This is a genomic window from Microbulbifer maximicatervae (SeqCode), assembly GCF_052467305.1.
Genome location: NZ_CP174306.1, coordinates 60,172 through 117,842, shown reverse-complemented (window position 1 = coordinate 117,842; position 57,671 = coordinate 60,172). Strand labels below are relative to the sequence as shown.

53 protein-coding genes (1 of these 53 running past the window's edge) are annotated in these 57,671 nt (G+C 49.6%); 35 read left to right on the top strand and 18 right to left on the bottom strand.

Annotated elements, in window-relative coordinates; genetic code table 11:
* Positions 1-111 precede the first annotated feature (111 nt).
* Entirely contained in the window at positions 112-585 is a 474-nt protein-coding gene (locus ACJJI4_RS00515) for a hypothetical protein (protein ID WP_444926687.1), read from the bottom strand.
* A 139-nt stretch (positions 586-724) separates the two neighbouring features.
* On the opposite strand from ACJJI4_RS00515, the gene ACJJI4_RS00510 reads away from it, so the two are divergent.
* A complete protein-coding gene (locus tag ACJJI4_RS00510; RefSeq protein ID WP_444926686.1) occupies positions 725-925 on the top strand; it encodes a CPXCG motif-containing cysteine-rich protein in 201 nt (66 codons plus the stop codon).
* Between the two features lie 21 nt (positions 926-946).
* Here the strand turns inward: ACJJI4_RS00510 and ACJJI4_RS00505 are convergent, their stop codons facing one another.
* From ACJJI4_RS00505 to ACJJI4_RS00495, 3 genes are read right to left on the bottom strand one after another with little or no spacing between them, the layout of a single operon-like run.
* Positions 947-2,422, bottom strand: coding sequence for a cryptochrome/photolyase family protein (locus ACJJI4_RS00505; RefSeq protein WP_444926685.1), 1,476 nt, complete (start codon positions 2,420-2,422; stop codon positions 947-949).
* A complete protein-coding gene (locus ACJJI4_RS00500) occupies positions 2,419-3,360 on the bottom strand; it encodes a MerR family transcriptional regulator (protein WP_444928201.1) in 942 nt (313 codons plus the stop codon). Before ACJJI4_RS00500 ends, ACJJI4_RS00505 begins: the two co-directional genes overlap by 4 nt.
* 8 nt (positions 3,361-3,368) lie before the next feature.
* Positions 3,369-4,331 (bottom strand): YbgA family protein, encoded by a 963-nt coding sequence (locus tag ACJJI4_RS00495; RefSeq protein WP_444926684.1) that lies wholly within the window; start codon positions 4,329-4,331, stop codon positions 3,369-3,371.
* A gap of 242 nt (positions 4,332-4,573) precedes the next feature.
* Here ACJJI4_RS00495 and ydiJ point away from each other — a divergent pair, with 242 nt between their 5' ends.
* The 3 genes from ydiJ (at position 4,574) to ACJJI4_RS00480 (ending at position 9,332) form a co-directional block, all read left to right on the top strand.
* The gene (gene ydiJ / locus ACJJI4_RS00490; RefSeq protein WP_444926683.1) at positions 4,574-7,609 is read left to right on the top strand and encodes a D-2-hydroxyglutarate dehydrogenase YdiJ; all 3,036 of its coding nucleotides are present in this window, start codon (positions 4,574-4,576) and stop codon (positions 7,607-7,609) included.
* A 74-nt stretch (positions 7,610-7,683) separates the two neighbouring features.
* A complete protein-coding gene (locus ACJJI4_RS00485) occupies positions 7,684-8,421 on the top strand; it encodes a tetratricopeptide repeat protein (RefSeq protein ID WP_444926682.1) in 738 nt (245 codons plus the stop codon).
* A gap of 506 nt (positions 8,422-8,927) precedes the next feature.
* Positions 8,928-9,332 carry a 3D domain-containing protein gene (locus ACJJI4_RS00480; protein WP_238152122.1) on the top strand — a complete coding sequence of 135 codons (405 nt, stop codon included), beginning with the start codon at positions 8,928-8,930 and terminating at the stop codon, positions 9,330-9,332.
* 92 nt (positions 9,333-9,424) lie between these two features.
* Here ACJJI4_RS00480 and ACJJI4_RS00475 read toward each other — a convergent pair whose 3' ends face one another.
* Entirely contained in the window at positions 9,425-9,958 is a 534-nt protein-coding gene (locus ACJJI4_RS00475) for a hypothetical protein (protein ID WP_282934257.1), read from the bottom strand.
* Positions 9,959-10,161: 203 nt separating this feature from the next.
* Positions 10,162-10,422, bottom strand: a complete 261-nt coding sequence (locus ACJJI4_RS00470) for a hypothetical protein (RefSeq protein ID WP_108731798.1) — start codon at positions 10,420-10,422, stop codon at positions 10,162-10,164.
* 197 nt (positions 10,423-10,619) lie between these two features.
* Between ACJJI4_RS00470 and trhO the strand changes: the two genes are divergently transcribed.
* Entirely contained in the window at positions 10,620-11,621 is a 1,002-nt protein-coding gene (gene trhO / locus ACJJI4_RS00465; RefSeq protein WP_444892795.1) for an oxygen-dependent tRNA uridine(34) hydroxylase TrhO, read from the top strand.
* Between the two features lie 8 nt (positions 11,622-11,629).
* On the opposite strand, the gene ACJJI4_RS00460 is transcribed toward trhO, so the two are convergent.
* Positions 11,630-12,022: a hypothetical protein gene (locus ACJJI4_RS00460; protein ID WP_282934259.1), complete on the bottom strand. Its 393-nt coding sequence runs from the start codon at positions 12,020-12,022 to the stop codon at positions 11,630-11,632.
* A 592-nt stretch (positions 12,023-12,614) separates the two neighbouring features.
* A complete protein-coding gene (gene apbC, locus ACJJI4_RS00455) occupies positions 12,615-13,766 on the bottom strand; it encodes an iron-sulfur cluster carrier protein ApbC (RefSeq protein WP_413664391.1) in 1,152 nt (383 codons plus the stop codon).
* A gap of 211 nt (positions 13,767-13,977) precedes the next feature.
* Between apbC and metG the strand changes: the two genes are divergently transcribed.
* Positions 13,978-16,005, top strand: a complete 2,028-nt coding sequence (metG, locus tag ACJJI4_RS00450) for a methionine--tRNA ligase (protein WP_282934262.1) — start codon at positions 13,978-13,980, stop codon at positions 16,003-16,005.
* A gap of 10 nt (positions 16,006-16,015) precedes the next feature.
* On the opposite strand, the gene ACJJI4_RS00445 is transcribed toward metG, so the two are convergent.
* A complete protein-coding gene (locus ACJJI4_RS00445; protein ID WP_444926681.1) occupies positions 16,016-16,918 on the bottom strand; it encodes an EamA family transporter in 903 nt (300 codons plus the stop codon).
* Positions 16,919-17,069: 151 nt separating this feature from the next.
* Between ACJJI4_RS00445 and ACJJI4_RS00440 the strand changes: the two genes are divergently transcribed.
* The 4 genes from ACJJI4_RS00440 to ACJJI4_RS00425 all read left to right on the top strand — a co-directional run bounded on the left by ACJJI4_RS00440 (position 17,070) and on the right by ACJJI4_RS00425 (position 19,286).
* Positions 17,070-18,017: a D-2-hydroxyacid dehydrogenase gene (locus tag ACJJI4_RS00440; RefSeq protein WP_282934264.1), complete on the top strand. Its 948-nt coding sequence runs from the start codon at positions 17,070-17,072 to the stop codon at positions 18,015-18,017.
* Between the two features lie 260 nt (positions 18,018-18,277).
* Positions 18,278-18,529, top strand: coding sequence for a hypothetical protein (locus ACJJI4_RS00435; RefSeq protein ID WP_282934265.1), 252 nt, complete (start codon positions 18,278-18,280; stop codon positions 18,527-18,529).
* Positions 18,530-18,568: 39 nt separating this feature from the next.
* Complete coding sequence (locus tag ACJJI4_RS00430) at positions 18,569-19,066, top strand: hypothetical protein (protein WP_444926680.1); 498 nt, start codon at positions 18,569-18,571, stop codon at positions 19,064-19,066.
* Complete coding sequence (locus ACJJI4_RS00425; RefSeq protein WP_413664387.1) at positions 19,044-19,286, top strand: hypothetical protein; 243 nt, start codon at positions 19,044-19,046, stop codon at positions 19,284-19,286. Before ACJJI4_RS00430 ends, ACJJI4_RS00425 begins: the two co-directional genes overlap by 23 nt.
* Before the next feature lie 126 nt (positions 19,287-19,412).
* Here ACJJI4_RS00425 and yghU read toward each other — a convergent pair whose 3' ends face one another.
* Positions 19,413-20,291, bottom strand: coding sequence for a glutathione-dependent disulfide-bond oxidoreductase (gene yghU, locus ACJJI4_RS00420; RefSeq protein WP_444926679.1), 879 nt, complete (start codon positions 20,289-20,291; stop codon positions 19,413-19,415).
* Positions 20,292-20,693: 402 nt separating this feature from the next.
* On the opposite strand from yghU, the gene rsxA reads away from it, so the two are divergent.
* The 7 genes from rsxA (at position 20,694) to ACJJI4_RS00385 (ending at position 27,526) form a co-directional block, all read left to right on the top strand.
* A complete protein-coding gene (gene rsxA / locus ACJJI4_RS00415) occupies positions 20,694-21,269 on the top strand; it encodes an electron transport complex subunit RsxA (RefSeq protein ID WP_444926678.1) in 576 nt (191 codons plus the stop codon).
* Between the two features lie 9 nt (positions 21,270-21,278).
* On the top strand, positions 21,279-21,893 hold the full coding sequence (rsxB, locus tag ACJJI4_RS00410) for an electron transport complex subunit RsxB (protein ID WP_444926677.1): 615 nt from the start codon (positions 21,279-21,281) through the stop codon (positions 21,891-21,893).
* 71 nt (positions 21,894-21,964) lie between these two features.
* Positions 21,965-24,016, top strand: a complete 2,052-nt coding sequence (gene rsxC, locus ACJJI4_RS00405; protein WP_444928200.1) for an electron transport complex subunit RsxC — start codon at positions 21,965-21,967, stop codon at positions 24,014-24,016.
* The gene (locus ACJJI4_RS00400) at positions 24,016-25,068 is read left to right on the top strand and encodes an RnfABCDGE type electron transport complex subunit D (protein ID WP_282934269.1); all 1,053 of its coding nucleotides are present in this window, start codon (positions 24,016-24,018) and stop codon (positions 25,066-25,068) included. Before rsxC ends, ACJJI4_RS00400 begins: the two co-directional genes overlap by 1 nt.
* A complete protein-coding gene (gene rsxG, locus ACJJI4_RS00395) occupies positions 25,068-25,772 on the top strand; it encodes an electron transport complex subunit RsxG (RefSeq protein ID WP_444926676.1) in 705 nt (234 codons plus the stop codon). The genes ACJJI4_RS00400 and rsxG overlap by 1 nt, the downstream gene beginning before the upstream one ends.
* The gene (locus tag ACJJI4_RS00390) at positions 25,772-26,485 is read left to right on the top strand and encodes an electron transport complex subunit E (RefSeq protein WP_444926675.1); all 714 of its coding nucleotides are present in this window, start codon (positions 25,772-25,774) and stop codon (positions 26,483-26,485) included. Before rsxG ends, ACJJI4_RS00390 begins: the two co-directional genes overlap by 1 nt.
* 333 nt (positions 26,486-26,818) lie before the next feature.
* A complete protein-coding gene (locus ACJJI4_RS00385; RefSeq protein ID WP_282934272.1) occupies positions 26,819-27,526 on the top strand; it encodes a TetR/AcrR family transcriptional regulator in 708 nt (235 codons plus the stop codon).
* 101 nt (positions 27,527-27,627) lie between these two features.
* Here the strand turns inward: ACJJI4_RS00385 and ACJJI4_RS00380 are convergent, their stop codons facing one another.
* Entirely contained in the window at positions 27,628-28,788 is a 1,161-nt protein-coding gene (locus ACJJI4_RS00380) for an SO2930 family diheme c-type cytochrome (protein WP_444926674.1), read from the bottom strand.
* Positions 28,778-30,073, bottom strand: a complete 1,296-nt coding sequence (locus ACJJI4_RS00375; protein WP_444926673.1) for a parallel beta-helix domain-containing protein — start codon at positions 30,071-30,073, stop codon at positions 28,778-28,780. Before ACJJI4_RS00375 ends, ACJJI4_RS00380 begins: the two co-directional genes overlap by 11 nt.
* A 219-nt stretch (positions 30,074-30,292) precedes the next feature.
* On the opposite strand from ACJJI4_RS00375, the gene ACJJI4_RS00370 reads away from it, so the two are divergent.
* Positions 30,293-30,805 (top strand): hypothetical protein, encoded by a 513-nt coding sequence (locus tag ACJJI4_RS00370; protein WP_444926672.1) that lies wholly within the window; start codon positions 30,293-30,295, stop codon positions 30,803-30,805.
* 2 nt (positions 30,806-30,807) lie between these two features.
* On the opposite strand, the gene ACJJI4_RS00365 is transcribed toward ACJJI4_RS00370, so the two are convergent.
* The 3 genes from ACJJI4_RS00365 to ACJJI4_RS00355 form a co-directional block, all read right to left on the bottom strand.
* A complete protein-coding gene (locus tag ACJJI4_RS00365; RefSeq protein ID WP_444928199.1) occupies positions 30,808-31,836 on the bottom strand; it encodes an alpha/beta hydrolase in 1,029 nt (342 codons plus the stop codon).
* A gap of 74 nt (positions 31,837-31,910) precedes the next feature.
* The gene (locus tag ACJJI4_RS00360; protein WP_444926671.1) at positions 31,911-32,513 is read right to left on the bottom strand and encodes a Yip1 family protein; all 603 of its coding nucleotides are present in this window, start codon (positions 32,511-32,513) and stop codon (positions 31,911-31,913) included.
* 341 nt (positions 32,514-32,854) lie between these two features.
* The gene (locus tag ACJJI4_RS00355; RefSeq protein WP_444895206.1) at positions 32,855-33,919 is read right to left on the bottom strand and encodes a branched-chain amino acid aminotransferase; all 1,065 of its coding nucleotides are present in this window, start codon (positions 33,917-33,919) and stop codon (positions 32,855-32,857) included.
* A gap of 618 nt (positions 33,920-34,537) precedes the next feature.
* On the opposite strand from ACJJI4_RS00355, the gene ACJJI4_RS00350 reads away from it, so the two are divergent.
* The 16 genes from ACJJI4_RS00350 to glpQ all read left to right on the top strand — a co-directional run bounded on the left by ACJJI4_RS00350 (position 34,538) and on the right by glpQ (position 53,682).
* Positions 34,538-35,836: a hypothetical protein gene (locus ACJJI4_RS00350; RefSeq protein WP_444926670.1), complete on the top strand. Its 1,299-nt coding sequence runs from the start codon at positions 34,538-34,540 to the stop codon at positions 35,834-35,836.
* A gap of 158 nt (positions 35,837-35,994) precedes the next feature.
* Entirely contained in the window at positions 35,995-37,188 is a 1,194-nt protein-coding gene (locus ACJJI4_RS00345; RefSeq protein WP_444926669.1) for a hypothetical protein, read from the top strand.
* Between the two features lie 17 nt (positions 37,189-37,205).
* A complete protein-coding gene (locus ACJJI4_RS00340; protein WP_444892784.1) occupies positions 37,206-38,426 on the top strand; it encodes a hypothetical protein in 1,221 nt (406 codons plus the stop codon).
* Between the two features lie 102 nt (positions 38,427-38,528).
* Positions 38,529-40,085, top strand: coding sequence for an ABC transporter permease (locus ACJJI4_RS00335; RefSeq protein WP_444926668.1), 1,557 nt, complete (start codon positions 38,529-38,531; stop codon positions 40,083-40,085).
* A gap of 273 nt (positions 40,086-40,358) precedes the next feature.
* Complete coding sequence (locus tag ACJJI4_RS00330; protein ID WP_444926667.1) at positions 40,359-42,449, top strand: PEGA domain-containing protein; 2,091 nt, start codon at positions 40,359-40,361, stop codon at positions 42,447-42,449.
* Positions 42,450-42,458: 9 nt separating this feature from the next.
* Positions 42,459-42,668, top strand: a complete 210-nt coding sequence (locus ACJJI4_RS00325; protein ID WP_444926666.1) for a hypothetical protein — start codon at positions 42,459-42,461, stop codon at positions 42,666-42,668.
* A 24-nt stretch (positions 42,669-42,692) separates the two neighbouring features.
* Positions 42,693-43,487 carry a MotA/TolQ/ExbB proton channel family protein gene (locus tag ACJJI4_RS00320; protein WP_282934287.1) on the top strand — a complete coding sequence of 265 codons (795 nt, stop codon included), beginning with the start codon at positions 42,693-42,695 and terminating at the stop codon, positions 43,485-43,487.
* 38 nt (positions 43,488-43,525) lie between these two features.
* Complete coding sequence (locus tag ACJJI4_RS00315; protein WP_444912110.1) at positions 43,526-44,830, top strand: hypothetical protein; 1,305 nt, start codon at positions 43,526-43,528, stop codon at positions 44,828-44,830.
* Positions 44,820-45,902 (top strand): vWA domain-containing protein, encoded by a 1,083-nt coding sequence (locus tag ACJJI4_RS00310; protein WP_444926665.1) that lies wholly within the window; start codon positions 44,820-44,822, stop codon positions 45,900-45,902. Before ACJJI4_RS00315 ends, ACJJI4_RS00310 begins: the two co-directional genes overlap by 11 nt.
* Positions 45,899-46,903 carry a VWA domain-containing protein gene (locus tag ACJJI4_RS00305; protein ID WP_444926664.1) on the top strand — a complete coding sequence of 335 codons (1,005 nt, stop codon included), beginning with the start codon at positions 45,899-45,901 and terminating at the stop codon, positions 46,901-46,903. Before ACJJI4_RS00310 ends, ACJJI4_RS00305 begins: the two co-directional genes overlap by 4 nt.
* 23 nt (positions 46,904-46,926) lie before the next feature.
* The gene (locus tag ACJJI4_RS00300; RefSeq protein ID WP_444906425.1) at positions 46,927-47,589 is read left to right on the top strand and encodes a hypothetical protein; all 663 of its coding nucleotides are present in this window, start codon (positions 46,927-46,929) and stop codon (positions 47,587-47,589) included.
* A gap of 12 nt (positions 47,590-47,601) precedes the next feature.
* On the top strand, positions 47,602-48,264 hold the full coding sequence (locus tag ACJJI4_RS00295) for a hypothetical protein (RefSeq protein WP_444892778.1): 663 nt from the start codon (positions 47,602-47,604) through the stop codon (positions 48,262-48,264).
* A gap of 30 nt (positions 48,265-48,294) precedes the next feature.
* Positions 48,295-49,758: a M48 family metalloprotease gene (locus ACJJI4_RS00290; RefSeq protein ID WP_282934294.1), complete on the top strand. Its 1,464-nt coding sequence runs from the start codon at positions 48,295-48,297 to the stop codon at positions 49,756-49,758.
* A gap of 100 nt (positions 49,759-49,858) precedes the next feature.
* On the top strand, positions 49,859-51,490 hold the full coding sequence (locus ACJJI4_RS00285) for a long-chain fatty acid--CoA ligase (protein WP_444926663.1): 1,632 nt from the start codon (positions 49,859-49,861) through the stop codon (positions 51,488-51,490).
* A gap of 529 nt (positions 51,491-52,019) precedes the next feature.
* The gene (locus ACJJI4_RS00280; RefSeq protein WP_444926662.1) at positions 52,020-52,439 is read left to right on the top strand and encodes a hypothetical protein; all 420 of its coding nucleotides are present in this window, start codon (positions 52,020-52,022) and stop codon (positions 52,437-52,439) included.
* A 154-nt stretch (positions 52,440-52,593) separates the two neighbouring features.
* Positions 52,594-53,682, top strand: a complete 1,089-nt coding sequence (gene glpQ / locus ACJJI4_RS00275) for a glycerophosphodiester phosphodiesterase (RefSeq protein ID WP_444926661.1) — start codon at positions 52,594-52,596, stop codon at positions 53,680-53,682.
* A gap of 45 nt (positions 53,683-53,727) precedes the next feature.
* Here the strand turns inward: glpQ and ACJJI4_RS00270 are convergent, their stop codons facing one another.
* The 3 genes from ACJJI4_RS00270 to ACJJI4_RS00260 all read right to left on the bottom strand — a co-directional run bounded on the left by ACJJI4_RS00270 (position 53,728) and on the right by ACJJI4_RS00260 (position 56,979).
* Positions 53,728-54,507 (bottom strand): enoyl-CoA hydratase, encoded by a 780-nt coding sequence (locus ACJJI4_RS00270; protein ID WP_444926660.1) that lies wholly within the window; start codon positions 54,505-54,507, stop codon positions 53,728-53,730.
* Positions 54,508-54,722: 215 nt separating this feature from the next.
* Entirely contained in the window at positions 54,723-55,643 is a 921-nt protein-coding gene (locus ACJJI4_RS00265) for a dimethylarginine dimethylaminohydrolase family protein (protein ID WP_444926659.1), read from the bottom strand.
* Positions 55,644-55,731: 88 nt separating this feature from the next.
* Positions 55,732-56,979, bottom strand: coding sequence for a Zn-dependent hydrolase (locus tag ACJJI4_RS00260; protein ID WP_444895215.1), 1,248 nt, complete (start codon positions 56,977-56,979; stop codon positions 55,732-55,734).
* A gap of 129 nt (positions 56,980-57,108) precedes the next feature.
* Here ACJJI4_RS00260 and ACJJI4_RS00255 point away from each other — a divergent pair, with 129 nt between their 5' ends.
* Positions 57,109-57,671, top strand: the 5' portion of a protein-coding gene (locus ACJJI4_RS00255) for a tryptophan 2,3-dioxygenase (RefSeq protein ID WP_444926658.1). It continues 220 nt past the right edge of the window; the window shows 563 of its 783 coding nt (coding positions 1-563); its start codon is at positions 57,109-57,111; its stop codon lies off the right edge, out of view.

Below are 57,671 nucleotides of genomic sequence, written 5' to 3'. Positions count from 1 at the left end.
ACATCCCAACAACCCGCCTCGTCAGTGATAGCGATACTAGCCACAAGCCTCTACTTTTTATATTCACCCTTGTTAACACACTTTAGAATTCATAACCTTACCCAGACTTACTTAGGCCCAAGTACAGACCCGCTCATCCGAAGTAGAAATCAGTATCCACCCCATAATCCTCCAGCCACTTTCCAGTTTTGCTATCGACAAGATATTGCAGGTAGCTTTCCTATTCCTTTCTTTTGATTTGGATCGCTGAAAAACAACAAGCGATGTTGCTGAGCCATCCTCTGAAATATAAATCTTCTCTATATATAATCCGGAAAATGGATATTTCTCAAGGTCCATAGTTTTACGCAGCTGACTGATAATTACGGGAATTAAATCTGGATGATTGGACAACCCCGGCTGCTCACCGATAAAAAATAAAGGGGATTGAGCAAAGTACTTCTTTAAACTACTTGGCGGAGATGAACTATTAAGTGTGCGGTAAAAACTTTTTATAAGATCAGATACTTCACTGCGCGAGCTTGCATACATTTCAGATGAAAAGACAATAAATGCGACAACCAACAGCGTCTTAGCAGTTTTCATGGTTACCGCTTCCTATTTTGAGGAGTTTCTGAGTAACTCTGCAATTAGAGGGGACTGACTAAAGGTTGAAGTATAGTTATGCTATTAATTCGCATGGACTAAAGAAGGAAATCTGACAATCAACAGACGGAGTTATCCTGTGCCAGAGGTAATAGTGGAGAGAAGTATTTGCTGCCCTTATTGTGGTGAAATCATAAAAATACTGGTTGATTCATCAGTTTTGCCTCAACAGTACACTGAGGACTGCCAAGTTTGCTGTAGGCCTATCGTTTTCTCTGTGGAACTCGATTTAAATGGCGAGCTATCTATCGTGGCTCATACTGAGGATGAAGCATTCTAAATCGCATTGTCGCACTCAAATTCACTTCAAATTGGCAAAAACTTCAATCGCTCGCTTCCTTCCAGCCCCCACATCGCAAATCACTTGAGGATAGCCTTGAGTCGGCGGTGGATCGTGTATGGCTTTGTCGCTCAGCTCCTTTAGCTCAGGTATAAACTTGCGGATAAAATCTCCATTGGGATCAAAACGTTGCGACTGACTATAAGGATTAAATACACGGAAATAGGGTGCAGCATCAGTACCCGTGGAGGCAGTCCACTGCCAGCCCCCATTGTTGGAAGCAAAGTCTGCATCAATTAAGCGCTGCATAAAGTAGCGCTCACCCCAGCGCCAATCTATCAGCATATTTTTACTGAGAAATGAAGCTACTATCATACGCAATCGATTATGCATCCAGGCAGTCTCATTTAACTGTCGCATCGCTGCATCAACTATCGGAACTCCAGTCTCCCCCAAAGTCCAACGCTCAAACTGATCCTTATTGTAGGACCAGGGGATTTGGTCAGTTTCCTGCTTGAATGGCCTCCCTTTACTCAGACGGGGAAAGTCCACCAACAAATGGGTATAAAACTCCCGCCAGATTAATTCGCTAATCCAACAGGCCGCCCCATCATCTCCACCCAGCCAACGTCCCTCGTTCATATCCAACGCCATAGCTATACATTGGCGAATCGAAACAGCACCACTATTTAGGTAGGGGGATAAGTAGGAGGTACTATCGAGTGCAGGAAAGTCTCTCTCTGCCTGATACACAGATATTTTTCCACTGAACTTCTTGAGCCGTTTCAGTGCCGCCTTTTCTCCTGCTTGCCAACCTTTAATCAGGCCTGCATCGTCGATCTTATCTATCGAGTATGTCGACAGTTGCGCTGGAATCTTTTGGCTTAATTTCTGCCCTTCAGATAAAGAAAGCCACTTTGGCCAATGTGCTCCATTTTCCCGGGTAGAAATTTTCCGAGGCTTAGGCAAGGTTTTTACTTCACTATCGGCACACAATTGAATCAGTGCACGCTTGAAGGGGGTAAACACCTTGTAGGGTTCCCCTCCGCCGGTTCTTACTGCTCCCGGTGGAAGCAGGGTGCGATCACTGTAGAACTGAACCTGAACCCCCTCTTTTGTCAGTAAATCTTTTACTGCATTATCACGACGTAGCTCATTGAGTGGATATTCAGCATTCGCATAGAGAGCATTGATATTCAGGCGCTCAACTATTTGCTGAAGAACCCCTGAAACCTGAGCAAAAGTAGGAACTTCAATGAAGTACAGCGGTATATTGCGCTCCTCTAATCCATCTTGTAATTCACGCAAACAGGCGATACGAAAAGTCACCAATGGATTGCCTTCATCCTGGCTCTGCCAGGTATCCGGACAGGCAATAAATACAGCAGCCACCTCCTGACATTGCACACTGGCTTGGTAAAGTGCTGAATTATCATTGAGGCGTAAGTCACTGCGTAGCCATACCAGGCCACGCCGCAAAGTCACTGGGCGACTCATAGCTTTAAAGACTCCCGCAATTGTGTAACTGCACTCTCCGTATTTCCGGCAAGTACTTTTGTTAAAGGGAGTCGGTTCAGTTCAGTCAAAGCCAAACGCTGCACCTCAATAAAATCACCCGCAAGCCACAGAGGATCAGTCATCCCCTGAACAGCACTTGGTAGCTCACGCTCAAGAATATTTTTGGGCAGAGCCTTGTGGCTATAGCAAAGCACTCCCTGAGCACCCAGTTTTTTGACTGTACTTCCCAGCTCCAATAATCCCGCAGGATAAGCCAGGGTAACGACCTCTATTCCTGCGGCAAGGAGTACCGCAATAAACATCTGTATAAATGCCTGTTGGCCCTGAACGCCAATTTCCAGTAAAAGAACACGGGGCTTCGCCTGGGACTTGTCTTTGTCCAGGTTTTTCCTGGCAATACCATTAGCCAGAAGTAGTTGTTCATTTAACAGAGGCCAGAAAAATGTCTGCGCTCCATGGGCTTCAGGTAGGCGAAATCGCTCAAGCCGCACATGCAAAGGTTTCAACCAGTGCTCCAACAGCAAAGCTGCAGGGAATGAAGAAAACCACTGATCGAGACGGCGACGCAGCTGGGGTTCTGCAAAGTTTCTGAGAAGACTGGAGGTTTCATCCAGCATCGCCTGCCAATTGTTTTTTCCATCGCCTGCAGTCGCTGGCACCCCTAAATTGTCCTGCTCTCGCGCCAACAGGTCTCGCACTTGACCAATGGAAACGCCCCTGGCGAGGCATTGCAGGACCTTTTCAATCTGCTCGACTTCCTCTTCACTATAAAGTCGATGCCCTTTGCTGGTGCGCATGGGTTTTAGTAAACCATAGCGGCGCTCCCAGGCCCGTAAGGTCACGGGGTGCACCCCAGTCCTCCGAGCTATCTCACGAATCGGAAAATAGTTTTTTTCAACAACTTCAGGGTCGGACATGACGCTCATTATCGAAATTCACATAAACCTAATTCAGCCGGCTCGGCAGCGAGCAAGACCTGGCTGTGGATAAAGTGGTGTGGGCTTCTCGGCAAGTAATGACGGAGCATAGTAAGTACCGCCGAAATCGGTTTATGCCCCTGCCGGTACTCCTCGATAAGCTGGGCTAATTCAGCCCGCTCTTCCCGGCTTAAATAGCCCTTTAAATGCCCCTGGCTGTGCATCAGTGCATTGGTTCGATCCTTGCGCGATGCATGTTGGGAGAGAATATCCATAATCCGCCCACGAATTTCATAAGCGAACTCTTCGGGGGTCACCGCGCGAGAGTTGGAAACAAACTGACCCAAGGCACGGGTCAGAGGCTGGCTATGGGCTAGCAAGAGGTACTTATAAGCGGTGTAAAACTCAATAACTTTAGCGGGTCGAGGATCCGGCGATACATAGCGATGCCAGGCATCGTAAGCAAATACTCGGGTTAAAAAGTTCTCGCGAATATCGCTGGCATTCAGTCGCCCTACTTCCTCCATAGGGAGGTGGGGGAAATTCTCTCTCACACGCGCAGTAAATAGACCTGCCGAATGCGCCAGTACACCGCGACCATCTTCTTTGTAATGGGGGGTAGTACGCACACCGCAGCTGGGAGACTTTTGCATCAGGATAAAACCGCGCAACTGCTCGACCTCCGGACTTATCTCGTCTGCGTAAGCTTCAAGGTCCTCTGTCACATCGATATTGGTGTCATCGCGCCCAACTGCGCGCAGGCGGTCACTGACAATCAGGTGAATTGGCGGGCGGGGCACTCCCAAGCCTATTGCCACTTCCGGGCAGTAAGCTTGCAGATCAAAGCAATTACCCAGCAGCTGAGTGCAGACTTTACTGTGTTTATGGCTACCGTTATATCGAACTGGATCACCCACGGCACAGCGGCTGATACCAACGGGAATCTTATGCGGCAGGAATTGAATATTCATAGTCACAAGGTGAGCAGGTAATGGCCTACCTTTTTTATAGCCTGCCACTAAAACTTATACAAGCTTTGCCTTTGTATAAGTTTTTGAAAATCTCCTGCAAGGTAACCGTGGCTTGCGCAAATACAAACCAAAGCTACAATGCAAAGCCGCGTTCATTCCGAGTTTTAGCGCTGCGCGCACTATTATCGCCAGTCCCCGGTCTGCGATGCGGCTCATACCTCCCGGAAAGTACGGATTAGCTCATGATTCCAGCATTGCGCGAAGTCGACGAGGTTCAGGCGCTCTATTTGCAGTTCTTGCAGGAACTGAAGGACGCAGGTTTCCGTGGCGATACCACCCCCAGTTATGCCAGCCGCACGGTCCTGGCTACCGATAATTCGATATACCAAGTCCTCCCCCAGGCCGTTGCTTATCCCCGCGACAGTCGTGACTTGCAGCTGCTCGCCGAGCTGGCTGACAGGGAGGAGTTTCACTCGGTAGTGCTATCCCCCCGTGGCGGTGGTACCGGTACAAACGGCCAGTCCCTGACCGATGGACTGGTTGTGGATATCTCCCGCCATATGAACCAGATCCTCGAAATCAATGTTGAGAAGCGCTGGGTCCGGGTACAAGCCGGGGTGGTCAAAGACCAACTGAATGCAGCACTCAAACCCCACGGCCTATTTTTTGCTCCGGAGCTTTCCACCAGTAACCGAGCCACCATTGGCGGCATGATCAATACCGATGCCTCGGGCCAGGGTTCATGTGTCTACGGCAAAACCCGCGATCACGTGCTGGAATTACACACCGTATTATTGGGCGGTGAGATTTGGCACTCGGCCCCGATCGGCGATGAGGAGCTAGCACAAGTTAGTGTCGGGGATAAACGCTCTGCACAGGTTCACCAAGTCTGTGATTCTATCGCGCGTACAAAAGCAGAATTAATCACAGCAAAGTTTCCCAAGCTGAACCGCTGCCTCACCGGCTACGACCTGGCCCATATTCGCGACGATAAAGGCTTTAACCTCAATAGTGTTCTCTGTGGCTCAGAGGGAACCCTGGGTTTTATCGCCGAGGCAAAACTCAACCTGTTGCCAATTCCCAAATGTGTCGCTCTGGTCAATTTAAAGTACGACCATTTTCAAGAGGCGCTACGCGACGCCAAAGACCTGATGCTGGCCGGTCCCATGTCTATCGAGACAGTGGACAGCAAAGTGTTGCAGCTGGCGATGGAAGATATCGTCTGGCACAGCGTCAGTGAATTTTTCCCTGCGGATGATCGCCCGGTCAAGGGCATTAATTTAGTCGAGTACGCCGCCGATAGCGAAGAGGAATTGGAGCAGGCACTAGCCCAATTTACTGCTCATATTGATGAAGCTATTGGCCAAGCAGGTAAAAGTTTCGGTTATTCCATTGCCCGAGGCCACGCCGAGGTCAATCGAATCTGGGCCATGCGCAAACGGGCCGTCGGTTTACTGGGCAATGCCCAGGGAGAAAAACGCCCAATTCCCTTTGTCGAGGACACAGCAGTACCACCGGAAAACCTGGCGGATTTTATCGCTGAGTTCCGCGCAGTATTGGATGAGGCCAATCTCGACTACGGTATGTTTGGCCATGTCGATGCGGGCGTGCTGCACGTGCGTCCGGCAATTGATATGAAAGACCCCCAGCAAGCCGCACAAATTCGTCCGATCACCGATCAGGTAGTCGCCCTCACACAGAAATATAATGGCCTTTTGTGGGGGGAGCATGGGAAAGGTGTCAGGTCTGAATACGCACCGGAATTTTTTGGCGAGCTCTACCCTGAGCTGCAAAAAATCAAAGCCGCCTTCGATCCTCACAACCAACTTAATCCAGGGAAAATAGCTACCCCCAGTGATGACAGCCAGCTGCTGAAAATTGACGAGGTATCCACCCGAGGCGAGCGGGACCGGCAAATTCCCGCCCAGGTCTGGGAGGGCTATGAGGAAGGTGTGCACTGCAACGGCAATGGTGCTTGCTTTAACTGGAATCCCGACGATGCCATGTGCCCTTCCTACAAGGCCACTCGCAACCGTATTCACTCTCCCAAGGGGCGCGCCTCTTTAATGCGCGAATGGCTGCGATTGCTCAGTGAAAAAAATGTCGATGCGGTCTCCAGTGCCCAGCGCCTGCGGGAGCGCTCCTTTTTCGTCGGACTCCCCAAACGCATTATCAATTCCCTGGCAAAAACCCGTGGCGAGTACGATTTCAATCACGAAGTTAACGAGGCAATGCAAGGCTGCCTGGCCTGTAAATCCTGTGTAGGGCAGTGCCCGATAAAAGTGGATGTGCCGGAGTTTCGCAGCAAATTCCTCGAACTCTACTACAGCCGCTATTTGCGTCCACTAAAAGATTACGCCGTCGGTGGGCTGGAATTCCTGATGCCACACCTGGCCAAGCTACCTCAGTTATACAACTGGCCACTAAAACTCAAGCCAGTTTCCTTCCTGATGGAGCGCCTGTTCGGCATGGTGGACAGCCCACTATTATCGGAAAAAACCTTGAAAGCGACTATGGCGGAGCTGGGTGTGCCTGTCGCCAGTGCCGCCTGCCTGGAGTCCCTGGGCCCGGCACAGCGCAGTCGCGCAGTGGTGATAGTGCAGGATGCTTTTACCAGTTATTTTGATGCCCAAGTGGTTGCCGACATTGTGCGCTTACTAAAGCAGCTCGATTTTGTCCCCATGCTGGCGCCCTACCGCGCCAACGGCAAACCCCTACATGTGCACGGTTTCCTGCGCCAGTTCCAGAGAGTCGCTGAATTAAACAGCCAGATGCTTAACGACCTCGCCGCCAGCGGTATTCCCCTTGTGGGCATCGACCCCTCAATGACCCTGACTTATCGCTCCGAGTATAAAAAGCTGATGGGCGATGAGGCACCCAAGGTCCACTTGTTACAGGAATGGCTGGCTTCCCAGCGGGAGCACCTGGAACAACAGCGCCACCGCATAGCGCCCGCCAACTTCCAGCTTCTGCCCCATTGCAGTGAACAAACCAATGCCACCGCCTCGGTGAAAGACTGGCAAAATGTTTTCACTGCCCTGGGCCTGGAACTCGCTACCGAGAGCCTCGGCTGCTGCGGTATGGCCGGTACCTATGGCCACGAAGCAGATCACAAAGAGACCTCACGAGTCATTTTCCAGCAATCCTGGGCGCCCCGATTGAACAGTGGCGAAAACCAGTTGGCCACCGGCTATTCCTGTCGTTGCCAGGCCAGTCGCTTTGCAGGCGTATCCTTGCGCCATCCGCTACAGGGGCTACTGGCACAACTGGATAAATAGGCATTTACTGACGTAAGAGGCCCATATCTCCGGGTCTCTTACCGTCCACCCAAAGTAGCCTGCGGGAAGTGCCTATGCACAAACATCTCTCAAACCTGCTCATGCTGTTTTATGCACTGCTTGGCATCGCCGTATTGCTAGCAGCAATATCCATAAGCTCAAACTCCGGGAAACAACAATTAGAGCACCATCTATCCCAGGCCCAACACTCCCTGGCATTGGTTACTGAGGCTGAAACCTACGCCCGCACGGGCAACTACGCCGACGCACTGCCACTTTACGAAAAGGCCATCTCCTCGCTGTCCGACTATCCGGATCAACAGCAGGCCCTGCGCTACCGCTACGGTATTGTGCTCAATGCATTTAGCGCCCAAGCGCGACCTGACCTCTACCCCCTTGCCCGCGCACAGTTCGAATCGGTCCTCAATTACCTGGATGAGGGCGCGGTGCTACCGCAGTCCACCGCGAGAGTGCGGTCGGCCATGGCACACACTTACCATCAGCAAGCAGCAACGGAGAAGGAGCACACTCAGCGAGCTCATCTTTTACGCTCGGCTTACCTTCTATATAAGAGTGCAATCCAAGGCCTGCGCGAACAGGAGGAATGGCAGAACCTTGCCATCACCTATTTCAACCTGGGGCAAGTCTGTGAATGGCAGGGAAACCTGGAGGAAGCCATCATCTGGTTGGAAAAAACGGTGAAGCTGGACATGCAGCACAAGCTGCCGGACCTCCAGGAAGACAGTGACTACTTATCCGCATTGCGCAGCCAGGTGGAACCGATACTGGAAAACCCCGAAACCGCGCTGTAAGTACTGGGGATTCCCTGCACTTTTTAATGTGACGCACCGGTTTTTCCGCTAAAACCTGCTGTTTTTTGTCATATCAGCAATATATGGAGAATAAGTCACAAATAATTTATGAGGAATTTTTTACTGTTCCAGTCATGCTAAGTAATGCCCTCCACCACTCCTAGCACGACTCTTTAGAATGACATCGCTGTCACGCAATTTTTCTCTTTTGAAACCATTTACCAAGGAGCTGGGTTCTATCCGGCTATTTCCTTCTGTACAAAATATATACAGCGCAATTTTATTGTTCTTTATATCTGAAAATTAAGCCATTTTTTTATTTTCTGTAAATAACCCGCCAATTCATACGGCTTTTTCTCGCTTTGCAGGAAAAAGTTGATACCTCAGGAATCGCCGGTAATATAGCCAGCGCTGATTAAATATTGATCAACGATTTCCAAACAAACTTGGAAATTTCACAAGCAGCCCTTGGCTTGTGACCATTTATGACCTGGAGGTAATGGGACATGATGAAACAGACTCTGCGAAATACTGCCTTTTTTATTGCTGCCTTACTCGCTATCGGTGTAAGCGTTAATGCCTCAGCAGCACTTAAGAAAACCATGATTGTTGACGCAACTGCTTACAACTCTGTACCCGGACAAACTGACAGTGATCCCTGGGTAGCAGCTTGGAACAACCGCCTGCGCCCCGGTGACAAAATTATCGCCGTATCCCGTGACCTGGAAAAACACGGTCTGACTAACGGCGCCAAAGTTAAAATTGAAGGTCTGCCTGGCACCTATACCGTGCGCGACCGTATGAACAAGCGTTTTACTAACCGAATCGATGTTTGGATGGAGAAAGACATTAAGAAAGCCCGCGCCTGGGGCAAGAAAAAACTGAAGATTGTTTTTGAGCCCGTAAAGTAATTAGACCTAATTTCAACAGAGCTTGTGACCCCGCCCTCCAGCGGGGTTTTTTTATTGTTAAAAGAATTTATATCTAATCCACCAAAAAGCAATCAGGGTTCCATCTCCATTAAAAACCCTTCTAGCTCTATACAATTTGAATTTCCGATATAAAACAGGCTCGGCTGCTGGTTCTCGGTATAGCGATGTTTTAATCCATCCTCGCCAATTAATATTAAGTATTCTGATTTTACCCAGCGCTCACCCTCCCTGTATTCCGTTAGCCATAAAAGCGACGGCTGCCCCTCGTGACAGAGCCCATAAAACATGCGGGTTTTTTCCACCAGTTTCTTGGTCATGTAATCTAGATAGCGGCCGGGATAGGTATAGCGATCAGCCTCAATACCAATTTTCTCTGGGTTTATCCCCATATCGGCGCGGCCAACTCTCTGTATATAAATTGCCAGGTTCTCGTCGCAATCGAGACAATGGCGCCCGGCAACAATGGCATAGCCACTCAATTCGGAGATAAGTCGGGCTTCTTTCAGGTCAGTGGTGAGTAGCTGTCGATTGGAAAGGCGGATGCTCTCTGCGGATACCAGTGGACTTAATACAGTCACCAGCAGAATAAGGTAGCGCAGGTTCATGGGGAGGGTAACCGCAGGTTAGGTAGTACCGCCGGAGACCTGGATTCCACCATTGTCTCGCGGCGGCACTGTGATTGGGTGTGCTGTTACACAGTCGCGATTCCCTTCTCACATTAACCATAGCAGTTTGAACAAATGTCAGCCGACTTTTGCCACAACTCCCGCTGGGAATTGCCAGTCAGCCGATTCACTCTGAAGAGGACTTACCAGCTGCCGTCGGCCTCCTGAACTGGCCCAACAAAGGTAGCGATCCCCTCCTCTTTAAGAGCATCGAGCGCTTCATCCAGCGCTTCCCGCTCAGTCTCAAACGCATCTTCCCAAACGGTTGAGTTGTTGTGTTCATCGACGATTTCAAGCAGCCAGCCGCCCTCACCATCTTCATAAATATCGATCTGGACGGAAACCTCGCCCTCCCGATAGATCTGGCTCAACTCCGACTCTTTCGGTGCAAACTCTTCGCCCATGGGATTCGCCTCGCTGTGACCTTGAAATTTCGGCCAGAACTTTGACAACTTGCGGCCCGACGGTCAACTACAAATCCCTTTTCTTGCAGATGCGGACCGCCTGCTTACTGTACGACAAGCTCCTTTTTTTGCGATAAAATGCGCGGCGATTTTTTCTGCTCCGGATTTGCGATCCGGCCCGCAACTGAGGAAGTACCATGAACCAATTTGTTGTCTGTGCACTGTATAAGTTCGTTACCCTTGAGAACTTTGAAACGCTTCGCGCCCCACTGCTGGAGGTGATGCAAGAAAACAGTGTTCGCGGCACCCTGCTGTTGGCCCAAGAGGGCATCAATGGCACTGTAGCCGGCTCCCGCGAAGGTATCGACGCGGTATTAGCCCATTTGAAGTCAGACGAGCGCCTCGCCAACCTGGACTACAAAGAGTCCATCACCCAGGCAATGCCCTTCCTGCGCAGCAAAGTGAAGCTAAAGAAAGAAATTGTCACCATGGGTGTAGAGGGCATTGATCCACTGCGCACCGTCGGCACCTATGTCAAACCCAAAGACTGGAATGCCCTGATCAGCGACCCAGAGGTTGTTGTCGTGGACACCCGCAATGACTATGAATTCCAGGTTGGTACTTTCAAGAATTCCATCAACCCGGAAACTGAAACTTTCCGCGAGTTCCCGCAGTACGTAAAAGAGAATATGGACCCGGCCAAGCACAAGAAGGTCGCCATGTTCTGCACCGGCGGTATCCGTTGCGAGAAGTCCACAGCCTATATGAAAGAGCAGGGCTTTGAAGAGGTATATCACCTCCACGGCGGTATTTTGAAATACCTGGAAGAAGTCCCAGCAGAAGAATCCCTGTGGGAAGGCGAGTGCTTTGTTTTCGATGAGCGGGTGACAGTCAACCACAACCTGGAACGCGGCAAATACGATCAATGCAATGCATGCCGCATGCCCATCACTGAGGAAGACCAGCAATCTCCCCTGTTCGAGCAGGGTGTAAGCTGCCCGCACTGCCACGACAAGGTGCCGGAAGCCGACCGAGCCCGTTTCCGCGAGCGCGAAAAGCAAATTCAGCTGGCCAAACAGCGCGGTGAAGTACACATTGGCCAGGACGCCCGCGCGCAAACCGTCTCCCGCCGCGAGCAAAAGAGAGAGGAGCGCCGCCGCCAGGCTGAAGCCCAACAGGCGCGCAACCAGCAGGCCTAACCCCTCCCCTAGAGAGCAAGAGGCTGAGGTACGACCTTTATCTGGGCTAGCCAGGCCTCTGCCTCAGCCTCCACAACGAACTCCCTAGAACTGAGCCTACACAGGCAGGAGCCATGGCTGGGCAGCGGACAGGTCCAGCGCCCTCGCGGATGTAACACCGCGATAAATGCCCGTCGCAGTACAGGGTTCTCAGCAATAAAGTGAATAAATTTCTGGTGCTCCTCCAGTGTGGTTTTGCTGCGCGCATAACGCAGGTCGAGTAGTACACGTAGGGGTTTTCGGTGGCGATACTTTTCCACCAGTAGTGCAATGGCTTCTATTTTGTCCTTATACCCCACCGGACCAAAAAAAAGCACACGCGCTATTCCACCCGCCGGCCGATAGCTAATATGAAAATTCATTGATAACAGCACCCGTGCGCTTGTCTTTTTTATTTTTATCGACTACAGCTTCCGCAATGCCTCTTTTTATTGTCTTACCTGTATTGAAAACGCGAAATAAGGCAGACTTTTTTCTCGTACACTCCTGATATTTACTTCTATCTCAACGGCAATCCAACATCCGTATAAAGGGTTTGACGTTTGTCGGCGAAAATACTGCACCTGTAAACCCGTTTTAATACCCTCAGCCCCAACTACATTTAATAAGCGACAAAAAACCTGCAAATACTGCCACCTAAAAATCATAAGCGGTCTATATCGCAAAAAAATATCGGCTTTATGATTTTTAAAACAATAAGTAACTAGTACGATCAAAATACCCCTGTTTTTTACCAGGTAATTCTGTGAAATATTTTGAAACTTCTAATTTACCCAGGGCGCGACAGAAGTGGGCTATCGCTAAAAGGAAATCTGTACCATAAAACAAGGAACAAACTAGTACGGCTTACTTCAATGAGGGACACCGGGCTGCATCAATATAGAAATATTGGAGCCCGGTAAAAACAGAAAAACAAAGAAAATTATTTCTTTGTGATCAATATCGCGAATGGGTTCAACTTATTTCGATTTCCGGCATATCGCTGTCATCACTGCTGTTTAACCAGATCTGGGCAGCAGCCTTGCGGGCAATTTCGCAATAAAAACCAGCAATTTCACTATCTGGATCGGAAATAACACTGGGCTGTCCGCTATCCACATCGGCGCGGATTTTCTGTGCCAGCGGAAGCTCTCCCAGTAAATGGGTATCGTACTCCGCAGCGATTCGCTCACCGCCACCGGTACCGAAAATTGGCTCGCTGTGACCACACTTGGAACAAGTATGCAGCGCCATATTTTCCACAATACCCAACACAGGTACCGATACCTTGCGGAACATCTCCACGCCCTTAATGGCATCTTTTAGTGCCAGGTCTTGAGGGGTAGTTACAATTACCGCACCGGCCAAGGTAGTTTTCTGTGCCAGCGTCAATTGAATATCCCCAGTACCCGGGGGCATATCCACAACCAGGTAATCAAGCCCATCCCGACTTTCCCCCCACAGGGTTTGACTGAGAATCTGGTTGAGCGCGCCGCTGGCCATAGGCCCTCGCCATACCGCTGGGGTCTCCTCGGTCATCAGGTACCCCAGAGACATTGTCTCTATTCCATGGGCCTCTACCGGCACAAAGAATTTCTGTTCTTTCACATGCGGGCGCTGGTCTTCAGTTCCCAGCATGGTGGGCAGGCTCGGGCCGTAGATATCAGCATCCAACAAACCAACCCGGGCACCTTCCGCCGCCAGGGCCAGGGCCAGATTGACCGCAGTCGTGGACTTGCCAACCCCGCCTTTGCCCGACGCCACAGCAACAATATTTTTTACCTTCGCCAGAGTTTCCGGCGCCCCGGAAGTCGGCGTAGCGGGAATATCGCTGAACAGCTCAAACTGCAACTTAGAGCCTTTGAGGGGCCCGGCTTTCAACAGCGGCTGACAGCTTTCCTCTACTCTCTGGTGCCAGTCTGCCTCCTGGCTCGCACACGGATATCCCAGGGTAATCCCTGCGAAAACAGTTTCGTCCTCATACCCAACTTCAATTTCTGCGTCCAAATCATCCAGCGGCAAGCCACTGGCAGGATCATGCAACTGGCCGAGGCACTCCGCCAGTCGCTCCAGTTCAGCCTGAACTTCCTGTGACAGCTCGTCATGATCGTGATGATGATCGCTCACGGTATCTCCCTCTCAGCGCTTCTAGATTGGCTCGCATTGTGTCGGATGACGCGGCCTAACACCAGCCACGGCAGCCAAACAAGGATTCACATAAGCCAGCTTGATCCCTCCACGACATAGTGCAAATCTGCTATATTCCGCGGTCTTTTGACGATCTTCGGCCCACTCTCCGTGAGTCCCTGGCCGCAACCCCACAGCGATGGAAAAACCGATGTCCGATACGCGCAACATTCTCGTCACCAGCGCACTGCCCTATGCCAATGGCTCCCTACATCTGGGCCATGTGCTCGAATATATCCAAACCGATATTTGGGCCCGCTTCCAGCGTGCGCGCGGTAATAACTGCCTGTATATCTGTGCCGACGATGCTCACGGCACTGCAATTATGCTGAAGGCTGAACAACTGGGCCTGACCCCGGAACAGCATATCGCCAATATGCAGGCAGAACACGAGCGCGACTTCGCCGACTTCCTAATTGGTGTAGACAACTACCACTCCACCCATTCAGAGGAAAACCGCGAGCTGTCGGCAATGATCTACCGCCGCCTCAGCGAAAACGGCCACATCGCATCGCGCACTATTACCCAGGCTTTCGATCCAGAGAAACAGCTTTTCCTGGCGGATCGCTATATCAAGGGAACCTGCCCCCGCTGCAGCACGCCCGACCAGTATGGTGATAACTGTGAAGCCTGTGGCGCCACCTACAGCCCTACCGAACTGATCGATCCGGTATCAGCAATCTCCGGCGCCACTCCGATAGAAAAGGAGTCAGAGCACTTCTTCTTTACCCTGCCCGCATTCACCGAATACCTGCGCGAGTGGACCCGCTCCGGCACTCTCCAGGATGAAGTAGCCAACAAGCTGGCCGAATGGCTGGAAGAGGGCCTGCAAGAGTGGGATATTTCCCGCGACGCCCCTTACTTCGGTTTCGAAATTCCCGATGCGCCGGGCAAATATTTCTACGTGTGGCTCGACGCTCCCATTGGCTATATGGCCAGTCTCAAAAACTACTGCGACAGCAAAGGGCTGGACTGGCAGGAGTACTGGAAAAAAGACAGCGACGCCGAGGTCTACCATTTTATCGGCAAGGATATCGTCAACTTCCACGCACTCTTTTGGCCAGCCATGCTGGACTCGGCGGACTTCCGCACCCCCAACAAAGTTTGCGTACACGGCTTCCTTACCGTAAACGGCAAGAAGATGTCCAAGTCCCGCGGCACCTTTATCAATGCCCGCAACTACCTGGATCACTTGAGCCCTGAGTATTTGCGCTACTACTTCGCCGCCAAACTGACCGGTGGCGTCGATGACCTGGATCTGAACCTGGACGATTTTATCGCCAAGGTGAACTCTGACCTGGTGGGTAAAGTAGTCAATATCGCCTCTCGCACCGCCAAGTTTGTCAGCAAGTCCGGTGGCAAGCTGGCCGGCGAACTAGCCGACGAACAATTGTGGAACCAATTTGTAGAGGCGGCTCCACGAATTGCTGAGTATTACGAGCAGCGAGAATACGCCCGCGCCATGCGCGACATTATGGCTCTGGCCGACGCCGCCAATGCCTGGATCGCCGACAAGGCTCCCTGGTCCCTGGCCAAGCAGGAGGGCACCGAAGCTGAGGTTCTGGCTATTTGCTCCCAGGGTGTGAATATGTTCCGCGCCCTGATCACCTGGCTCGCCCCGGTATTGCCCAACACTGCACAAAAAGCGGCGGAGTTCCTCAACAGTGAGCTAGATTGGAACAGCGCAACCAAACCGCTGACAGATCACGAAATCAAGAAGTTCAAGCCGCTGCTGCAACGGGTGGAGAAAACCCAGGTAGATGCAGTTATGGATGCGGCTGCGGAATCCCTGGCCCAGCTACAAGCGGAAACCAAAGCTGCTACCGGCCCTCTGGCGGAGGACCCCATTGCTGAGGAAATCCAGTTTGATGACTTCGCCAAAGTAGACTTGAGGATCGCCCTGATCGCCAAAGCTGAGCATGTTGAAGGCGCCGGTAAACTGCTGCGCTTAACCCTGGACCTGGGCGGCGAAACCCGCCAGGTATTTGCCGGTATTAAAAGCGCCTACGCCCCTGAAGACCTGGAAGGTAAGCACACCGTTATGGTCGCTAACCTGGCGCCGCGTAAAATGCGCTTTGGTGTCAGTGAGGGTATGGTTCTGGCAGCAGGTCCCGGAGGTAAGGACCTGTGGATACTGGAGCCCCACGAGGGCGCCAAACCCGGTATGCGCGTAATGTAATTTCCCTGCGCTAACGCAGGGAAACCGCAATCAAGCCGGCACACACCAGCCCCACTCCCAGCAGCTGGGGCCTGTGTGCCGGCTCCTTGAGTAACCAGACCGCCAAACCCACGCCCAGGGGAATACTCAACTGCCTTAGGGCGACTACATAACTCACATTTTCAGTCATTGTCATCGCCAGCAGTACCAGGCCGTAAGTCGCTCCCATCATGGCACCGGTCAGAGCCCCGACCTTCAAGTCCCGAAAACTTTGGATCAATGGCGCAGTGCCACTCTGACCCAAGCACCCCAGAAGCAGCCATACACCACAGGCGAGAAACTGCATCCCCAAATAGCTGTAGGCAAGAACAAGCGCAGGGATAGTGCCTCCCGCAGCATCCCCCAGGTAAATCAGCGCCCCTTTATCCGCCAGTGAATAACCCACAGTGCCAATGGCTGCTACCAGCGCCCAAGCGCAGTCCGCGCGCCAATAAGCTCTCCAGTGCCACTCGCGGAAATACACCAGCGGTACCAGCAGGCAGCCAATTGTCACCAACAGCATTCCCACCCAGGCGAGTGGAGGCAACGATTGCCCCAACAATACCGTTGCCAGTGCAACCAGCAATACCGGCAATGCTCGAGCAACGGGATAGACCAATCCCATATTGGCTCGCTGGTAGGCGAGGGATAAGCCCCCCATATAAATCATTTGAAAAAAACCACTACCGATAAGGAGGATCCAAAAACCTCGCGGGAGTGAATCAACCTGATATAGCAACCAAAAATTTAGCGGTAAAAGAAAAATTCCAACACTGAGAGTCGCGATACAAAAAAAGGCGGGAGTTGGTGTACGGGACTTCCCCAGTAAATTCCAACCCGCGTGTAGAAATGCAGAAATTAAAACAAGACTGGCAGCGGTAAACGATATTCCCATAGAGGCCCTCTTCAATTGCGACAGAAAGGCCCCGACAAACCAACCGTAGCCACGAATATGCGCAGTTAAGGCCGCTGGCCAGCAAAGTTTTGCATTCCCTCTTCACTGCCGTAGCATGTCCACCACACTGCAAATCTATCGAGGAGATGTCATGCGCGGCGTATTTCTGGACACTTTGACAATGAAGCTTGAGGAGCTGGATACCTCGGCCCTAACAAATAGTCTAGACCAGTGGGACTTCTATGAAACGACTCCCGCCGAAAAAGTCGCGGAGCGAATCGCCGAGGCCGAGGTGGTAATAACCAATAAAGTCATAATAAGCCGCACATTATTGGAGCAGGCCAGCAAATTAAAAATGATTTGTGTTTGCGCAACCGGTACAAATAACATCGATCTCGCCGCCGCACAGGAATTAAATATTCCGGTGTATAACGTTAAAGGTTATGCGGGGGCTTCTGTACCACAGCACACTCTTGCCCTGATCCTGGCTCTTGCTTCCAAGTGGCACCGCTATCACAACGATGTTTTTGCCGGACGCTGGAGCCAATCTACAATTTTTTGCCTGCTCGATCACCCAGTGGTTGAACTCGCAGGAAAAACACTCGGTATCATTGGCTTTGGTGCCCTCGGGCAGAAGGTGGCAAAACTGGGGGAAGCCCTGGACATGCGGGTACTGGTGGCTGAATCATTTAGCGGCACACCCGCTGAAGGCAGGACGCCACTGCAACAATTGTGTGCAGAGTCCGATGTCATCAGTCTGCACTGCCCGCTCACAGAAGAAACCGATCAGCTGGTAGACGAGCAATTCATCGCCGCGATGAAACCCGGCGCACTCCTGGTCAATACGGCTCGGGGCGGGCTGGTGAATGAACAGGCACTGGCGGATGCTTTGCGCAGTGGACACCTTGGGGGGGCGGCGCTGGATGTCCTCAGCCAGGAGCCCCCACCCGCCAGTCACCCACTATTGGACAGAGATATCCCCAATTTGATTATCACCCCCCACAACGCCTGGATCAGCCGTGAATCACGCCAGCGCCTACTCAACGGGGTCGTAGAGAATATTGAAACCTGGAAAAGTGAGAGTACCAGCCATCCATAAACAACTCGCTTTTATCTAACCCAAGCCATCTCAGGCATCTGCCGGCCCGGGGGCTAATCCCCTCTGTGAACTCAGGCCGGCTTTTGCCGTTTGAAACTACGACCGGGCCCGAACAGCTGCCAGCCATAGTCCAAGATCAGTAGCAGAGACAGGGACTTTTTCCTGCAAAAATCGCGTGAAAAAAACCCCTTTTTCAAGTGGGAATTACCACGCGGGACTATAGACTTCCTCGGCAATTAAACCCCGAGAGGAGAAACCTGATGGCAACCGCAAGATCTCCACATACGAACTCCAGTAGGGAGAAGCTGCAACAGGCCTATAATCTTGCTGGAGAGGCCGCTTCACAAGCTGCTGGCAGCTTGAAAGAGAGGGCCCGGACCTCTGTAGAGTCCCAGAGACAACGTGCCACCGATGTAATGGAAAAAGCGGAGTCCTCACTTCGGGAGCGCCCCATTCTCGCTGTTGGCTGTGCATTTGTTGTTGGCTGGGCAATTGCGAAGCTCTTTAAGTAACGCTTCTCTCTTTTTTTCGACTGGTAAGGACACCCCCTGATGGGCAATGAAAAAAAGTCCCAAGCGTCTGGCGAGAATGCCGATTCCGCTGCGCAGGAGCGCAGCCCGGGTCAGTCTTCACCTTCTCCCTCAGGGAAAGACTCTGATGGAGAAGGTGAAAATAGCCTTGAAGCTACCCTTGCTCGCGCCGAGGCAACACTGACCCTACTGACTGCCTGGTTGGCTAATATTCAAAAGCTATTCCAGTTGGAGTTGGATAGAACGATTGCAGCCGGCAAGCGTATTGTTGCCCTGCAACTGATGTTACTGCCTCTAAGTGCGGCCCTCATCGTCAGTCTCTGTGGAGGCGTTGGGCTGATTGCCTACTATTTTTCCCAGTCTATTTATTTGGCATTTCTGGTATTTATTCTTATCCAGGTCGCTATTTTGGCGGGAGCTATCGTTTATCAAAAGAAGCTGGTGCCCCTACTGGGTTTTGAAGAGACCAGGCGACAAGTTAAAGAGGCTTTAAACGATGTCACTGAAGTCTTTAAATAAACAGATCGAACAATGCAGCCGGGATACGGAGCGACAGCGGCTCAGTGTATTGGCAATCGTAAATCAGCAACAGCAAGATGTTCAGCAGCGTTTACAGGGAATTCCCCTGCCATTGGTTTTAGGCCTCGCTTTAATCGCCGGCTTCGCGGCGGAAAAATTATGGCAATTGCCCCGCACCTCACAGGTGGTTCAGTTTATGCTGTCTATGAGGGCTTTTTAGCCGACGCTACTCTTTATATAAATATTAATTCAACGGCCACTTCTAAAAAGAGGGGCACCGGAAAATAACCTTAGAGAATAGATACTGGCACATCCTTGTACCAGCCTTACCTATTAACACCCTATATTAATCAACATCCTTATCGGTCACTTTATCTTGGGTGTTATTGTCAAAATCACCGGCGCTGTGGCGCTCATGTAGTTGTTCGCTGGGCTCACCCCAGGTTCGATTGACCATTCGTCCGCGCTTTACTGCTGGCCGCTCTGCAATTTCCCCCACCCAACGATTGAGGTTTTTATAACTCTGGGTATCGAGAAATTCCGCCGCACCATAAGCTTCATTGCGCACCAGAGCCCCATACCAGGGCCAGATCGCAATATCGGCGATGGTATAAGTCCTTCCCGCCACATACGGATGCTTCGCCAGCTGTTGGTCCAATACGTCCAACTGGCGCTTTACTTCCATAGCAAATCGGTTGATCGGGTATTCATATTTTTCCGGTGCATAGGCATAAAAGTGTCCAAAGCCTCCCCCCAGGTAAGGAGCCGAGCCCATCTGCCAGAAGAGCCAATTCAATGCCTCAGTGCGCTGCTCGGGCGTATGGGGCAAAAGGACATTAAACTTTTCCGCCAGGTAAAGCAGTATGGAGCCACTCTCAAATACCCGGATTGGTGGCGTAGTGCTGTGATCCACTAAGACCGGAATCTTGGAATTTGGGTTTGCCTCTACAAAACCACTGCCAAACTGCTCTCCTTCAGTAATACGGACTAAGTGGGCATCGTATTCTGCTCCCTCAAACCCGAGCTCCAATAACTCCTCTAACATCACCGTCGCCTTAACCCCGTTCGGCGTAGCCAAAGAATAGAGCTGCATCGGGTGCTGCCCCTGCGGCAGCGCTTTATCATGGGTCGCACCCGCTACCGGCCGATTGATACTGGCAAAAGCGCCCCCGCTTTCCTTATCCCACTGCCAAACCTTGGGGGGAGTGTAGGTTTCGTTCGACATTAAACTGCTCCAACTGAATTTAAGGTTGCTCTCAAGCAAAAACACGCATGCCGAGTCAATATACTGTATTGCCTCTACCCCACGCTTAACACCAAGTACCAAACTGGGCTACCCATCTTGTACCTATCGTTTCAAATTGGCAAAGGTACTGCAAATAGTATCCACAAAGGCCTCCACCTTTGCTCCAAGTGGAGTCCTTTTGATCCAGAGGTGGCCCTTTGTCGGCCCTTTTCCCCTGCCACCCTCCTCACGAGTTGAAGCCCCCAAGCGACTCAACCATAATAGCCGCCCTGCGCGGCATTCGACGGTGCTCACAAGGAAGGTGCTAGTCTCACCTTAACCCTGCCGACGCCATTGCCGCTGTTCGCGCCACTCCGCCCTCGGGCTTTAACCGGACCTGTTATGACCGAATTTGCCGTCATTCTGCTCAGCACCATCTTGGTCAATAATTATGTGTTAGTGCAGTTTCTCGGCCTGTGCCCGTTTATGGGAGTTTCCAATAAACTGGAGACCGCTGTGGGTATGGCCGGCGCTACCACCTTTGTACTTACTTTGGCCTCTATTTGTTCATACCTGGTCAACACCTATCTGTTGGCCCCCTTTGGTATTGAAGATCTTCGCACCATCTCATTTATTCTGGTGATTGCTGTTGTCGTACAGTTCACGCAGATGTTTATCCAGAAGACCAGCCCGTTGATGTACAAGGTGTTAGGCGTTTTTCTACCGCTGATCACTACCAACTGTGCCGTGTTGGGTGTCGCCCTACAGAACACTTTGAAAGCGCATACTTTTATACAATCCACTCTTTACGGATTTGGCGCAGCAGTGGGTTTCTCCCTGGTATTAATCTTGTTTTCCTCGATGCGCGAGCGCCTCTTTGCCGCCGATGTCCCGCTGCCATTTCGCGGCGCTGCAATCGGAATGGTCACTGCCGGACTGATGTCACTGGCATTTATGGGCTTTAGCGGTCTGGTATAGGGTTTCGAAATGCTGGACTGGATCTCACAAATTTCTTCTCCCCTGCTGGTGCTCGGTGGCATGGCATTGGTATTCGGTGCCCTGCTGGGTTTCGCCGCCGTTCGCTTCCGGGTGGAGGGTGACCCCCTCGTTGAGCAGGTCGATGCCCTGTTGCCACAGACTCAATGTGGCCAGTGTGGCTACCCCGGCTGTCGCCCCTACGCAGAAGCGATAGTGCACGGCGATACCATCAACAAGTGCCCCCCCGGCGGGCAGGCCACTATCAATGAGTTGGCCAATCTGCTGGATATAGAGCCCATGCCATTGGACGCCGAGCACGGCGTTGAAGATGTAAAAAAAGTGGCATTTATCCGCGAGGCGGAGTGCATCGGTTGCACCAAATGTATTCAGGCCTGCCCGGTAGATGCCATTGCCGGCGCCGCCAAATATATGCACACGGTGATCACCGATGAGTGCACGGGGTGCGACCTTTGTGTCGAACCCTGCCCCGTTGACTGTATCGATATGGTTCCCCTGGAAACCGCTTTACAGGATTGGCATCCACACAAGCCCAGCGATAGCTCGGCGCTGATTGCCAGCGATCGCCGCACTATTCAAGAACATACCGGGGGAGGCGCGGTTTGAACCCCGTAGATAGCAAGACCAAGCAAAGAGAGGCCGTTCAGGAGAGACGCGCAGCCCGCGAGGCACAACTGATTGCCAGTGAAAAAGCGCGCGAGCTGCGCCCCAACGACTTCCCCGGCGGAGTGCACCCTCCCGAGAACAAACACCAGAGTACCGGTGAGCCTATAGGAGTGATCCCCCTCGCCGAGGACTTGATCGTACCACTGCTACAGCACTCCGGTACCACCGCCATACCGCTGGTGAACCTCGGTGATAAGGTATTAAAGGGGCAAAAGATTGCCGAAGCCGACGGTTTCATTAGCTGTCCAGTGCATGCTCCCAGCTCCGGCAGGGTTATGGCCATTGAACCCTATCCAGTTCCCCACCCTTCGGGTCTGCTGGAGGACTGCATTGTCATTCGCACAGACGGCGACGATGCCTGGTGCGATCTCACCCCCTGCGAAGATTACCTCCAGATTTCCCCGGTAGAGCTTCTGGACAAGATCCGCGACTGCGGTATTGCCGGCATGGGCGGTGCAGGGTTTCCAACCGCTGTGAAGCTAGACCCTCACGGCGGCGCCGAAATTGATACTTTGATTATCAATGGCACAGAGTGTGAACCCTATATCACTGCCGACGATATGCTTATGCGGGAGCGTGCCGACGAAATTATTGCCGGCGTGGAAATTCTTGCCCATATCCTCGACCAGCCCGAACGGGTATTGATTGGTATCGAAGACAATAAGCCCAAAGCTATCCGTGCGATGCGCAAAGCCGTTGAAGGCACCCGTTTCGATATCGTGGTATTCCCCACAAAGTATCCGTCCGGCGGCGAAAAACAGCTGATTCAAATCCTTACCGGCCGAGAAGTGCCCAACAAAGGGCTACCGGCCAATGTGGGGATTGTATGCCAGAATGTCGGCACTGCTCGCGCGGTATATCGCGCGATTCGGTTTGGCGAACCCCTGATCAGCCGAGTGACGACTGTTGTCGGCAAAGCGCTGGAGCAGCAGCGCAATATCGATGTACCTATCGGCACTCCCATAGAACATATCCTCAAATATCACGGTGTCCATCGCGGCCTGATGCAAAAGGTGATCATCGGCGGTCCGATGATGGGTTATACGATTGACGATCAACGCGCCCCAATCGTGAAAACCACCAACTGCCTGCTGGTACCGACCCGTGAGGAGCTACCGCCAGCACCGGTGGCCCAAGCTTGTATTCGCTGCGGTTTTTGCGCAGAGGCATGCCCGGCTTCGCTGCTACCGCAACAACTCTATTGGTATGCCCGCGCCGACGAACGGGAGAAGCTACAGGCCTACAACCTGTTTGACTGTATCGAGTGCGGTGCCTGCTCTTACGTCTGCCCCAGTACGATTCCCCTGGTTCAGTACTACCGCGCTGCCAAGGGTGCAATTCGCACTGCTGAAGCGGAAAAAGAAAAGTCCGATCGCGCACGCGATCGTTTCGAATTCCGCAAGTTGCGTCTTGAAAAAGCTGAAAAAGAGAAAGAAGCGAAACGCGAAGCCCGGCGCAAAGCCGCTGAACAAGCTCGCCAGCAAAGGAAACAAAACCCTGAATCTCCGACAGCCAAAGCTGAGAAGCAGGAAGCAGATGTTGTCGCCGCCGCCCTGGCGCGAGTTAAGTCCCGCCAGGAGGATCCTAAGCAGCTTTTGGCCCGCGCCCAGCGTACTTTTTCCAGTGCCGAGAGCCGGGTGGAACGCATGCGCAATAAACTGGAAGCTGCCGATGAGAGCCAGCGCGACCAATTGGCAGCGCAACTCAAAGCTGCTGAAGTGAAATTGCAGGAAGCACAACACAAGTTGACCCTTGCCGAACGACGCGCCGATAGGGATACCACCCGGGAGCCCAACCAGGAAGAAACCAATGCAGCTGTGCGAGCAATTACCAAAGCCCGTGCCTCTGCAGAGGCGCGGGCCCAGATGAGTGACGCCGACAGACTTGCTGCAGATATCGAAGCACTGCGCAAGCGCGTCACTAAAGCTGAGACTCGCCTGCAAAAGGCTCGAGATGAAGATGATGCCAATCTGGGTGCATTCGAAAGTGCCCTGGAGAAGCTACAAAAGAAACTGGAAGACAAAATGCGCGAACAACAAGCAGCACAGGACGGAAAGCAATAATGTCTCTAATGCGCGCCACCTCCCCTCACGCCCGTTCCGGCAATGACACCACCAAAGTCATGCTACAAGTCGCCGCGGCCACCATACCCGGTGTGCTGGCGATGGTGATTTATTTCGGTATCGGAGTACTGATCAATATTGCCCTGTGCACAATCACAGCGCTTCTGTGTGAAGCAGCGGTAATGAGATTACGCGGCAGGCCGGCAGCATTCTATCTGCGGGATTGCAGTGCTTTTGTAACTGCACTGCTACTCGGTATCGCGCTTCCGGCCTACTGTGCCTGGTGGCTGCCGATAGTGGGCACTGCGGTGGCTATTGTCCTGGCCAAGCATCTTTATGGCGGTATGGGGTACAACCCATTTAACCCCGCAATGGTGGGCTATGTTGTCCTGCTGATTAGTTTCCCGGTAGATATGACCCGCTGGGTGGGAGCTGCAGAGGTTATCGGCGGGACACCCAGCCTGGAGGAAGCCTTCTCTCTGGTAATCGGTAGCTACAATGTCGATGGTTTTACCCGCGCTACACCGCTGGAAATCGTGCGATTAAATGAGTCAGTGCTTCTCTCACAGCTCTATGAAATGGAGCCGGTCCTCAATAAAGGCACATTTGCTGGAGTCGGTTGGGAAACCGTCAGCTTCGGATTCCTGTTAGGTGGGCTGTTCTTATTATTTCGCGGCATTATTACCTGGCATGCACCGGTTGCCATGCTCGCCACCCTCACTCTGATTTCCCTGTTTTTCTACGACAGCGGCAGTTCCTTGTCAGAGGGATCCCCCGTACTGCATTTATTTTCTGGGGCCACCATGTTTGGGGCCTTCTTTATTATTACCGACCCTGTCAGCGGTGCCACCAGTAACCGGGGCCGCCTGATTTTTGGGGCCGGTGTGGGGCTGCTCACTTATGTAATCCGGGCCTGGGGCACTTACCCCGATGCGGTGGCTTTTGCTGTATTGCTGATGAACTTTGCAACACCAACCATTGATAACTACACGCTTCCACGGACCTATGGCCACAAGGGCTCCCGCCGCGCTACCGACCTGGAGGAGAGCTGATGCTTAGACAGTCAATGGCCTCCAATGCCGCCGTTCTCACTCTTATCGCCCTGGTCACTGCAGGTACACTCGCAGTGACCCAGATTACGACTAAAGAGCCGATTGAGAGAGCTATCCGGGAAGCTTCGGCGAAAGCGCTACTGGAAATTATCCCATTGGAACGCCACAGTAATGACATGTTGGTAGACACCTATCCAATTCCAAAACCTTACTGGAATCAGCTAGGCCTGCAACAAGGTGGAGATATCAATCTCGCGCGGGAAGAGGACGGAAAAGTCTCCGCAGTCATTGTGCCCGCAGTCACACCAGATGGATATTCCGGCCCAATAAAAATACTCGTTGGTGTGAATCGCGATGGCACCATTGCTGGCGTCAGGGTGACAAGCCACACAGAAACTCCGGGGCTGGGCGATAAAGTCGAGCTGAAAAAAAGTAACTGGGTGCTCCAGTTTGACGGCCTGTCACTAAAAAATCCGCCCTCAGCCGATTGGAAGGTACAAAAGGATGGCGGCGTTTTTGATGAATTTACTGGCGCTACAATTACTCCTCGCGCTGTTGTCAATGAAGTACACCAGGTGCTTGAGTTTGTAGCCCAGCACCACGAGCAAATATTTAATGCGCCAATGTCCAAGCGAGCAGTAGAGATTGAGAACTCTGAAATCGACTCGGAACAAGTACCTGCGGCGGTTGAGGAGCAGAACTGATGGCAACTCCCGGCTACACAGAAATCGCCCAAAATGGGCTGTGGAAAAATAACCCCGCGCTGGTGCAATTACTTGGCCTCTGTCCCCTGCTGGCAGTCACCGGTTCCGTGGTGAACGGCATCGGCCTCGGCTTGGCCACTACCGGAGTTCTCACCTGTTCAAACCTTGCGGTGTCCCTGATTCGACGACAAATTCCGGATACTGTCCGTTTACCAGCCTCCGTTATGATCATCGCCACCTTCGTTACCTGCGTTGAGCTATTGATGAAGGCTTATACCTACGAGCTTTACTTGGTGCTAGGTATTTTTATCCCGCTAATCGTAACCAACTGCGCGATCCTCGGGCGAGCAGATGCTTTTGCCAGTAAAAACCCCGTGCTTCCGTCCCTGGCAGATGGATTTATGATGGGTATAGGTTTCACTGCAGTACTCATCGCCATTGGTGCAGTCAGAGAAATTCTTGGCCAAGGCACGCTATTTTCAGATATGGACTTGTTATTTGGTTCAATGGCAAAAGATTGGGGTATTTCAATTTTTGGCAGTGACTATCCAGGCGTTCTTGTTGCCGTGCTTCCTCCCGGTGCATTCCTTGTCGCCGGCTTATTGATCGCAGCAAAAAACGCCATTGATATCGGTATTGAAAGATATAAAAGCCAGAAAGTTAAGATCATTCCAGGCTCAAAGCGCGTACGTGTTACCGGAAAAATCTCTTAAGATAAGCAGCAGCTAACCAATTTAATTCTGCAATTGAATGGCTATTTATCTTGCCAATCGATTGCAGAACTTAATTTTTTCACCAAAAGCCAAAATGTGAACCCCCTCACTAATCTGTATCTTGCGGATTTTTCATCTTTCACTTTTTCAGTATGATGAGATACATCATCAAATCCCCACTTTTTTGCATTTATTGCGCTGTACCAGTGCAATATTCGTGTAATCGAATGTAATAGCATTATTCCCTTTTTTTAATTTTGTTTGGCTAGAATGGCACGGCCGATCAGCTTCACCTTGCTATCGGCGCCAATGCAATAAGACAGGGATAATGCTATGACTGTAGACACTGGAAAGTCTGAATTGGTCTACCACGGCCGCCGGGCCCAACGCGCAGATAGCCGTCTGCGGCGCAAGGCGATTCTAGAGGCCACCCTGAGACTGATCGTTAAAGAAGGTATCCGCGGCATCAGGCACCGTGCAGTCGCCCGCGAAGCTAACGTTCCTCTCGCGGCTACTACTTATTATTTCAAAGACCTGAATGACCTGATCAGCGATTCATTTACTTATTTTGTTGAGCAGGGACTCGAGGCTACACGCCAACTGCATGAAGAAAGTTTTAGTGCGGCACGGAATTTATCCGCACAAGAACGGGCGTCACATAGCAGTCGTAAACTGCTGATTCAACAATTGACCCGTTTTATTCTTACTCATGTCCGCACCCAGGCTGAAGACCGGGATCGCAGATTGGTTGAACTGGCATTCCGTAATGAAGCGCTTCGCAATGAGCAGCTGACCCGTGCGGTGCGAATGGCCAATCACGCCAGAGAGTCAATGATCAAGGAATTCTTCCAATTACTGGGTCTAGCGGATTCTGAAGCGGCTGCACAAATTGCTCACGGTACGATCCTGAACCTTGAGTATGAAATTTTGAGTGGTGCTATTGCTATCGACTCGCCGCTGTTGGAACGCACCGTCACCTTGATGATCAACGGATTAATTCCAGCGGCAACAGTTGTTGCTGAAACTGCAGCATACGGCTGAATCTTTCTGAATTACTCGTCTCCAGGAAACGGGTATGGAGTTGTCCCCTCCATACCCAACTCCTCTCCAGATAGCTCTTTCCAGATAGCTTCCAATAAAGGTTAAGTGCAGCTTCCCGGTAGGGAGCTTACCCACTGCTTTAGTAATTCAACGCCCTCTGTATGCACCATGCTTCTACCTAATTCAGGCATCATGGCCCCAGGCGCGGTAGACTCTACACGAAAATTCAAAATAGAATTTTCAGGCTCTCCCGGTACTATTGCGAATAAATGCCCTCCACTGCCTGTACCCGCAGCAATAGGCGGTTTACATAGCCCAAGTTTGCGCCAATCAGTTTCGCTATGATGCAACATAAGCCCTGAGGTATCTGCCGGCCCAGTGGGATTGTGACAGTGGCCACAATTGATATCCAAATATGCCCTGGCGCGATCTTCCAGCGACACAGTCGCATCGTAAATATTGGCATTTCTCGGCAAACTTTTCAGATCAGGCAGTCCACGTAAATAGCCGGCCTTTTGCCAAAACAGCAATTGATTTTCTACTCCACTACGGTAGGGAAAGTCTTTATTCAGATGTCGAGCCTTAGGGCCGAGAGGGGAAATGGCTTTTTCAGTAAACTTTTCTGCATGACAACCAGCACATTGATTGGCGTCAGGTACTACATAACTAAGGTTTTCCTGCTGTCCGTTCAGGCTAACCAACTGAAAACTTTTCACATCTCCAGCAATCTCAAGAGTTGCCTCAGTCTGCTCTTTATTCCAGACATAGGGCAGCGCCTGCCAATTTTCCTGCCTGCGGATTAAAAGCCGTGTCTCAACGAGACGGACACGATTTAAATCAAGTGCCTGCCCAAAGCGCCCCTCAACATAATCCGCAGAGAAGTCATCGGTACGACGAACTACACCACTACTCTCCTGTGGATAGTAAAATGTCTTGCTTAAGATAGTTCCGACAGGGTAATTAAACTGTTCTTCCCCGTAGGTTGCAAAAGCCCCCTCAGGCAGCCAGACGGTCCTGAACTTATGAGCATAATCGGTAAATAACCCCGTATTCAAATCATAGGGTAATGCTCTTTCTGCAGGAAAGAGCACACCTTTCTCCATCCTCAATAAATTCCATGCACTGAGTTTTTCAGGCACCTCTTCTGCTGGGAATAAATGAACATCCTTATTGTATGATTCACACCCCGCAAGGCCAATCAATAATATAAGGCTCCAAATAGAGTAGATAAGCTTCCTACTTATTTGATTATTATTCTTCATTAGTTACCTCTATCACTGCCAAATGGTCTTCATTTTCCAGCTTTGAATCAAAGTCTAAAACTACTTTGGCAAGCTTTTCCAAATGACACTGATGAGGTGCTATATCCGTGGATATATTCTTATACTCATTTCCAAAATCTATATTGAGAATTCCTGCAGGTTCGTTATCAATACATAACTTTAATGCCTCAGGTATTTGACCATCCACCAGTTTACTTTGATCAACAACCCCATCCCAAAGAATATCCGGCAATGTACCTGATATTCCAAACATAGCTAACTTCAGAGCTTTTAACTTAAGATGATCTGGCGATGTACCACCGCCAGAAAAGTTGTTGGCATAGATATAGATCCCCTCTGGGTATGGGTCAAAATCAGCCTGCGTAGACTTATCGCTATAGTATCCAGCCGTAAAATAGCTGCTAATCAATATGTTAGCAGTATCATTATCAGAAATATCATTTTCAAAAATCTCCACCCGATCATTCGAGTTAATAACCACCCCAGATCCTGCTGGCACGGCAGCAACTGGCGTGCCCTCATGACCAAAATTTTTAGTATTATTATTCTTTATCTGGTTATTGTAGATACGTGTACTGTGCCCTGGCTGCGGAAGATTAGGCATATTAAAAACAAGAATTCCCCCAGTATTATTCACAGCAATATTGTTGTAAACATCTGCACCGATCGTATTCTCTACCTCAATACCCGCCACATTAAATTCTGCACGGCTATTGCGAACAATAACATTCCGCGACTGACCGACATAAATCCCTGCATCTGAAGCACCAATAGCTACCACACCATCGATTAAAGTATTTTCAGTCTGTACAGGATAAATACCATAGGCACCATTCTGGGTAGACGGGCCATTGGTCCATTCAACACGAACATCCCTGATGATAATGTTTTTGCCTTCATTAATTTTCAGGGCATCGCCTATGGTATCCTCAATAGCCAATCCCTCAATAGTAAAGTTACTGGCATTAACTAATATCCCCTCAGCACCCTGAATTTGCCCCTCAAAGGAGAGGACAGATTTATCCATGCCAGCTCCACGTAGCGTTACCCCATCAATATTCAGGGATAAACTACGATTAATATGGAATTTACCCTCAGGAATAGTAATAACATCCCCGGTCTTTGCAGATATCAGTTTTTTTAATAGTTGCTTTTGAAAATCAACCTTACTGGAACTGTCCTCAACTCTGGATTCAGGCCGTTCAGAACATCCAACGGATACTATTAAAGCCAGAATTACTCCCATATACGCTAAAGTCTTCATAGCCACACCTTTTATATAAATTATTGTCAATTGAGCTACTAAAACCTCAAATTGGTACTTCTGTACCAATTTAAAGGTGAAAACAGGACTAAATACACACTTTGATACTATCCAACCAACACCTCGTTATCAAGGCGCTATTATTAATACAAAAGACAACCCTAGAAATGCATTTAAGCGCCATACTCCCAAAAACAAAAACCACTTATTGAAATCAAGATGGTCAGCACTTCAATCAAAAAATGTCAGTTTTTGTGTTTTCTTATTTACGTATTCTGCTCACTTGACGCTGCTGCCGAAACGATAGCGATACAGATCGCTGCTCCAAATGGATCAAACCTCTACACCGAACAACCTATCGATAAAAGTACAGATATCAAAGGAAGCGAGCCTATCTATATCAAAATATCATCAACTCAATATCAAGCAATAAAGTGCAAAGGCCCGTGGGGCGCTACAAAGTACAAAAAATGGATGACGGAGGGGCCTGGTTTCAAGCTCTACCAAAATGATAAGCAGCTGCTCATTCAGGTTGTTGAACACCGGGTAATTAGCGCTGACATGGCCATTAACTCCATGAGCATACATTGCATGGACGTAGAACCTAAACAAGTTATTAAATCAATAGCGGAGATAGTGATCGAAAGATCAATAAATTCAGAAAAAATACTAGAGTTTGATAATGGGTATAAATTATCTTACCAGTACTCAATTACAAAAGGAAAGCCGTAAGTTTAGTCATTCAGGAAACTATTCATACCGGCATAAACTTTTGCGCACTCCCCTTTCACCAAGTCTTCAAGAATCAAAAATGGATGAATCATATCGGAAAAGTGAACATTTTCAGATCTAACACCCACCTCTTCCACTTTCCGGTAGTAAATATCCCCAGTATCCCGGTGCGGGCAAAACTCCACGGTAAAAACCAAGGTTTCAGGAAGAGCTGCCGTAAAATCCATAAAAAGAGGGGATGCTTTTTTTCTACATTGCCCCTCAGCAAAATATTGCCCCAAGTACCAAATTGATTTTCGTGCCTCTAAAAAATAGCCTACTGCATTCTCTTCATGGGACCGTAAATGCATGGTGTAATCGAGAACCGGATAAATTAAAACCTGTTTTTTAATCTTCACACTGTAGTCAAATTGAGCCAGGTGAGACATTGTGGCGGCCAGAGCGCCACCTGCAGAGTCCCCAGCGACAGATAAACTCGGTTGATAATATAAGCCCAATCTATCCAGTGCCGCCCAAACCCCAACAACTGCGGCATAGCAATCTGTTACCGCGCTCGGATAGCGGTTCTCAGGGGCTAACCGGTACTCAGGCGCAACAACAATATGTCGAGTCTCCCGGGCAATCTTTCTGCAAATCGGGTCAAATGAATAAACGTTTCCGGCTACATGCCCACCGCCATGAAAATAGACAAGAACAGGTAGAACCTCATCGGGATAGGGTACAAAGACTCTTACAGGTACGTCGTATCCAGAGGCATAGATAATGCCATCTCGTACCGAGGCGACATCTGGAATATCGGTGACATACTTATCTATAAACTTTGCGGTCGATTCCCGAACATTGATGGGGTTGAACTCAAAGCCCTTCGAGTAGAGCTCTTTCATAGAGCTGTTGAATTCTTCGAGAAACCCCGAAAGGCGGTCATTTACTTTGCGCATTGTCGTTACAGCCAGGATAGAAGAGACTTCGCCATACCCGTGAATATGCCCCTTCACCGGGTACGACGTCGATAGCTTGTATCCCCACCACATCAACAGCCCTAAATCTCCAGGCGAAAATGCCTGAAACGACATTTCATCTAGTGATAGCTAGGAGCCCAAACTACTCAAGAGGAGTAAAAGACCGGTGCGGATACATAGCTCCAGAATAGAACTGTAGCAACCATAATAATGACTGCCATGACGAGTGACACCGTAATAATTGCACTGGCAAAAAGGAAGCCACGCTCTTCAGAAACACCCATCACAATAGGAATCCCCAAATAAAGCAGATAGACGGCGTAAGCAACCGCCAGAGTTGCGAGCAGTATGTCCAGCCACAACACAGGGTAAATCCCTGCAATACCCACAACAAAAATAGGCGTGGCGGTGAAACCCGCTACAACAACGCCTTTAAGGGGGTGAGTTTCAGCTCCGTAAGTCTTGGCCATCCAATGGATGAAATAACCAATAGCAGTGACAGCCAAAACCATTGTGCAATAAAATACGGCGACCAATTCCAAAGCACTTTGGCCCGTAATTCTCACCGGGGCACCAGTGCCAATCGTCCAGCCAACTTGTGTCGTGCCAAAATACCACGCAGCTGCAGGAAGTAATGCCAGAACGATGACATAAGGAACCTGTCTACGCAGATTACGTTCAGAGAGACTGCCAATAAGCTGCCACTGTCTACGTGGTTGCAGCATAAGGCCAAGCATATGGGTCAACATCTCGTTATCCTCGACTGTGCAAGGAACTATAAGCGAGACCTATTAGCTCAAATTGATCTTGGAACTACTGGTCAAAATGAGGTGTACCGCAATCAGGCCACTCTCAAGCTCCAATTTATTTCTTATTTAACCCCTTCACTTTTAGGTGTTAAGGTCGCACAAGTCAACAAACTCAATTAAATTGGCGGGAATGTTTACGCGAGCGTTTCGCTTGGAAACAAGTAAATAGAAAACACTGCTACAAAAAAACCCGCGAAGGATAAAGCAGGATTTACGGTGGGGAAAAGCTGGTTACTAGACCCAGGCAGCCTTGGAACTGCCCGGGTACGAAGATTTAGTACTTAAACTACAGGCTCAACAGAGTGCATCCACCCGTAAGCATCCTCAGAACGCCCCTCCTGAATATCCAGTAGTGCTTGTCGCAAACGCTCTGCAACAGGACCTGGGGCATCGGCTAGTTCGTACTCCTTATCGCCATCACCGATTACGCTGATAGGACTGATTATTGCGGCAGTACCACAAGCAAAAGCTTCGCTACAGTCTCCAGAAGCTACCTGCTCTAACAGTTCATCAATGGGGATCGCCCGCTCAACAACCTTGTACCCCAATCCCTCCGCAAGCTGGATCAGAGAATATCGGGTGATGCCTTCGAGAATTGAGCCGTTCAACGCTGGGGTATATATAGCGCCATCAATGACCGCAAAAAAATTCATCCCTGACAGCTCATCGATACTCTGCCGATTAGAGGGGCTCAACCAAAGCGACTGATCATAACCTCGCTCTTTAAGGCGGCCGATACTAAGTAGAGAACTGGCATAATTTCCGCCAACTTTAGCATCCCCAGTTCCCCCTACTGCAGCTCGAGCATCTTCTCTCTCAACCCACAAACGCATATTGCCGGAATGGTAGGCTTCCGAGGGACTAGCTATTACATAAAATTCATAGGCATTACTGGCTGAAACCGTTAGGTCCGGCTGGGTTCCCATTAGGAAAGGACGCAGATACAGGGACTCACCGCTGTTGCTCGGGAGCAGGCCAGCGCAGTAAGCAGTCACAACACGAACGCCATCCAGGAACAGGGACTCAGGAACCGGAGGCATACATAAGCGCTTCGCTGAATATGCCATTCGTGCAGCATTCATTTCGGGCCGGAACAGTGCAGCTCCCCCCTCGGAAGTTCGATAGGCCTTCATTCCTTCAAAGCATGACTGCGCGTAGTGAAGTACCTTAGCAGCAGGGTCGACGGTCAGAGGCGCATAGGGGATCAACTCTCCACTACTCCAGCAACCATCCTGCCAAATGGCGCGAAACATTACTGGGGCCATGGCGGTTCCAAAGCCCAGCTTCTCGGGTGCTTCATAGCCCCGAAGGCTTACCGCGATCTCTGGATCGATATAGATACTCACTGAGCTCTCCTCTGAATTCGAATCAGCTGATTATGGCGCTTGTTACGCTGCAATCCAAATAGATCAACCTCTGATACAGCAACAGCAGTAATCTAACCCCAAATTCAGCCTACTTGTTAGGACGATGATCCACCTATTTAGCTTCCGCCATCCTGATGTGGCACCAGCGCCAACCAAGCCACTCGCTACACTTCGCTGCCAAGTCGCGATATCGGACGTAATCAACAAATTTTTGGCATCTACTTACAGTCCCTCACCCCTAATTTGCACTCCCAACTGCTAAACCAAAAGGGTGGTCACAGGCATGCTGGCGCAATGGGCATTAAGTGGCTGAAGTACCCGCCGCAGCTTCCTTCTTGGCACATAGTGCTAGCTATACTGACTAATACGCGGCCAGGCAGGCATATATAAGCATCCAGTCGCGCCGTCACTGTGAGCTTGAGGATACCCCCTCAATGCGCTCAGGGTCGAGAGAACCACATTCAGGAGAGAACTTCCGCCGTATTCGCTGTTGCAGTGGGCGAGCGGAAATAAGACCCGAAAACTGACAGGTGCAGGTTCCAACCTCAGCTGTTTGGTATTCGGTGAAGCCAAATATGAAACGGAAGTGGTTCAATCGTGACACAGATAGATACCAGCAATTCCTTTGCTATCGGCTTGATGTTTACAGCCACAGCACTGCTGTGTAATGGCGCCCTGGCCGACGATGGCGCACCTGTGGCAGTCCAAACTAATGCACCTCCAAAAGCCTTTATTGAAGCCGCCTCGAAACCACTCAAGAAAACACCTCGACAGCTAAGGCCCTCCGAGGCTGTCGAAAATTACCGTGAACGTATAGAGGAGCTCGAAGCCCAATATGGTGCTTATGGCGCCGGTATTGATGAACAGCTTTTGGGGCTGGCCACCGCATTACAGAAAGCTGGCGATCATGAGCAGGCTGTCACTGAATTTCGTCGTGCAATGCTGATTAGCAGAGTCAATGAGGGGCTCTATTCACTAAGCCAAATCCCTATGATCAAGCGCTTGATCGAGAGTCAAATAGCGCTCAATCAGTGGGAAGAAGCTAACGACAACCAGCAGTACCTCTACTGGCTCTACCAGAAAAATTACGGCGAAAAAGACCCCCGTATGCTGCCAGTAATCAACAACTTGAGTCGTTGGCATTTACAGGCTTATGTGGAGGAAAAAGGGGACACGCTATTTGAGCATCTAATTAGTGCAACCAATCTTTACAGTTTGGCGGTAGATATTATTACAAAAAACTTTGGCTCCACCGACCTTCGCCTTGTTGATGCCCTGCGCGGATTAAAAGCAACTAACTATTATCTGGCCACCTATAAGGGTGAACCCAACTCTCCAGTTTTTGTTAACGCCAGCTTTGGTGGTAGTGGCCCCGACTCACATCAGCGAACCAAATTAGATCACTACCGGATGAAGAGTTTTAACACCGGGAAAAAAGCCATTACCCGTATCGTTGATGTCTACCAAAGAAACCCCAAGTCCCCCCCGGCAGCCTCAGCCAAAGCCAAAGTTGAACTCGGCGACTGGTACATGATGTTTAACAAGTGGCACTCCGCACGCCAAACCTACGGCGAGGCCTACAAGGCACTTTGGGATAACGGTGCCTCTAACGATGAAATTGAGGACATATTTGGACGGCCTGTGGCTTTACCCGCGCTCCCCGTTTTGGAGTCGGACAGCAAAGTCCTAGCCAATTCCCGGATTACGGTCTCCTATGATGTCACGGCTTTTGGCAAGGCGAGGAATATAAAAATACTCAGGGCTTACCCTTCAGATAAAGTGAAGATCCGCTCAAAAGTTAGAAACATTCTAAAACGCGCTAAATTCAGACCAAGGTTTGAAGATGGAGAGGCGGTGGAAACCCGCGGAATTGTGCAACGCTTTATATTCGACTGAGAAACCTATCACCACTGACACCAGCTCGATGTGGAATCTACGCAAATAATCAAATAACAACTATTTTTAAAGTTCCACATTGAGCATTTGCTAGTACCGGAAAAACACTTCATGTGTCTCACGCGGTCACACCGGCAAACAGTCTAGGAGAGAAAGAGATGACACCTCGAGCAGCGGTAGAAAAAATTCACCGCCACAGCTGTTTGTCAAATGTACTGGTACCAATTGCTTTGGCGGCGATCTTAACCGGTGGGTGCAAGAGCCAACAAACTCAGTCACAGCCACCAGCAATGCCATCTCTACCATCCTCCAGTTCATCTTCCAGTTCTGCATCGCAATCGCAATCGCAATCGCAATCTAGTAGCAGCAGTAGTTCGCAAAGATCTGGCCAATCAACAGCTTCGAGCAGTGGGCAGCCTAGTAGCAGCTCTTCCAGCCAGCCCAGTGCGAATATGCCTACAGCAAGATCAGAACAGAGCCAGTCCTCCAGTAGTGGAAGTAGTGGATCAGAGTCGAGGGATCAAAGTTCACCTGGGGATCAAATGCCGGACCCCAACGGTTCAAATGATCCATCGTCACCAATTTATACGGATCCCGAACAAACCAGCCAAAATGGAGAGAAACCTACTGATCCTTCGTCTGGTGAAGATGGAACGCCTCCCGAAGAAATTGATTTCTCTGAGGAGGAGCAATCATCTTCGTCTTCCAGCGCATCATCTAGTAGCTCAGCTTCTAGTAGTAGCTCAGCTTCTAGCAGCAGCTCATCCAGTAGTAGCTCAGCGGCCAGCGGCGCGCCTGCCAGCAGTTCAGCTTCTGGGCAACCCGGCGGTGATTCGCCACGTTCCGGCAGTGCTCCCAATGAAGCTCCCACTTCATCGGCAGATCGCGTTGCAGAACTTGAGGGCCAGTTTGAATCCACTATGGTCAGCTATGACGGCATGATTTTGCGGGAGCGTGACTTTGTAAGAAACAGACCGGGGTCAGCCTCCGAAGAAAATAAAGAAGAGGCGATGGATGAGGCACCACCAGCAGGGGAATCCCTAGAAGACTTAATTCAATCTGCAGAAGCCGAAATTCCACCTCCCCCCAATGCAGGCCCAACATCAGGTAACGGCCCCAAAAATAATAACTCCAGTGGACAAATAACCGGTCCCGGACTGCCCGCCTCTGGACGTAAAGGTGATTTTAATCACGGTGGTTCACAGGCAGTTGTGCCCGCCGATATACCCAGTGGTACAGATGATGACGTCGTAGCTCGACAGATTCGTGAAGCTGCCACACGCGAGACTGACCCCGAATTGCGCGAAAAGCTTTGGGAAGAGTATCGCAAGTATAAAAGTGCAACGCAGTAGTCTTGGAGAACGCCGATATGTCGACCAACCAAAAAACCCGACCGGTTAAGTATCAGTTCATAACAAGAGTCGCAGCATTTTTTCTAACTCTTGTTGTTATCAATGGTTGTACCACTACCGAAGTCAGAACTACCGCATTTACTCCGCTAACAATCGAAGATAACAATGTTCCCGAAGAGAGACTGCTGGATGTCGGCGTTATTCAATTCAATCCAGGTCTCGATACAGCACAAGCAGATGAAGATGAGCTTGTTTTTCCCGAGCTTCGTCAAGCTGAATCCCGCTATATGGCTGTCACCCTTGCCGATTCATTGCAGTCCAGCCTGGGGTGGGGAGCTGTAAGGGTTATTCCATCGAGCCGCACCAATATTGATGTGACTGTATCCGGGCGTATTTTGCAATCTGATGGAGAAAAACTGACGGTGGAAATCACCGTATCCGATTCCCGGGGGCAGTTGTGGTTTACCAAGCAATATTCAGAGAACGCATCCCACTATGCCTACGACCGAAAGCACCCTACTGAAGGAGATGCTTTTCAGGGAATCTATAACCGTATTGCTAACGATATGCTGAATTACCGACAAAAGCTTTCAAATCAGCAAATCGTAGAGCTGCGCACAATTTCTGAGATGCGGTTTGCACGGGATTTTTCTCCCCAGGCATTCAATCGCTATTTAACTCAAAGCGCTGAGGGTGTCTATTTTTTAAGTGCTTTACCCGCAGAGAATGACCCCATGTTACAGAGGGTAAGAAAAATACGGGAAAGAGATTATCTGTTTGTCGACACTCTGCAGGAGTACTACGGCACCTTCGCCAAAAGTATGGAAGTTCCCTATCAGGAATGGCGAGCCCGCAGCTATGAAGAAGTAAGGGAGATGCGAGAGTTAAAGCGCAAAGCCCGCAATCACACAATTATGGGGGCAGCAGCCATTATTGGAGGTATCGCTGCTGCTGGCGCTGGCACTGGAAGCGCCCAGGCAGCTGGGCAGGTTGGAATCGGTGCCGGGGGCTATCTTGTTAAAAGTGCATTTGATCGAAAATCCGATGCCAAGATGCATTTGGAAGCTCTGCAAGAATTAGGAGACTCCATCGAGGCAGAGGTAGAACCGCAAATTGTTGAGCTGGAAGATCGCACTATTACCCTCACAGGTACTGTTGAAAATCAGTATCGGCAATGGCGGGAAATTCTAAAGGAAATCTATGAAGCCGAAACTGGCGCAGTCAGTAACAGCATTTAAATTACGTTAGAGGTACCCAAAAAACACGCTAATCAATGTGATTAGTTATTACTGAATACCCAACATCTTCACTGGGTCATTGAATAACACGGCGGAATCACTATGCAGCACCGCGATAACTCCAAGGAAGATACAGTTCATATAGAGCCCGCAGAATTCACATTCGGCGGAGAGGAAAGCTCTAAATCCCCTAAGTCAACGACTGCCAACGCTATTCATCAACGGGAGCAAAGGTCCTACTGGCCCGCCGTTCTTGGGGTGATAATGGTAAGCGCACTGGTCGGTGTATTTTGGGGGCTTCCTCAAGTTGTAAAACCACCAAAGCGTTCAGCCGATACAATTGTCTCCGTACAGCCTGGAAACAGTGCAGCTATAGAGAGCAACCAAAAATCTCCTTATAGCGATGCAGAAATAATGCAGCAGCGCAGGGAGGTTCAAAAGGTTCTCCAGGAAATTCTTGAAATCAAAGAAGAGCTCAAAGATCGAAAGGTAGAAGTATGGGCTTTTGAAGAATTCTATTCTGCTGAAGACTTGGCTCTAAAAGCTGATGAAATTTATCGCAAACGAAATTTTATGGCAGCGCTCGAAAAATACCGGGAATCACTCCAGGCATTAGAGTACCTGAAAGATAGTATTCCCGAGCGTATTGAAACGCATATTAGTGAAGGTAATCGAGCTCTGAGTCAGGGAGATAAGGATTCCGCCAGCGATGCTTTCAAGATGGTATTAACCATATCCAATAACCATCCCAGAGGCCTTAAGGGTATTGAGCGAGCCGACAAACTCCCCCTCGCTTGGTGGCACTTAACTCAAGGAACAAAGGCATTTAAACAGGCCAAATTGGATTTGGCTCAGGAACAGCTCAAGAAATCTCTCGCGATCGACTCAGAAACAGCCGATGCTCAGGATCTATTAGCAAAGGTTGAGGGTGCAATTACAGAAAGGGATTATCAAAGCGCGATGTCATCTGGCTACGGTGCAATTGCCGAAGAAAAATTTGAATCGGCAAAATCCTATTTTCATCGAGCAAAGAACTTAAAGCCAACAGCAAAAGCCCCTGATATCGGCTTAGCACAAGCACAAAATGAAGCTGACAGAGTGCAGATAGAAAAACTCCTCCAACAAGCCCGCATGGAAGAAACCAAGGAAGAATGGCACAGAGCCCTAAAAAGTTATACAGATCTGGTCAAGAAGGACTCTAGCCTGGTGGACGCAATAACAGGCAAGGCTAGAGCTGCTGCCAGAGCAAAACTGGATGACCAGTTAAAAGACTTAATTCAAGATCCATTAACCCTTGGCGAAGGTAAAAGGAACTATTTTGCCCGACAAGTACTAACAGACGCTCGCAAACTCAATACTAAAACCCCAAGGCTGCAAAGACAAATTGAAGACCTTGAAAATGCCCTGACACAAGCCCTGATCCCCTTACCGGTTAAATTCAAGTCGGATCGAACCACCAGTGTCACCATTTACCATGTAGGGAAATTAGGTAATTTTGACCAAAGGGAAATCGCGCTGAAACCTGGGCGCTATATCGCCATTGGTACCAGAGAAGGTTACCGAGACGTTCGCCAAGAGTTTGTTGTAAAACCAGGTAAGCCCACAACGGAAGTTGTTATCCAATGTGCCGAAAGGATAAATGGTGCCAATAATAGTTAAATGAGAGAACCCAGACAGCAGCATAAACTCTAAAAATAAGATTTTCCGTAATGAGCTGCGATGACAACAGACACCTCGTTGAGCTGAGCGAAACGAGGTGTTCTGTGACAAACACCCTATAAATCCCCATGCAGATTACGCCAGCAAGCTAAGCTTTCTGCAGATAGAAAAATGTGTACCCACCTTTGGTCAGGCTGACTGAGCATAAAGCGATGCGTGCCAAACCAATGCCATTGCGAAAAATCTATAAGTACCAGCAATAGGGAAACATAAATGACAGTGAAGGAAGCAGTACCTGTCCAGGATGAAAAGCCGCCAGTTCAGGAACAAAGCCTGATTGAGCCAGTTGGATTCACCCCGGTACAAATAAAATCTACCCGCGCGCGACTCTTTCTTTCTAAGCGAGCATTGATTGTCGCAGGTTGCCTTTTACTCGCTATTTTTGCACTCAGCTATCTGATTATGGCGCGGTCATTAATCTTTGATACCAACCCGGTTGATGCCCGCATCAAAGTCAGTGGGTTCGCCATCCCTCTGGGCGATGGACATTTGGTTTTACCTGGTAATTATCAATTCACGATCAGTGCTGACGGCTATTTACCCCAGAGCGGCGAAGTCGAAGTAAAACGTGACGGGCACAGTCGCCACTCCGTTTCCCTGGAAAAACTTCCAGGCCACCTACAGGTTAAAACAACGCCCCCTGTACCAGTAAAAATTCTTATTAATGGACGGGAAGTACCCAATAAAAATGGTCTTGTGGAAGCAATCAACGCAGGTCCTATGCGTGTGACTGTCCTATCAGACCGGTACTTGCCGTTCACCCGTGAAATCAATGTTGAGGGGCTAGACAATACCCACACACTGGAGGCCGCACTTCGACCGGCCTGGGCCAATATCACCGTCAGCAGCAACCCTCCCGGGGCCACGGTCACGGTTGAAGGAAAAGTTCTCGGCAGAACACCACTGACCACTGAATTAGTTCAGGGCGACAGAACCGTATCCATTTCACTGCCGGAACATAAAACTGTCGATATTCCTGTCGCTGTTACAGCCGGTGTCGATCAAACGCTAGCAACCGTCAGCCTGGGACCCGCTGATGGACTTTTACGTGTTGTTACCACCCCAGAGGGAGCGGGAGTGACGGTCAACGGAGAGTTTCGTGGTCATACCCCACTGGAACTGGAATTGGCCTCCGGCCACAGACATAGACTTCGCTTCTTCAAGGATGGCTACGCCTCTATTGAGCACACTGTTGACCTCGGTGCTGGAACACAGCGTGACCTGAATATAAACCTAAATGCTGTGTACGGCAGGGTACACGTCAGTAGCGTCCCTCCAGATGCGGAAGTTTACATTGATGGTCAATACGCCGGGAACAGTGGACAAACTTTTAACCTACCAGCTCGCAGCCATAACATTGTCGTACGCAAACAGGGCTACCAGGAATTTGACACTCGTGTCATTCCCAGCACCAAACTGGAGCAAACTGTCAGGGCGGTACTGCTTACATCCGAACAAGCGCGCTGGAGAGAAACCCCCTCAACTTTGCGTCACGCAGCTGGCGGCACCATGAAACTCATGCGCCCCAACGCCGTATTTACCATGGGATCATCCCGGCGAGAACAGGGGCGGCGGGCAAACGAGGTTATGCGTCAGGTATCTCTAAATCGGCCTTTCTATATTGGGACCACTGAAGTTACTAACCGGGAATATCGGCGTTTCAAGCGCCTGCATACCTCAAGCCATGTAAATGGTGTCAGTCTCGACAATGACAATCTGCCAGTTGTAAATGTCAGTTGGGTAGAGGCAGTGCTATTTTGCAATTGGCTCAGTGAAAGAGACGGCCTCACACCGGTCTATTTGACGGAAGCCGGGCGTGTTGTTGGCTTTGATGGCGCAGCCAACGGTTATCGTTTACCGACTGAAGCCGAATGGGCCTGGGTTGCACGATACGATCAAGGCACCATGAAAAAATTCCCTTGGGGAAATGAGCTACCAATAAAGAACAATTCCGGAAACTACGCAGATACTACTGCCACAAAACTAGTTCCTGCAGTCCTTCGCACCTACAGTGATCGTTACGCAGCTACCTCACCGGTAGGTAGCTACAGTCCTAATGCTTTTGGTATTTATGACTTAGGTGGAAATGTCTCTGAATGGATTCACGATCTATACACGATAGGGACCGGGTTATCCCGACGTATCGAAGAAAACCCTGTCGGTCCGGAGGATGGGGACTTCCATGTAATCCGTGGTTCCAGTTGGCGTCATTCGGGGTTGACTGAATTACGCCTCTCCTACCGTGATTACGGAGAGTCCGCTCGTAATGATATTGGCTTCCGCCTTGCCCGCTGGGTGAATTAGGAGACTAGTGTGAAATTTTTATTACTTACCTTACTGCTTCTACTTATCAACTTCGCGTACGCAGAAGATGAAAACAAGCCGGAAGAGAACCAACAAACAGCGGCAGTAATTCCCAAGAAAGAAGCACCAATAACTAGGAATAAAAGTAATTCAGATGACTATAAGGCCTCGGAAGAAATCTCCGAAGACTTATCGGTTTCCTTTCCCGTAGATATATAGAAATAGCTTCTAGCGAGTATCGCCATGAAATTTAAATCATCGGATTTTGTCTTCCAGGTCTTTGCTCTTCTGGGGTCTATTATTTTGGTCCACGCGATTTATGTCGCCATTATTCGCCCTAATGCAGATGCGCTAATTGAGGAGCAACTGGCGAGGGAGGCCGCTGGGGAAACCTACGTTCAACAACGCTCTATCTACATTGTGATGCGCGACTATGAGCAAGAGGCCTGCTTTGTTCTGATGTTGTGGGCAATGGCCATTATGGGACTAAAGGCACAGAGAAGTATTCGCGAGCGAAAATTACTGGACAAAGCTCTACTTAATATCAGCGAGGGAACTCCTATTCTTCCCGAGGATACCCGTGATTTATCCCGCCCGATACAAGCCCTTCCTGAAGAGGAACGACGATATTTAGTTCCCAGGGCACTACTCACCGCCCTGCAGAGATTCGGTTCTACCAAGAATGTCGCCGCCGTTTCCAACTCTGTAAAAGAGGTTTGTGAAACTGAGGGAGACAGGCTCGACTCTGAGCTGGCAATGGTTCGCTATATTACCTGGGCTATTCCATCCATCGGATTTATTGGCACGGTACGAGGTATCGGCGAAGCATTATCACAGGCGCATCGAGCCGTAGAGGGCGATATAGCTGGCGTGACGGTAAGTCTGGGGGTCGCATTTAACTCTACCTTTATCGCCCTGGTAATTAGCATCGTCATTATGTTTTTCACTCACCAGCTACAACTCATGCAGGAGCGCCTGGTGTTGGATACACAAAGTTACTGTGACAACCGCTTACTGCGTTTTCTGAAAATCAGCTAGCGGTTTTACCTGAATAAGTCGTAGCGAGGAATAAACCCATGGGACAAGGCGTCCTGGAAATAAATGACTGCGGATTACGTGTATTTTCAAATACTAACGAGGTACTGGAAAGTCCTGGAATTGCAGTTATTGAACACAATAAAATTCATATTGGTACCTCAGCTCAAATGCGTGCCAGGAGCCATCCGACTCAGGTTAACAACCAGTTTTGGAGAAGACTGAGCCTCGAGTCGCTAAAGTCAGAAAATCAACGCTGCCGCCACCATGCCGACTTGGTCTACTGCCACCTTCAGGAAATAGCGGAGCACTGTGACCTTCCCGATGAAATTGTTCTCGCTGTTCCCGGCAATTTTACCCACGAACAACTGGCCTTACTTCTGGGAGTTATTAAAGTCAGCGATATTAATATCGTAGGCATTGTTGATGCAGCAACCGCGTGCCTGGGTAATTTGGCTCCTGCAGGAATCCAACTGCATATCGACCTACAACTCCACCAGACACTGGTAACAAAGATTGCTGTGGATAAGCAAGCCACGGTGAAAACGGTAGAAACTGTTGCCGACGCAGGACTACACAACTTCCAGGAATCCTGGGCTCGCGTATTTACCGATGCATTTATTATGCAGTGCCGATTTGATCCGCTACATTCAGCTGAATCAGAACAGCAACTCTATGATTTGATGCCCCAGTGGACTGATCGAGCGATGCGTCACGGAGAAGTTCTAGCTGAACTTGATGATCGAACAGCAAAGATCAGCCTGCGGCAGCTTCAAGATGCAACAACCCCTCTCCTTTCTCGTATACGAGCAATGATTGAAAACCTGGAGGAAAGTCAAAGTGTGAGTTTTATCTCCCATCGCTGGGCTGATATCCCAGGGGGAATTCAATTGGCCCAACGTGTACATCTTCTCTCAAGAGACTCCATTGCACATGCCATCAATCATCGCTGGAAAGAATTGCGCAGTGATAGCAGTACATTGAAACTGATCAACTCTGTCACTGCCCTCCCCCCTAGCGAGGTCAAGGTGCATGTAGAGAAATCCTCAGAAACCGTAGCGACACATTTACTTTTTGGCCACAAGGCACTGGCCGCCCAGGAACCTCTATTCGTTTTCTGGCATGACGAGAAATTTCAAGTCACCCCAACACCACCGGAGCACCCTGCCGCAACAGTCACAAATCATGCCGGCAGACTTGCTTTGCGGGTGGATGCTGGAATTCAGCTCACACTCAATGGAAAAGAGATTGAGTCACCCGTTAATCTCAACGCCGGCGATACAATTGGAGTTGCAGATTATCAAGATGTGATAACTGCGATTAGCGTGGAGCGATATGGGGCGTAAAAAGCGTCGTTTTTCCACATTTAGCCTGTCCTTCCTCGATATCATGTCCTGTGGTTTTGGGGCAGTAGCGTTAATTTTTCTTATTATCAAACACGGCTCCGATCACCAAGTTGAAGTAGAGACTGAAGATCTCACTGCCGAGGTGAACCTTCTGGAAGAGGAGGTGGAATTTGGGCAGGAACACTTAGTTCAAGCCAGAAATACTCTGGATGTCGTTAGTGATGAACTGGTTGAGGCTCAAGGGCTTGCCAGGCGCATTTTGGAGCAAATAGAGGAAACCAAAGGCAATATCGCTGAAATCGACAGTATCGATGAAGAAGAGGATATCAAGAGGCTACAAGATAAACTCAAAAAACTGGAGCAGGCGAAAAAGAACCTTGAGGAAGAAAATAAAAAGCTGGGAAATAACGTTCGCAAATTTGTCGGTGATGGGGACCGTCAATACCTCACCGGCCTGCGCCTAGGCGGTAATCGCATCCTGATATTATTGGATTCATCTGCGTCTATGCTCGGCGACGAGCTTATTAAAATAATACGCGCCCGTAACATGTCTTCACCGGTAAAACGCAAAACTGAAAAATGGCGCAGGGCCGTCAGCACAGTCTCCTGGCTTACTGCTCAGTTTCCCAGGGATAGCCAATACCAGATCTATACTTTTAATACCTCTTTTCGTGCCGCAATAGCCGGTACAGAAGATCGCTGGCTCAATGTGGATGACCGCGACCAGTTGGACCAGGCTATCAAGGGGCTAGATGAAGTAGTGCCGGAAAATGGTACCAGTCTAGAGAGAGTATTTAACGCTATTAACGCTATGACACCACTGCCCGATAACATTATTCTCATTACCGATGGGTTACCGACCCAAGGGATGAGTGCACCCAGAAAGCCCACTATTTCGGGTAGAGACAGGCGCAGTCTATTCAAGCGCGCGGTCAAAGTGCTCCCCAAGAATATCCCCGTCAATGTCATTCTTGCCCCTATGGAGGGGGACCCATTTGCGGCTAGTGAATTTTGGAAGCTGGCGATGCAAAGCAAAGGCTCTTTCCTTGCGCCTTCGAGGGACTGGCCATGATAGGAACGCAAAAAAAGCGTCGCCAGGAGGAGTTCAGCATTTCCTTCCTGGATGTTATCTGCTGCGGATTTGGCGCAATTGTTTTGCTACTGATGATCGCCAAGACTGCAGAACCGATTGTATTAGAGGAAGCTGAAGTAGACCTCGAAGGGCAGGTATTGGAACTACAGCAACAGCTGGCGGAAATCCGTGGTGAGACCACAGTTATCAACCGGGACCTAAATTCAAAGCGAGAACAAATCGATATCGAGCGCAAGAGAATTGCCAACCTGCGCGGTGAGTTGGAAGCACTTCAAGCGGAATTTGCCAGTAAAACCGAAGGGCAAAGTGAGGATGGCAAACTCAAAGGTGAGCTGACCATTGCACTACAATCCATCACTGATGAAATGCGTCGCCTACTGGGCGAGAACTACCAGCGTAAAAACAATGTTATTGGCGGAATCCCTGTCGACAGCGAATACATTCTCTTCATTATCGACACCTCCGGCAGTATGTTTAATTACGGCTGGGACCGAATGATGGCGGAGATGGTCAATACTCTAGACCTTTATCCCAATGTTAAAGGTATCCAGGTCATGAATGATATGGGGGACTATATGTTCTTCAATTATCGAAACAAGTGGATACCTGATACCCCAGGACGCCGCCAAGCGATATTAAAGCGGTTGAAGTCCTGGAATCCTTTTAGTAACTCCAGCCCTGTTGAAGGTATCCAGAAAGCCGTCCGCAGCTTTTATGATCCCAGTAAGAAAATCAGTATTTATGTGCTTGGCGATGAATTCACCGGAAAATCAATCCGCAGGGTTATGTTAGCTGTCGAACGGGTAAATGCTAAGCACGGTGAGGGAAAACGAAATATCAGAATCCATGCAGTAGGATTCCCTGTACAGTTCTCTCGCCCTCCACACCTACAAACCACAGGACTCCGCTTTGCGGCCCTTATGCGCGAACTCACCTATCGAAATGGCGGCACTTTCGTGGGGTTGAATGACTTTCGCTAGTTAAATGATTCAAGGAGGAACATATGAGGTATAGGTCGACTTCCTTTGGACACCTAAAGGTACTTATTCTTGTAAGTTTCTTCCTGGGTGCTTGCAGTCATACAGTACAGGTGGATGGCAATTACCCATCCCCAATAGGCGATCAATTGCCAATAACCGTAGGCTTCTACCTCAGTGAGGACTTTAAAAGTTTCACTTATAAAGAAGACAGTGAAGATCGCGAAGAATGGAATATAAGCACAGGCAGAGCACAAAAAAATCTGTTTGAAACAGTATTGGGTTCCATGTTTACCGATACCGTATCTCTATCCAGTTATCCACAAGAAGTCCCCGCCAATGTCGAACTGGTGATAGTTCCAGAAGTGAGAGAGCTGCAGTTCACAATGCCCAGAGAGACAAGGGTCAATATTTTTGAGGTATGGATTAAATACAACATGACCGCATTTGACCCCAGTGGCGGACAGGTTGCTAACTGGGTAATAACCGCTTACGGAAAAACCCCTACCGCATTTTTACAGTCCCAGGAACAGGCATTAACTCAGGCGATAAATATCGCCCTGCGCGATGCCGGAGCAAATCTCTATACCGGGTTTGGGAAAGTTCCTGAACTACAGGCCTTTCTCTCTGGGAAGCGCCGATCGCTATCACTGAGAGAAATCAAGGTGAAAGCCAAAAAGGCTGAATAAGAGGAGTAAATCGTGTTCAAGCCACTTCTAGTTGCAGCGATAGTCTTTATTAGCGGTTGTACCACTGTCGTAATTGATGAGTATCGACGCTCCGATGGTGAGCTTGCCGAAGGAGATTCCGTCGTCATCCTGGGCCGCCGTCATTCCAGTGAATATGAAACAGAGCCTGATTTAATTGCTTGTGTTGGTAGAGAACTACACAACCCTGAGTTAGGTGTAAACATTATTCCAGAGCAAGACTTTGTCGATCTTATGTACCCCTGGTTTGAACCCAGGACAGCACCTATGCATGTTCGCTCCCTAGATCGCCTGATGGAAAATGAAAGTGTGCGTGAGCGAATGGAAACCTATGGAGTGAAGTACATCGTCTGGATTGATGGTTCAACAGAGACCACAGCCAGTGCCGGCTCTATCAGCTGTACCATCAGTACCGGCGGTGCAGGGTGCTTTGGCTTTGGGACCTGGGATAAAGAATCTGACTACGAAGCGGCAGTATGGGATTTCAGGGACCGCGAACTATCTGGGAAACTTAGTGCAGATGCCAAAGGAACCTCCTATATGCCCGCGATCGTGGTTCCAATACCACTAATCGCCAGGGTCCAGAATAATGCCTGTAAAGGAATGGCTCTGCAGCTCCAACAATTCTTGATGCCAGCAGTAACACCCAGTTCATAAAAATTAAGACGCTACGGGAGGCCAGGGGTAATGAAATTCATCGAGCGTGCTTTTGCCAGCGCTATCCTAATACTCAGTGCAGGCTGTGCATTTAACCCTGCCACCAATAAGCCTGACCTGGTTCTAATGTCAGAGGACAAGGAGATCTCCATCGGTAAGGAGATGCATGAAAAGCTGATAGAGAGCACTCCGATCTATAAAGACCCAGTCCTAACCGCTTATGTCAATCATGTCGGGCAAAAAGTTGCCGCCGCCAGCGACAGACCGGATATCAAGTATCAATTTACGATCATCGACAGCCAGGATATCAACGCATTTGCCCTTCCCGGTGGGTATATCTACATCAACCGAGGCCTTCTAACTTACCTGCACTCAGAAGCTGAAATGGCCGCTGTACTAGCTCATGAGATTGGCCATATCACCGCCCGCCATGCGGTAAGGCAAAAAACAGCTGCGACCGGAGCCAGCGTTGTATCAGTATTGTCAGTTTTGGTTACCGGTAGCGGTGTAGTCGGAGATGTTGCAAATTTATATAGCACCGCTGCAGTGAAGGGTTACGGCCGCGAGATGGAACTGGAAGCGGATCGCTTCGGAGCCCAATATATGTTCAACGCTGGTTATGACCCCCAGGCCATGATCAATGTTATTGGGCTATTAAAGGATCAGGAGACATTTGCCCGACGCCGTGCCCGTATTGAGGGCAAGAAACCGCAAACTTACCACGGGGTTTTTGCATCTCACCCTAGAAATGACCTTCGCCTACAGGAAGTTGTAAACGCTGCAGGCCAGCTTCCCGAAGATAACAAAGAAACCAAAGTAGAATACTATCGGGAAAAAACAGATGGCCTTGTGTACGGACAGAACACACAGCAGTCCACTAAAAATCGCTACAATCACAAGCGGCTGGGTTTCTCCCTTCTATTTCCCGATGGCTGGTTGGTAGAAAATCAACGTTCAGCCATTGTCGGCTCTGCACCTGATAAAAGTGCACAAATTACCATTACAGTGACCCAACGCGATGGCAATCAGCCCGCTGACATGGCTCTGCGCTCAGAGTTCGATCTACGACAACTGGAGAAAGGGGAGAAACTCAATCAATATCGACTTGAAGGCCATACCGGAAAAATTCCACCGCTTGAAAAAGAGGATGCAGATCCAGACAGAATTGCGGTAATTTTTTATGGTAGCAGACAATTTGTACTGCAGGGAAAAGTCACAAATGATGAAGACTCAGATCCAGAAGCTATTGATAAATATGACAATTTATTCCTGACCAGCATTAGAAGCTTCAGGCCGCTACGACAAACTGACATTGTAGAAGAGAAGGACATCAAACGCTTGCGCTACGTCCAGGCCAATGAAAAAACTACCTTTGCCTCCCTGGCAAAACATATGGAAATCGGCGAATATGCAGAGGAGCAATTACGCCTGTTAAATGGTTATTATCCCCGAGGAGAACCCAAGCCCGGAGAATGGATAAAGATCGTTCAATAATTTTATAAGAATCAGCCCCTAATCCTTTTTCTATCACCCTCCAAAATTTTGGAGGGTTAGTGTCTATCTGAAAATAAAAGATAATAATAAGGAGTAAGTGATGAACGGCATGATGATGCAATCCCAGCTCATCCTCACCGGTATTATGAAGCATGCTCTAAGCAACTCACCGGATAGTGAGATTGTTTCAGTTACCTTGGATAACCCCGATTTTCGTTATAGCTATCAACAAGCTTTTGAGCGAGTCTCGCAATTGGCAAATGCACTACAAAAGCTTGGAGCCAATGATGGAGATCGAATTGGTACTCTTGCCTGGAACGATCACCGGCATTTTGAACTCTACTATGCAATTTCTTGCAGCGGGCTCGTTTGCCATACCATTAACCCCCGGCTTTTCCCTGAGCAAATATCTTACATTATTGAGCATGCCTCAGATCGATGGCTGTTTATTGATCCACTATTTATGCCCCTAATCGAATCCCTGGCAGAATATCTAGATTCGATTGAAGGCATCATTGTGCTAACTGATAAAGCACATATGCCCGCCACAAGCCTGAGCAATGTTTACTGCTATGAAACATTGATTGCAGCAGAGCCCACTGAGTTTCACTGGCCTGAATTAGAGGAAGAGAGTGCAGCAGCACTCTGTTATACATCAGGCACAACAGGCAATCCCAAAGGGGTGCTTTATTCCCATCGCTCTCTGATGCTGCATACCTACGGCGTATTGATGCCAGATGTCTTTGCGATTAGAAGGGACGAAGCCATATTGCCTGTTGTTCCCATGTTTCACGTCAACGCCTGGTCAATACCCTATGCGGCACCGGCTGTTGGAGCAAAACTCGTGTTACCTGGCCCCAAAATGGGATGTGGAGAAACGCTCAGTCAATTAATTCAAAAGGAAGCCGTTACTATCGCTGCCGGCGTTCCAACCGTTTGGCTCGCCCTGCTCAAGTACCTGCGGGAAAGTGAAGAGACCCTACCCAGCTTGAATCGAGTAGTCGTGGGTGGATCGGCTTGCCCCTGGAGTATTATGGAGGAATTCGAGCAAAAGCATGGAGTATATACCCATCACGCCTGGGGCATGACTGAGATGAGTCCACTGGGAACCTACAATGCCCGCATACCTGAGAACCTCTCTCAAGACGAAGCACAGACCCTCAGGCTCAAGCAGGGCCGAGCGGGCTTTGGGGTCGAGATGCGTATTGTAGACCCAGAGGGAAATACCTTGGCACAAGACGGGCTGGCTTTTGGAGCCCTACAAGTGCGTGGTCCCTGGGTCTGTGAGCGATACTACCAATCCAAAGAGTCAGCACTTACCGAAGACGGCTGGTTTGATACCGGTGACGTTGCCACGATCGATACTGACGGCTACCTGACAATCACTGATCGCACTAAGGATGTTATCAAGTCCGGCGGCGAGTGGATTTCCTCTATTGAGCTGGAGAATTTTGCTATGACACAGGCGGGAGTAGCCGAAGCCGCTGTTATTGGGGTTGCCCATGAAAAGTGGGCTGAGCGGCCTCTCCTGATCATTGTTCCCGCTGAAGGCAAAACACTAAAAACTGAGGAGATTCTGGCATCCTTTAAAGGGCATTTTGCCAACTGGTGGATTCCCGATGACTGTGTCATTGCCAAGGAAATCCCCCATACGGCTACAGGCAAAGTCAGCAAAAAAGACCTTCGGGAAATCTATGCCGACTATCTATGGTCTCACGAAGCCACTGTGTGAAGGGGATTAAGACGCTTTTGGCAGGCATCATCGCGGCATAGCAAAGCGTTGCACTGTAATAACGCAATTTTACCTGCCTCAAGTCTTGATTAAATTTTGACGGCGCTGAAATAGCGCCGTTTTAGAATGCTTAACTTCCTGCTAATACCTAAACCAGCGGTCCAAGACGATACACCAATTTATAATCAAGCCCTTTATAGAGTGCTACTCCTTACCCTCTATTCCACCGGTTCCTCTGTAGGCGACAATTTTTGCTTGCTGACTATTAACCCTCATCGATTCATGGTTTCCGAGCTGACTGGATATCGGTTTATCTTCTATTGACTTACCTAGGCGCACTAGCCATCCAGAATTGTCTAGAATTATCTTGAGTAGAAGTATCTGACTGTGGATATTCTGGAACATCTCAGTCCATGTGAGAGAGAATAGGGAATTTACACTTCCTTGCGTTGGATGGCACTGGCTTACAATCTAGCCATTATCATACTCCTCACAGCAACGGCATTTACTCATTAACGAGGAAGTCACAATGAAGAAATTATTTAGTTTGGTAATCGCTGCAATAATTGCCATTTCTGCAAATACCCTAGTTTGGGCAGATAATGACCATGCCGCACAACTTGCGGAGCGTTTAGAGGCAACTAAAGCCAAGCTTAACCTCTCTGATGGGCAAGTAGAAAAAGTAAAGCCAATCCTGGAATCAGCCAATGAACAGCGCCGCCAAGTACTTGCAAAATACGGCGTTAACATAGAAAGTCCCTCTGGCGCTATCCAAAAGATGAGCTTTCGTGAGAAGCGCCAGTTAGGTAAAGAAATGGCCGCTATCAGAAAATCTACGCTCAGTGAAATGTCCACCGTACTGACGGATCAACAATTAGCAGAGTTCAAAAAACTTCAAGAAGAAAATCGAGCAGCCTTCAAAGCCAAGCTTCAAGAGAGAAGAAATTAGAGTCTCCAGGGTTCATAATGCCTATCAGATAGACGAAGCCGCGCTGAATAGCTCTGCGAAAGCCTCGCCCTGGCGGGGCTCTCGTATTCAGTTATATCCCTGTCATATTTCTCTGCTAGAAAGTGCCCCTCAATTCATCACGGGCCTTTATCACATGTTAAAAAACATTCTATCAGTAGTGTTGATTGGCTTTTCTGTAGCCGCAACACTAACCTGCGCGGACAACTTTGATCAGAGAAATAAACAAACTATTGTGGTAGCTCATAGAGGTGCCTCTGCCTACCTACCTGAACACACCCTCGAATCCAAAGCGCTGGCTTACGGTATGCGTCCAGACTATATCGAGCAAGATTTGGTACTCAGCAAAGATGATCACTTGATCGTAATGCACGATATTTATCTAGATAGTATAACTAATGTCGCCGACGTTTTTCCCCAGCGCGCTCGCGCTGATGGTCACTTTTACACTATCGATTTTACCCTGGCCGAACTTAAGCAGCTTCAGATATCAGAGCCCTTCATAGATAGTGAGGATGGACTTCAAGCAAAATACCCTGAGAGATTTCCAATATGGAAATCTAGCTTTAACCTGTCCACCTTTGAGGAAGAATTGGAATTGATCCAGGGGCTTAATCGATCCCTGGGCTACGATATTGGCATCTACCCGGAGATTAAAAAACCCTACTTCCATCACTGGGAAGGAAAAGATATTGCCTCTATAGCCTTGCAATCACTCAAGAAATACGGCTATACCGATCGCGATCACAAAGTTTTCTTCCAGTGCTTTGACGCAGAAGAGCTCCAGCGAGTTAAATTTGAACTAATGCCCTCCATGGGGATGGATCTATCATTAGTTCAATTGATCGCCGCTACCGACTGGGGGGAAAAATTGGTCGAAGTGAATGGAGAAATTGAAAAGTACAATTATGACTGGATGCTGCAACAGGGGGGCTTGCGCAAAATCGCCACCTACGCAGATGGAATTGGCCCCTGGTATCCTATGTTAATGGAAGTAACGGATGGCCAACCAAGAGCTAACAATGTTGTCCGCCGGGCACACCGCAGACAGCTAGAAGTTCACCCCTATACCTTCCGCGCAGATACAGGCAAGGTTCCCGAAGAATTTGAAAGCTTCGAGGACTTCCTGCATTTCGCTGTATATCAGCTGCGCATTGACGGTCTCTTTACCGACCACCCCGACAGAGCCGTTAACTATCTTTCCCGGGGACATAGGGATCGTTAAAAAATGAAATCAGAAAAAAGGCCGCATAGTGCGGCCTTTTTTTACTTAATCAAACTTGGAGAAGTCCGCTGGTCTCTTCTCCATAAAGGCCATAGCAGCCTCTTTAAACTCATCAGAGGCGAGGCGCTCCTTAAAGTAACGGCCTTCGTCTTGAATAAACTCTAACCCTTTCTCTAGAGTTGCTCTGCGCAAAAGCTGTTTAGTTAAACGGAGGGCAGCCGGAGCTTTCCTCGCTAACTCAGCTGCGGCTTCACGTGCGCGAACTATGGCCTGTTCTGGCGCCACTGCGGCATTACAGATGCCAATCTCAACGGCTTCCTGAGCACTAAAACGCTTGCTCAACAATAACAGTTCAGAAGCTTTGGCATGGCCGGCGATCCTGGGCAACAAGTAGCTGGAGCCATACTCTGGACACAGCCCCAGGTCCACAAATGGCATCTGGAACATGGCGTCGTCTCCAGCAAAAGACAGGTCGCAATGCAACAGCATGGTTGTACCAATACCTACTGCGGGGCCATTAACGGCTGCAACTACCGGCTTGGGGAAGTGGTAGAGAGCACTCATAAACTGGAAAACCGGAGACTCCTCGCCTTCGGCAGAGCCGCCCAGGAAATCTGTCAGGTCGTTACCACTGGTGAATATGCCCTCAGCACCGGTAATAATCGCGACGCGAACATCCGGGTTTGTAGCTGCGCTATTCAATAACCCTGCCATTGCGGTATACATGGCCATAGTCAGGGCATTTTTGCGCCCGGGTCGATTAATCGTAATCTCGAGGATGCGGTCCTTAAGCTGAGCCTGAATTTCAGCGCATTCGCTTTGCATATTGTTCTCCGGGGTAAGAAGTAGATTGGGCTACTCTCAGTAGCCTAATTATGGAACCCCAACGGAAGCCACTTTTAATCCGCTGTAGGCCATCTATTTAGGAGATTCATATTAACCGCTACTCCCAGAGGTTCGAGTTCCTAATCAACCACTTTCGTTGACGGGATTAACCCGGTCACCAGTGACCGGGCCCTCTAGGTAACCAGCAACAGTAATCAAACTTTATTGGCTGAATCCCGGCGCAGAGGTTGGCACATACAATGAACGCCACCGCCCCCCGGAGTGATCATAGAAATATCCGGGTCGATAACTTCCAAACCATGTGCGCGACACTTCTCCGCCAGTCCGGTATTGGCCTTAGGTAGCATCACTCGATCGTTCCCCAGGGCAACGACATTCACTCCAAGCTCCAATACCTGCGGGAAGGGAATATCGATAATCTCTATATTTCGGCTTTTAAACCACTGCACCAGCTCCGGCTCAACAGCATCAACACAAATTGCTGCCAGCTTTTCCGCGAGCATGGCTACCATCACATCAATATGCAGGAAGAACGGATCGAACTGGTAGCCTTTAACTTCCCAGCCCTCTTTTTCCACCCAACTTTTCATCTGCTCAAATCCCTGCGGGCTGGTGCGTTCGCCAGAGTAGCCACACAGAATAACGCCGGGCTCTAACACCATAAAATCACCGCCCTCCAGAGAGCCTGCGGTAATAATGTCGTAAATGGGGATATCCAGCTCTGCATATTTCTTCACTATGGGCGCCCACTCACCACGGCGCCAAGGGCTGAACATCTGAGTCACGATAGGCCCCCAAGGGGTCATTACCGAAGAATCGCGACCGTAAATTTGGTAGGGCAATGTGCTGTCCGCTGGGATTAGGTGCGTATTCACTCCTGCGTGGCGGTAGGCATCGAGCATCTCTCCATGCTGTGCCATCGCCACCTTGTGATCAAACTTCATTCCGAGGCGCTCGGCACGTCGCGCACTCGCATTACCAGTGCGCCAGCTGAAGTTATCCACAGGCCCAATTAGAACATCCCTCAGTACACCGTATTCTGAATCCATCCCCCATTCACTCAGGGGTGCCGTACCGCCGTTATCCTGACGGTGCTTCAAAGTAAAATTACTCATTCGCCTAAATTCCAACTTGTTATCAACTATGCCAAAACAAAGACAGTGCAACGCCGACAGTTGACAGAAGCACTTGTTTTACTGCTACTTAAGCCTGCTCCGCACTGTTTAGCATTGCGTGAAGCAACACATTACAACCCGCCTCAAGGTGATCCGGCTCCGCCGATTCTGCTTCATTGTGCGACAGCCCTCCTTCACAGGGCACAAAGATCATAGAGACAGGGGCGACTCGGGAAACATATACGGAATCGTGCCCAGCACCTGAAACCATCTTGCGATTGCTATATCCCAAGGTCTGTACAGCACTGCTAACCGAATCAATGCAATGCTTATCAAAGGCGACGGGAGGTGAGTACCACTCTTCACGAATATCGACTCTGGTACCTGTCTCTTCCTGTACTCTTTCAGCCGCCTTATACAAGGCTTTATGCAGATGGTTTAACCCTTCAGGTAACGGGTGACGGAGGTCCAGTGCCAGCACAACCTCTTCAGGAACTGTATTTCGGCTGCCCGGCGCCGCCCTTAAATCTCCACAGGTCATACGCGCATCTTCTGAATACTCCCGGACTTCACGATACATGCGCTCGCACAGAATGGACATTGCCTGGACCGGATCACGGCGGTCCTCCATCGGAGTTGGACCCGCATGGCAAGGCGTTCCGTAAAAAGTTACGTCATACCAGCGAATACCCTGTACACCAGTGACAACACCAATTACCTGATCCTGTTTTTCGAGGATCGGGCCCTGCTCGATATGCGCTTCAAATGAAGCTTTAATAGCCCTCGGCTGAGCGGGCTCAGTACCGAGATAGCCGATCCGCTCCAACTCTTCACCGATGGTGATACCCGATTTATCCGCGCGGCTGTGCCCATACTCCAAGCTAAATTCACCAGCCCAAACTCCGGAGCCCACCATTGCAGGGGAAAAGCGCGCACCCTCCTCATTAGTCCATACAACCACCTCTAATGGGGCCTTGGTCCTGATACCTTGATCCTCTAGAGTGCGCAGAACTTCCAGGCCGGCAAGTACGCCATATACACCGTCAAATTTGCCACCCGTGGGCTGGGTATCCAAATGAGAACCAGTCACTACCGCAGGCAAGCTGTTATCTGCTCCCGGTCGGCGGGCAAAAATGTTGCCCATCTGGTCCACTCTGACTTCACAGCCTATATCTCGGCACCAGCGCACGAAAAGGTCGCGCCCTTCACGGTCTTCATCTGTCAGGGCTTGTCGATTACATCCACCCGCTGGGGTCGCGCCTATCTCAGCAATTTCCATCAGGCTATCCCAAAGGCGAGAGCCATTGACACGTAGGTTTTGCGCTGGGTTTTCCATTCAAAGAGCTCCGGGCTTTATAATGGGTCCAATATAAATCACTTTGCCGTAATTTTTGTTTTGATCCACACCGGCTAAAGAGAGCATTATTTTGTAACTGGTCAAAACACACTCAGGAAGCAGCTGACTATGACAATAACTTATAGCTCTTACCTAAAAGTAGACGAGCTTTTGCAGTGCCAGAAACCCCTTTCCGATGGTCCCGAGCACGACGAACTACTTTTCATTACTATTCATCAAAGCTACGAGCTCTGGTTCAAGCAAATGTTGCATGAACTGGATTTCCTGGTGCGACTGTTCAACGCAGGTGAACGCAATCGCGCATTGCATACACTTAAACGTGTCGACACGATTTATCGTACTTTGATTCAACAGGTCGATATCCTGGAAACCCTAACCCCACTGGAGTTTATGTCTTTCCGTGATCGACTATCCACGGCTAGTGGTTTTCAGTCGTACCAGTTTCGCGAGTTGGAATTTCTTTACGGAGCCAAGGACCCGAAAAAACTGGAAAACTATTCCCCTGGCTCAGAGCACTACCAGCGCTTGATGAAGCGCCTTGAGGCGCCGACCCTTTGGGATGCTTTCCTAAACTTTTTGGTTCACGAGGGGCATAAGGTACCCGCTAATGAGCTTGAAAGGGATTTTAGCCAAATTGCAGAGCCTTCTTCGGCCGTCCAGAAAATACTGAT

Coding starts and splice junctions, on each gene's coding strand:
- ACJJI4_RS00495 (WP_444926684.1), bottom strand. CDS start 4,331: ATGAATATTCAATTCCTGCCGCATAAGATTCCCGTTGGTATCAGCCGC.
- ydiJ (WP_444926683.1), top strand. CDS start 4,574: ATGATTCCAGCATTGCGCGAAGTCGACGAGGTTCAGGCGCTCTATTTG.
- ACJJI4_RS00305 (WP_444926664.1), top strand. CDS start 45,899: ATGATAGGAACGCAAAAAAAGCGTCGCCAGGAGGAGTTCAGCATTTCC.
- ACJJI4_RS00460 (WP_282934259.1), bottom strand. CDS start 12,022: ATGAATTTTCATATTAGCTATCGGCCGGCGGGTGGAATAGCGCGTGTG.
- ACJJI4_RS00285 (WP_444926663.1), top strand. CDS start 49,859: ATGAACGGCATGATGATGCAATCCCAGCTCATCCTCACCGGTATTATG.
- rsxB (WP_444926677.1), top strand. CDS start 21,279: ATGCTGGACTGGATCTCACAAATTTCTTCTCCCCTGCTGGTGCTCGGT.
- ACJJI4_RS00360 (WP_444926671.1), bottom strand. CDS start 32,513: ATGTTGACCCATATGCTTGGCCTTATGCTGCAACCACGTAGACAGTGG.
- yghU (WP_444926679.1), bottom strand. CDS start 20,291: ATGTCGAACGAAACCTACACTCCCCCCAAGGTTTGGCAGTGGGATAAG.
- ACJJI4_RS00390 (WP_444926675.1), top strand. CDS start 25,772: ATGGCAACTCCCGGCTACACAGAAATCGCCCAAAATGGGCTGTGGAAA.
- trhO (WP_444892795.1), top strand. CDS start 10,620: ATGAACCAATTTGTTGTCTGTGCACTGTATAAGTTCGTTACCCTTGAG.
- ACJJI4_RS00265 (WP_444926659.1), bottom strand. CDS start 55,643: ATGAGTAATTTTACTTTGAAGCACCGTCAGGATAACGGCGGTACGGCA.
- ACJJI4_RS00470 (WP_108731798.1), bottom strand. CDS start 10,422: ATGGGCGAAGAGTTTGCACCGAAAGAGTCGGAGTTGAGCCAGATCTAT.
- ACJJI4_RS00340 (WP_444892784.1), top strand. CDS start 37,206: ATGTCGACCAACCAAAAAACCCGACCGGTTAAGTATCAGTTCATAACA.
- ACJJI4_RS00320 (WP_282934287.1), top strand. CDS start 42,693: ATGAAATTTAAATCATCGGATTTTGTCTTCCAGGTCTTTGCTCTTCTG.
- ACJJI4_RS00435 (WP_282934265.1), top strand. CDS start 18,278: ATGGCAACCGCAAGATCTCCACATACGAACTCCAGTAGGGAGAAGCTG.
- ACJJI4_RS00270 (WP_444926660.1), bottom strand. CDS start 54,507: ATGCAAAGCGAATGCGCTGAAATTCAGGCTCAGCTTAAGGACCGCATC.
- ACJJI4_RS00280 (WP_444926662.1), top strand. CDS start 52,020: ATGAAGAAATTATTTAGTTTGGTAATCGCTGCAATAATTGCCATTTCT.
- glpQ (WP_444926661.1), top strand. CDS start 52,594: ATGTTAAAAAACATTCTATCAGTAGTGTTGATTGGCTTTTCTGTAGCC.
- ACJJI4_RS00445 (WP_444926681.1), bottom strand. CDS start 16,918: ATGGGAATATCGTTTACCGCTGCCAGTCTTGTTTTAATTTCTGCATTT.
- ACJJI4_RS00440 (WP_282934264.1), top strand. CDS start 17,070: ATGCGCGGCGTATTTCTGGACACTTTGACAATGAAGCTTGAGGAGCTG.
- ACJJI4_RS00385 (WP_282934272.1), top strand. CDS start 26,819: ATGACTGTAGACACTGGAAAGTCTGAATTGGTCTACCACGGCCGCCGG.
- ACJJI4_RS00290 (WP_282934294.1), top strand. CDS start 48,295: ATGAAATTCATCGAGCGTGCTTTTGCCAGCGCTATCCTAATACTCAGT.
- ACJJI4_RS00515 (WP_444926687.1), bottom strand. CDS start 585: ATGAAAACTGCTAAGACGCTGTTGGTTGTCGCATTTATTGTCTTTTCA.
- ACJJI4_RS00370 (WP_444926672.1), top strand. CDS start 30,293: ATGGTCAGCACTTCAATCAAAAAATGTCAGTTTTTGTGTTTTCTTATT.
- ACJJI4_RS00365 (WP_444928199.1), bottom strand. CDS start 31,836: ATGTGGTGGGGATACAAGCTATCGACGTCGTACCCGGTGAAGGGGCAT.
- metG (WP_282934262.1), top strand. CDS start 13,978: ATGTCCGATACGCGCAACATTCTCGTCACCAGCGCACTGCCCTATGCC.
- ACJJI4_RS00330 (WP_444926667.1), top strand. CDS start 40,359: ATGACAGTGAAGGAAGCAGTACCTGTCCAGGATGAAAAGCCGCCAGTT.
- ACJJI4_RS00480 (WP_238152122.1), top strand. CDS start 8,928: ATGATGAAACAGACTCTGCGAAATACTGCCTTTTTTATTGCTGCCTTA.
- ACJJI4_RS00315 (WP_444912110.1), top strand. CDS start 43,526: ATGGGACAAGGCGTCCTGGAAATAAATGACTGCGGATTACGTGTATTT.
- ACJJI4_RS00505 (WP_444926685.1), bottom strand. CDS start 2,422: ATGAGTCGCCCAGTGACTTTGCGGCGTGGCCTGGTATGGCTACGCAGT.
- ACJJI4_RS00375 (WP_444926673.1), bottom strand. CDS start 30,073: ATGAAGACTTTAGCGTATATGGGAGTAATTCTGGCTTTAATAGTATCC.
- ACJJI4_RS00430 (WP_444926680.1), top strand. CDS start 18,569: ATGGGCAATGAAAAAAAGTCCCAAGCGTCTGGCGAGAATGCCGATTCC.
- ACJJI4_RS00400 (WP_282934269.1), top strand. CDS start 24,016: ATGTCTCTAATGCGCGCCACCTCCCCTCACGCCCGTTCCGGCAATGAC.
- ACJJI4_RS00300 (WP_444906425.1), top strand. CDS start 46,927: ATGAGGTATAGGTCGACTTCCTTTGGACACCTAAAGGTACTTATTCTT.
- ACJJI4_RS00335 (WP_444926668.1), top strand. CDS start 38,529: ATGCAGCACCGCGATAACTCCAAGGAAGATACAGTTCATATAGAGCCC.
- ACJJI4_RS00380 (WP_444926674.1), bottom strand. CDS start 28,788: ATGAAGAATAATAATCAAATAAGTAGGAAGCTTATCTACTCTATTTGG.
- ACJJI4_RS00485 (WP_444926682.1), top strand. CDS start 7,684: ATGCACAAACATCTCTCAAACCTGCTCATGCTGTTTTATGCACTGCTT.
- rsxA (WP_444926678.1), top strand. CDS start 20,694: ATGACCGAATTTGCCGTCATTCTGCTCAGCACCATCTTGGTCAATAAT.
- ACJJI4_RS00260 (WP_444895215.1), bottom strand. CDS start 56,979: ATGGAAAACCCAGCGCAAAACCTACGTGTCAATGGCTCTCGCCTTTGG.
- ACJJI4_RS00500 (WP_444928201.1), bottom strand. CDS start 3,360: ATGTCCGACCCTGAAGTTGTTGAAAAAAACTATTTTCCGATTCGTGAG.
- ACJJI4_RS00425 (WP_413664387.1), top strand. CDS start 19,044: ATGTCACTGAAGTCTTTAAATAAACAGATCGAACAATGCAGCCGGGAT.
- ACJJI4_RS00475 (WP_282934257.1), bottom strand. CDS start 9,958: ATGAACCTGCGCTACCTTATTCTGCTGGTGACTGTATTAAGTCCACTG.
- ACJJI4_RS00310 (WP_444926665.1), top strand. CDS start 44,820: ATGGGGCGTAAAAAGCGTCGTTTTTCCACATTTAGCCTGTCCTTCCTC.
- ACJJI4_RS00345 (WP_444926669.1), top strand. CDS start 35,995: ATGACACCTCGAGCAGCGGTAGAAAAAATTCACCGCCACAGCTGTTTG.
- rsxG (WP_444926676.1), top strand. CDS start 25,068: ATGCTTAGACAGTCAATGGCCTCCAATGCCGCCGTTCTCACTCTTATC.